Below are 57,671 nucleotides of genomic sequence, written 5' to 3'. Positions count from 1 at the left end.
TGATCGTATTCGCGTATTCATTACGAAAGTAGAAAAAACAACAAAAGGACCACAAATTTACGTATCACGTACACATCCTGGTCTTTTAAAACGTTTATTCGAAATGGAAGTTCCTGAAATTTATGATGGAACTGTTGAAATTCGTTCTGTAGCACGTGAAGCTGGCGATCGTTCTAAAATTTCTGTACATGCAGAGAACATTGATGTTGATCCAGTAGGTTCTTGTGTAGGACCGAAAGGACAACGTGTACAACGCATTGTAGACGAATTAAAAGGCGAAAAGATTGACATCGTTCGCTGGTCAAATGATCCAGTAGAATATGTTGCAAATGCTTTAAGCCCATCACAAGTTGTTAAAGTGCTTGTAGATGAAGAAGAAAAAGCAACAACTGTTGTTGTTCCAGACCACCAACTGTCATTAGCTATTGGTAAGCGTGGACAAAATGCACGTCTTGCAGCTAAATTAACAGGTTGGAAAATTGATATTAAGAGTGAGTCTGATGCGAAACAACTTGGTATTGTAACAGAAGAAGATAGCGTAATCGCATTCGGATTCGATTCAGTTGAAGACGAAATCGAATAGAGGTGATGAGTATGAGCAATCGAAAAGTTCCGTTACGAAAATGTGTTGCAACGCAAGAAATGAAATCAAAACGAGAGCTCGTTCGCATTGTTCGTTCCAAAGAGGGAGAAGTGTCCATTGATTTAACTGGAAAGAAATCAGGACGAGGTGCCTATTTATCAAAAGATAAAGAAAGTATTCTTCAAGCTCAAAAGAAAAATGTTTTGGAACATCATCTAAAAGCGAAAATCGACGGTTCTCTATACGAAGAGCTTCTTGAGCTTGTTGAGAAGGAGTCGAAATAAGTGTCCGATTGGAAATCGTTTTTAGGACTAGCAAACCGGGCTCGGAAAATTATTTCGGGTGAAGAACTTGTTTTAAAAGAAGTACGAAGTGGCAAAGCAAAGCTTATATTGCTATCTGAAGATGCGTCAGCAAATACTACAAAACGCATCATGGATAAAACGACGTATTACAACGTACCAATGAGAAAGGTCGAAAATCGACAACAATTAGGGCATGCGATTGGGAGAGATGAGCGAGTCGTTGTAGCTGTGTTAGATGAAGGCTTTGCGAAAAAGCTGCGTAGCATGCTCGATACAAATTACCGGGGGTGAAGGTATGAGTAAAATTCGAGTGCATGAATATGCAAAACAACATAATATCTCAAGTAAAGATCTTATGACAAAACTAAAAGAAATGAATATCGAGGTTTCGAATCATATGACAATGTTAGAAGATGAAGTAGTAAATAAATTAGATAATGCGTATCAAACTGAAAAACCTTCTGTTGCAGATGAGTTTGAAGTAGAAGAAAAAGTTGTTCGTAGTAAAAAGAACAGCAATAAGAAAAAGAAAAAAGGCAAAGGAACTGAAGACAAACGTCAAGATAACTTTGCTGGAAGACAACAAACACAAACTGTAGAAACACCAGATAAAGTTACTTTCTCTGGAAGTCTTACAGTAGGTGAGCTTGCTAAAAAATTAAGCAAAGAGCCGTCTGAAATTATTAAGAAGCTCTTTATGCTTGGAATTATGGCAACAATTAACCAAGACTTAGATAAAGATACAATTGAGTTAATTGCTACTGATTATGGTATTGAAGTAGAAGAAGAGGTAGTTGTTAGTGAAACTGAATTTGAAACATTCATCGATGAGCAAGATGATGAAGAGAACTTAAAAGAGCGTCCAGCTGTAGTTACAATTATGGGGCACGTTGACCATGGTAAAACAACTTTACTTGACTCTATCCGTAATTCAAAAGTAACTGCAGGCGAAGCAGGTGGAATTACTCAGCATATTGGTGCATACCAAGTTGAAGTAAATGACAAGAAGATTACATTCTTAGATACGCCTGGTCACGCGGCATTTACAACGATGCGTGCTCGTGGTGCGCAAGTAACGGATATTACAATCCTTGTTGTTGCAGCTGATGACGGTGTTATGCCACAAACAGTTGAAGCAATTAGCCATGCGAAAGCAGCTGGAGTACCAATTATTGTAGCTGTGAATAAAATGGATAAACCAGCGGCAAATCCTGATCGTGTAATGCAAGAATTAACAGAATATGAATTAGTTCCAGAAGCTTGGGGCGGAGATACAATTTTCGTACCAATTTCTGCAATTCAAGGTGAAGGAATTGACAACTTATTAGAAATGATTCTTCTTGTAAGTGAAGTAGAAGAATATAAAGCAAATCCAAACCGCTATGCAACTGGTACTGTAATCGAAGCACAGCTTGATAAAGGTAAAGGAACTATCGCGACATTACTTGTTCAAAACGGTACACTTCGAGTTGGAGATCCAATCGTTGTTGGTACTTCATTCGGACGTGTTCGTGCAATGGTAAGTGACATTGGTCGTCGTGTAAAAGTTGCTGGACCATCAACTCCTGTTGAAATTACAGGTTTAAACGAAGTACCACAAGCTGGAGATCGTTTCATGGCATTCGCTGATGAGAAAAAAGCTCGTCAAATCGGTGAATCACGTGCACAAGAAGCGTTACTTGCTCAGCGTGGTGAAAAATCTAAATTAAGCCTTGAAGATTTATTCCAACAAATCCAAGAAGGCGATGTAAAAGAAATTAACTTAATTGTGAAAGCCGACGTACAAGGTTCTGTAGAAGCAATGGCAGCGTCACTTCGTAAAATTGATGTTGAAGGTGTTAAAGTTAAAATTATCCATACAGGCGTAGGTGCGATTACAGAATCTGATATCATTTTAGCTTCTGCATCTAATGCAATTGTAATTGGATTTAACGTACGCCCTGATGTGAATGCGAAGCGTACAGCTGAATTAGAGAATGTTGATGTTCGTTTACACCGTATTATCTATAAAGTAATCGAAGAAATCGAATCAGCAATGCAAGGTATGCTGGATCCAGAATTCGAAGAAAAAGTAATCGGTCAAGCGGAAGTACGCCAAACATTCAAAGTAACAAAAGTTGGAACAATCGCAGGTTGTTACGTAATTGACGGTAAAATTACACGTGATAGTGGCGTGCGTATTATCCGCGATGGCGTAGTAATTTTCGAAGGACAACTTGATACGTTGAAACGTTTCAAAGATGACGTAAAAGAAGTTGCACAAAACTATGAGTGTGGTATTACAATTGAGAGATATAATGATCTTAAAGAAGGGGACATCATTGAAGCGTACATTATGGAAGAAGTGAAGCGATGATTATCGCTTCACTCTCATTCGAGTGTATGATTTACGATGTGCATTCTTTAAAAGAGAAACGAGCAATTTTGCAACGGGTGCTAACTCGTGTGAAGCAGCGTTATAACGTAGCTGTTTCAGAAGTAGGGCATCAAGATGTATGGCAACGTACAGAAATTGCAATCGTTTCTGTATCCTCTAATCGTGTTATTTGTGAAAAAGAAATGAATCGTGTACTTGAGTACATCGATTCATTTCCTGAAATTGAACGTACAATAACACAATTGGAATGGTATTGAATGAGGTGAAGAGTTATGAAATTACGTGCAAACCGTGTAGGCGAGCAAATGAAAAAAGAATTAGGCGACATCATCAGTCGTAAAATTAAAGATCCACGTGTCGGATTTGTTACAGTAACAGATGTACAAGTGAGTGGAGATTTACAAATTGCTACAGTATATATTTCTGTTTTAGGTGATGAGGAACAGAAAGAAAGTACATTAAAAGGTTTAGCGAAGGCAAAAGGCTTCATTCGTTCAGAAATTGGCCAGCGTATTCGTCTTCGTAAAACACCGGAAATTTCCTTTGAGTTTGATGAGTCTATCGGATATGGTCATCGAATTGATACACTTTTACATCAAATTAATAAAGACGATAAACGTGAAGAATAATGGATAGACATTTGTCTATCCATTTTTTCAATGCAAAATATATTTTGGATAATTACTATGAAAGAATTATGATGAGGTGAACATATATGGAAGGTGTAGTATTATTACATAAGCCAAAAGGCATGACATCACATGATTGTGTATTTAAATTAAGAAAGATATTGCGTGAGAAACGAATTGGTCATACAGGAACATTAGATCCAGATGTAACAGGAGTATTACCTATTTGTGTGGGACGAGCAACGAAGATTGTACAATTTTTAACAAGTGAGACGAAAACATATGAAGGTGAAGTAACACTTGGATTTTCAACAACAACTGAAGATGCTTCTGGTGAAGTTGTTGAAACGAAACATGTAGATCGTGTTATTACTCGTAAGGAAGTAGAAGGGGCTCTTGCTGCATTAACAGGTACGATTGAACAAATGCCTCCGATGTTTTCAGCTGTAAAAGTTAACGGAAAAAAATTATATGAATATGCAAGAGCAGGACAAGAAGTTGAGCGTCCAGTTCGTACAATTACAATTCATGAATTTGTATTACTAGATGACCGTGAAGTGTTTGAGGGGGAAAATATTTCATTCCGTTTCCGTGTAACGTGTAGTAAAGGAACGTATGTAAGAACGTTAGCAGTAATGATTGGTGAAAAACTTGGTTTTCCATCACATATGTCTCACCTTGTAAGAACAGCTTCTGGAGAATTTTTATTAGAAGATTGCATATCATTTGAAGAAATTGAAGAAAACGTGCAAAATGGAACAGTAGAGTCTATCTTCATTTCAATTGATGAAGCGTTAAGTAAGTTCCCGAAAATGGTTGTAGATGAAAAGCAAGCAGAGAAAATAAAGAATGGTATGTTCTTAAAAAATGAATTGCAAATAACAGCGCCATTTATAACAGTGTTTGATAAAAATGATCGCTGCCTTGCAATTTTTGAGCACCATCCAAAACACCCTGGTATGCTAAAGCCGATGAAAGTACTTGTGAATAATCAAGAACTAAAGCTATAATGAATTATTGGAAGGATTATTACAGAAAAAGGTGAATTCAAGCGTGAAACTTATTCATTTAACTCATCCACATGAACAAAATAAATTAGAATTACCACCTACTGTAATGGCATTAGGATTTTTTGATGGCATTCATTTAGGACATCAATGTGTAATTCGAACTGCGAAACAAATAGCGGATGAACGGGGATATAAAAGTGCAGTTATGACATTTTATCCGCACCCATCTGTTGTTTTAGGGAAAAAGGAAGCGCATGCGGAGTATATTACACCAATGTGTGATAAAGAAAAAATAGTCGAAAACTTAGGGATTGATATATTATATGTTATTAAATTTGATGAATCGTTTGCTGGCTTATTGCCACAACAATTTGTAGATGATTATATTATTGGTTTAAATGTAAAGCATGTAGTAGCAGGGTTTGATTATTCATATGGACGTTTAGGAAAAGGAAAGATGGAGACTTTACCATTTCATGCAAGAGGGGAGTTTACACAGACTGTGATTGAAAAAGTTGAATTTCAAGAAGAGAAAGTAAGTTCTACAGCATTACGAAAGTTAATTCGAAATGGCGAAATGGAACAAATTCCATCTATTTTAGGTAGAGCATATACAGTAGGGGGAACGGTTGTACACGGTGATAAACGTGGACGTCAAATTGGTTTTCCTACAGCAAATGTAGGTTTAAGTGATGAGTATCTATTACCACCTGTAGGTGTTTATGCAGTGAGATTAAAGGTTCACGGTGAATGGTACGATGGTGTATGTAATATTGGATATAAACCAACTTTTAAAGAAGATGAGCGCCAATTATCTATTGAAGTGCACTTATTTGAATTTAACAAAGACATATATGATCAAAATGTTACAGTAGAGTGGCATATGCGTATAAGAGAAGAGAAGAAATTCAATGGCATCGATGAGTTAGTTGAACAAATCGCAAAAGATAAGAAAACAGCACAAGAATATTTTGCGAACGAAAAGAATATACTTGCTTTTTCAAATGAAAAGTAGTATTCTATGTTATGTACTTTATGACAACCATTGCTTGGCATTGCGACTCACCGACGCTTGCTAGGTAATTGGGGGTTTAATTAATAGGAGGTGAAATAGGATGGCTTTAACACAAGAGCGTAAAAATGAAATCATTGCACAATTTAGAACTCATGAGACTGATACTGGTTCTCCAGAGGTTCAAATTGCTGTCCTAACGGAGCAAATTAACACTCTAAACGAGCACTTACGTACTCACAAGAAAGATCATCATTCACGTCGTGGTCTATTAAAGATGGTTGGTAAACGTCGTAACTTACTAACTTACCTTCGTAATAGCGATATCACACGTTACCGTGAATTAATCACAAAGCTTGGCTTACGTCGATAGTCAAAGAAGCGGGAATATTCCCGCTTTTTTGTTAGGTAAAAATATATCTTCTACCCTTTATAGCTTACTTCATTTTCGGTAATACTAGAGGTAGAATATTGTGATATACTATCCATTTACATAGAAGAATTGAATACTTTAAATTGAGAGGGGTACTTAAATGAGTCAAGAAAAGCAAGTCTTCTCGATAGATTTAGCTGGTCGTCAGCTAACAGTTGAAACAAGTCAGCTTGCGAAGCAAGCGAACGGAGCAGTATTAGTAAGATATGGCGATACAGCGGTTCTATCTACAGCAACTGCATCAAAAGAACCAAAAAATGTAGATTTCTTCCCACTTACAGTAAACTATGAAGAGCGTTTATATGCAGTCGGAAAAATTCCTGGCGGTTTCATTAAACGTGAAGGTCGTCCAAGTGAAAAAGCAATTTTGGCAAGTCGTTTAATCGACCGTCCAATTCGTCCACTTTTCGCAGATGGTTTCCGTAACGAAGTACAAGTTGTCAGCATTGTAATGAGTGTTGATCAAGATTGTTCTTCTGAAATGGCAGCTATGCTTGGTTCTTCATTAGCGTTATCGATTTCAGATATTCCATTTGAAGGTCCAATCGCGGGTGCAACAGTTGGTCGTATTAACGGCGAATTCGTTATTAATCCAACAGTAGAACAGCAAGAGCAAAGTGATATTCACCTTGTTGTGGCTGGTACGAAAGATGCAATTAACATGGTTGAAGCAGGAGCAGATCAAGTGCCTGAAGAAACAATGTTAGAAGCAATTATGTTTGGTCATGACGAAATTAAACGTCTAATTGCATTCCAAGAAGAGATTGTACAAGCTGTAGGTAAAGAGAAATCAGAAGTGAAACTTTATGAAGTTGACGCTGTTCTTAATCAAGCTGTACGTGAAATGTCTGAGAAGGATATGCATTCTGCAATTCAAGTACATGAGAAACATGCACGTGAAGATGCAATTAACGAAGTGAAAAAGCGTGTAATTGAGCATTACGAAGCGCAGGAAGCTGACGCTGATACAATAGGACAAGTAAATGAGATTTTATATAAAATTGTAAAAGAAGAAGTACGTCGTCTTATTACAGTTGAAAAAATCCGCCCAGATGGCCGTAAAGGTGACGAAATCCGTCCATTAGCATCAGAGGTTGGTATTTTATCTCGTACACACGGTTCTGGTTTATTCACACGTGGACAAACACAAGCATTAAGTATTTGTACATTAGGTGCATTAGGCGATGTGCAAATTTTAGATGGTCTTGGTGTAGAAGAATCAAAACGCTTTATGCATCATTACAATTTCCCATCATTTAGTGTTGGTGAAACAAGACCGATGCGTGGACCAGGTCGTCGTGAAATTGGTCACGGTGCACTAGGAGAACGTGCTCTTGAGCCTGTAATTCCATCTGAGAAAGATTTCCCATATACAGTACGTCTTGTATCTGAAGTTTTAGAATCAAATGGTTCTACTTCACAAGCAAGTATTTGTGGTAGTACTTTAGCAATGATGGATGCTGGTGTTCCACTTAAAGCTCCAGTTGCAGGTATTGCAATGGGTCTAGTTAAAACTGGTGAGCATTACACAATTTTATCTGATATTCAAGGTATGGAAGATCATTTAGGTGATATGGACTTTAAAGTAGCAGGTACAGCAAAAGGTGTAACTGCACTACAAATGGACATTAAAATCGATGGTCTATCTCGTGAAATTTTAGAAGAGGCATTACAACAAGCGAAAGTTGGTCGTGTGCACATTCTAAATCATATGTTATCTGTTATTGCAGAGCCACGTACTGAATTATCAGCTTACGCTCCAAAGATTATTACAATGACAATTAATCCAGATAAAATCCGTGACGTTATTGGGCCGAGCGGTAAACAAATCAATAAAATTATTGAAGAAACTGGCGTTAAAATTGACATCGAGCAAGATGGTACAGTATTCATTTCTTCAATAAATCAAGAAATGAATGACAAAGCTAAGAAAATTATTGAAGATATCGTTCGCGAAGTACAAGTAGGTGAAATCTACGAAGGAAAAGTGAAACGTGTTGAGAAATTCGGTGCTTTCGTTGAACTATTCAGCGGTAAAGATGGATTAGTTCACATTTCTGAACTTGCACTTGAGCGTGTAGGTAAAGTAGAAGACGTTGTGAAGATCGGTGATGTAATTACAGTTAAAGTTATCGAGATTGACAAGCAAGGTCGTGTGAATCTATCTAGAAAAGTATTGCTAAAAGAAGAGCAAGAAAAAGAAGCTGCTAAAGAAGAAAGCAAACAAGAGCAGCAATAAGTAAAAGCCAGTTGAACTGGCTTTTTTTGTTATGTAAAAATATGATTTATATATATTTTTATGTCAGTATAGGTATAGTTTTCATTATAACGCTCAAATTAACAAAGATAAGAAGAAAAAGGTATTTATATAGTTAATGGGAGGGTTTATATGAAAGCTCGTATATTGGCATACATGTGTATATTCTTTTTATATGTCAGTGTAGGCTCTTATTCCGTTTTTGCACAGGATAACTTGTATGAAGAAATTCAAAAACATGCAAAACAATATGAGATTGCACCTCAAGATGCGATGATTGATAAAATATGGAAAGCAACACCAGGATATAATGGAAGGCAAGTTGATATCGAAGCATCTTATAATAATATGAAGAAGCTAAAGAAATTTGATCAAAAAAATCTTGAATTCAAGGAAGTATCACCGAGTGTCCACTTAAAAGATTTATCACCAGCTCCAATTTATAGGGGGCATCCAAATAAAAAGATGGTGGGATTAACAATAAATGTGGCATGGGGAAATGAGTATTTGCCGCGTATATTAGAGATATTGAAAAAACATGATGTGAAGGCGACTTTCTTTTTAGAAGGACGCTGGGTGAAAGAAAATTTGCGATTTGCAAAAATGATTGTCGATGCAAATCAAGAAGTTGGAAATCATTCTTACACACACCCTAATATGAAAACGCTATCGTCTGATGAAATACGAGATCAGTTACAAAAAACAAATCGAATGATTGAAGCTGCTACGAATCAAAAGGTGAGATGGTTTGCTCCGCCGAGTGGAAGTTTTCGGGATGAAGTTGTGAAAATTGCTGATGATTTCCAAATGGGAACGATCATGTGGACTGTCGATACAATTGATTGGAAACGACCTGATCCAGATGTGCTATTGCAGAGAGTAATGAGAAAAATACATCCAGGTGCTATCGTATTAATGCATCCAACTTCATCTACAGCAGAAGCATTAGATACAATGATTACAAAATTGAAGGAACAAGGATATCAAGTAGGGAATATAACAGAATTACTGGATGAAAAACGTGTAGATTAAATACATTTGCATGACATTCATCCTTAAACTTGTTATCATTAAATAATAGCAATTATTTAGAGAAACTGGCAGTAGGAGGAAAGTTTTTGATTAAAAAATATACTTGTAAAAATGGTGTAAGAATCGTTATGGAGAATATACCAACCGTAAGATCGGTTGCGATTGGTATTTGGATCCATGCGGGATCAAGAAATGAAAATGAAAAAAATAACGGGGTTTCCCACTTTTTAGAGCATATGTTCTTTAAAGGAACGGAAACACGTAGTGCACGCGAAATTGCAGAATCATTTGATAGCATTGGTGGGCAGGTGAATGCTTTTACTTCAAAAGAATATACTTGTTACTATGCAAAAGTGCTAGATGAGCATGCTAAATATGCTTTAGATGTATTAGCAGATATGTTCTTTAATTCAACATTTGATGAGGAAGAACTGAAAAAAGAGAAGAATGTCGTATGTGAAGAAATTAAAATGTACGAAGATGCTCCAGATGATATTGTGCATGATATGTTAACGAAAGCAACATATGAAACGCATCCGCTTGGATATCCTATTTTAGGAACTGAAGAAACGCTTGATACGTTTACAGGTGATACGCTACGCCAATATATAAAAGATCATTACACACCTGAAAATGTCGTTGTTTCAGTTGCAGGAAATATTGATGAAGCCTTTTTACAAACGGTAGAGCAATATTTCGGTAGTTATGAAGGAACAACAAACCGTGAACAAGTACATAGCCCAATTTTCCATTTTAATAAGGTAGCACGTAAAAAGGAAACAGAACAAGCTCATTTATGTTTAGGATATAAAGGCTTACAAATGGGACACGAAGATATTTATAACTTAATTGTATTAAATAACGTTTTAGGCGGTAGTATGAGTAGCCGTTTATTCCAAGAAGTACGTGAGCAACGCGGGTTAGCCTACTCAGTATTTTCTTATCATTCTTCTTATGAAGATACAGGTATGTTAACGCTGTATGGTGGAACAGGAAGCCAACAATTAGATACACTGTATGACACAATGCAGGAAACATTAGAAACATTGAAAAATACAGGTATTACAGAAAAAGAGCTTATTAATAGTAAAGAGCAATTAAAAGGAAACTTAATGTTAAGCTTAGAAAGTACGAATAGCCGTATGAGCCGCAATGGTAAAAATGAATTGCTACTTCGTAAGCATCGTTCACTTGATGAGATTATTGAAAGTGTAAACACTGTAACGAAAGCAAATGTTGATGAGTTAATTCGTAACATGTTTACAGATGAATTCTCAGCAGCATTAATTAGTCCAGATGGAAAACTTCCAAAAGGAATAAAACTATAATTGTTTTATATAAAGTATGTAAAAATAACCGTATCTCTTTTAAAAGAGATACGGTTATTTTTTTTGGAAATACAGAATAGGTACTAATTATAGATAACTTAAATTCATAACTTCGGTAGGGGGAGTGTGTATGCGATTAAGTGAATTAAGCGGTAAAGAGATCGTAAATTTAGAAAGAGCCGAAAAAATGGGAGTTTTAGGCCATGTGGATTTAGAAATTGATGAGAAGAATGGGCAAATACAGGCTCTTATCATACCTGCTGGGAAATGGGGAGGTTTTAAAAAGGAACCACAAGAAGTAAGAGTAACGTGGAGTCAAATTAAGAAAGTGGGGCATGATATGATCCTTTGTGATATTACAGATCGTTCAAGTTCGAAGTGAAAGATGGCCATTTTGGTCATCTTTTTTTGTTCATTCTCCGCTGAGTAAAAGCTCACATGAATCGAGCTTATACAGGAAATCAATTTCCCACATAATGTCCTTTCATATGCCGAATTTTGAGGTGGGGTCTAACTGAGTGCGAATAGCGAGATAAATCATACGTGCTTTTTGTTTTTCAATCACCTAAAACTCGTACATTACATATGATGTGGAGGAAAAAGAAAAAGTAGGCACTTTTCTTATAAATGACAGAAAAAGAAGGTGAATTAGGGAATGTTGACTGAGATGCATATTGCTGTCATAGGAGGAGATGCAAGACAGCTAGAAGTAATTCGCAAGCTAGTTGAATTGGATGCGAAACTTTCATTGATAGGGTTTGACCAGTTAGATCATGGCTTCACAGGGGCAGCAAAAGAAAGTATACAAAATTTAGATTTCACTTCTGTAGATGCAATTATTTTGCCAGTTGCAGGTACAAATGCCAAGGGAGAAGTAGATACTATTTTTTCAAACGAGAAAGTTTCTATAACGAAAGAACAAATTGAAAATACACCAGAACACTTTACTATATATTCAGGTATTGGCACGCCTTACTTGGAAAATCTCGTATCTACTACAAACCGCAAACTTATCAAATTATTTGATCGTGATGATGTCGCAATCTACAATTCTATTCCAACTGTAGAAGGTACATTAATGATGGTAATTCAACATACCGACTATACAATTCATGGTTCCAATGTAATGGTTTTAGGATTTGGTAGAACAGGGATGAGTGTTGCCAGAGCATTTCAATCATTAGGAGCCCATGTCAAAGTTGGAGCAAGACGATCGGAACATATTGCACGTATTACAGAAATGATGTTTTCTCCTTTTCATATGCAAGACATTGAGAAAGAAGTAGGGAATATCGATATTGTTATTAATACAATTCCGCATCTCGTTGTGACAGCGAATGTCATTTCAAAAATGCCGGCTCATACGTTAGTAATTGATTTAGCTTCTAAACCAGGTGGTACCGACTTTAGGTATGCGGAAAAAAGAGGAGTCAAAGCGCTGTTAGCACCTGGATTACCAGGTATTGTTGCTCCGAAAACAGCAGGACAAATTTTAGCGAACGTTCTTTCTCAGTTACTAGCAGAAGATGTAATCGCAAGAAAGGAGAATGGGGAATGAATTTAAAAGGGAAAAGAATAGGATTTGGTTTTACTGGTTCACATTGTACGTACGAAGAAGTAATGCCTCATTTAGAAAAATTAATTGCTGAGGGAGCAGAAGTACGTCCTGTTGTTTCTTATACTGTTCAATCAACAAATACGAGATTTGGCGAAGGAGCAGAGTGGATTAAAAAGATTGAAGAAGTAACAGGCTTTAAAGCAATTAATTCAATCGTTGGCGCAGAACCACTAGGACCTAAAATTCCACTAGATTGTATGGTAATTGCACCACTAACAGGAAATTCTATGAGTAAATTTGCAAATGCAATGACAGACTCTCCAGTATTAATGGCAGCGAAAGCGACGCTAAGAAATGGAAAGCCTGTCGTATTGGCTGTTTCGACGAATGATGCTTTAGGGCTTAATGGAGTAAACCTCATGCGCCTAATGGCAACAAAAAACATCTACTTCGTCCCGTTCGGCCAAGATGCACCAGAGAAAAAACCGAACTCAATGGTAGCTCGCATGGAGTTACTGGAAGATACAGTATTAGAAGCGCTACAAGGGAAGCAATTGCAACCGGTTGTCGTAGAAAAATTCAGATATATGAATTAAAAAACGAAAAAAAACGGACAATTTTTGATGAAACCATCATTCTTACTGTAGAATATGATAAAATTAACGTTATTAAGATTAGAAGGGGTATTGTATACTCCTTCTGATTCTAAGTTATAGAAGGATTGGTATCTAGAAAGGGGCATAGTGATGGAAAAGCAAAAAACTTTTCATGTCGCTGTAGTTGGAGCAACCGGCGCAGTTGGTGAACAAATGTTAAATACTTTAGAGAAACGAGAATTTCCAATCGGGAAGTTAACGTTACTTTCATCTAAACGATCTGCAGGTAAGAAACTTGTATTTAAAGGCGAAGAATTTACAGTTCAAGAGGCAACTCCTGAAAGTTTTGAAGGAGTAGATATCGCACTATTTAGTGCTGGTGGATCTGTATCAAAACAATTAGCGCCAGAAGCAGCAAAGCGCGGTGCGATTGTTGTTGATAATACAAGTGCATTCCGTATGACAGAAAACGTGCCACTTGTTGTACCTGAAGTAAATGAAAACGACTTAAAAGAACATAATGGTATTATTGCAAATCCAAACTGTTCTACAATTCAAATGGTAGTAGCTCTTGAGCCAGTTCGTCAGCAATATGGTTTAAAACGAGTAATCGTTTCCACATATCAAGCTGTATCAGGTGCTGGTGCGGCAGCAATTGAAGAACTTCATGAACAATCACAAGCAATCTTAAATGGCGAAGAAGTGAAGGCAAATGTTTTACCTGTATCAGGTGATAAAAAGCATTTCCAAATTGCTTTCAACGCGATTCCACAGATTGATAAATTCCAAGATAATGGATTTACGTTTGAAGAAATGAAAATGATTAATGAAACGAAAAAAATTATGCATATGCCAGAGCTAGAGGTAGCGGCAACATGTGTACGTTTACCAGTTGTATCAGGTCACTCTGAGTCTGTTTACATCGAAGTAGAAAAAGAAGGTGTAACAGTAGAAGAATTCAAGGACTTACTTGCAAATGCAGAAGGTATTGTTCTGCAAGATAATCCAGAAGAGCAGTTATATCCAATGCCAGCTACTGCAGTAGGTAAAAACGAAGTATTCGTTGGAAGAATCCGTAAAGATTTAAATAACGATAAAGGATTCCATCTTTGGGTCGTATCTGATAACTTATTAAAAGGCGCTGCATGGAATTCTGTTCAAATTGCAGAGCGCTTAGTAAAATTACAATTAGTGTAAACGGCTAAGAGAAGGTGCAAAATATGAAAATTATTGTTCAAAAATTTGGTGGCACATCCGTACGTGATGAAAATGGACGTAAGCATGCGCTTCATCATATAAAAAAATCGCTAGATGCGGGTTATAAAGTAGTTACTGTCGTATCTGCTATGGGCCGTAAAGGTGAACCATATGCAACTGATACTTTGTTAAGTCTTGTAAATCAAGAGGAATCTCGCATTTCTAATCGTGAGCAAGATTTATTATTATCATGCGGAGAATTAATCTCAGCAATCGTCTTCTCTAATATGTTAAATGAGAACGGTATAAAAGCAGCAGCGTTAAATGGTGCACAAGCTGGTTTTGTAACAAATGATGATTTTACGAATGCTAAGATTATTGAAATGAATTGCGATCGTATACATGAAGAGCTAGAAAATCTAGATGTAATCGTCGTTACAGGATTCCAAGGACAAACGAAAAAAGGTGATACGACAACACTTGGACGCGGAGGTAGCGATACTTCAGCTTCAGCGTTAGGTGTTGCGCTTCATGCTGAATATATCGATATCTTCACAGATGTAGAAGGTGTTATGACTGCGGATCCTCGCATTGTAAAAGATGCACGTCATCTTCAAACGGTAACGTACAATGAAATTTGTAACATGGCATATCAAGGTGCAAAAGTCGTTCATCCACGTGCAGTTGAAATTGCGATGCATGCCAAAGTACCACTTCGTGTACGTTCTACGTATTCTGATAGTGAAGGTACGCTTATTTCAGCATCGGACGGTGCGACAAAAGGCCGTGATGTAGAAGAACGTCCTGTTACAGGTATCGCTCATGTATCAAATGTGACGCAAATTAAAGTGCTGGCAAAAGAAACGGCATATGATTTACAACAGCATGTGTTTAAAGAAATGGCGAATGAAGGAATCAGTGTCGATTTAATTAACATTTCACCTACTGGGGTAGCTTATACGGTGAGTGATAGTGTATCAAGTCGTGCAGTTGAATTATTAAAAAACCTTGGATATGAGCCAATTGTGACAGAGCATTGTGCAAAAGTATCTATTGTAGGAGCTGGAATGGCTGGGTACCCAGGGGTTACTGCAAAAATCGTTACAGCTTTAGCGGAAAAAGGTATTCAAATTCTGCAATCGGCAGATAGCCATACGACAATTTGGGTTCTTGTAAAAGAAACTGATTTAGTGGAGGCTGTAAATGCATTACATAGTGCGTTTGAGCTTTCAAAAGAAAAGCAACTGGAACAATAAGGAGTGAGACCATGATAGATTTTGGGACAATTGCAACCGCGATGGTAACTCCGTTTGATAAAAACGGAAATATCGATTTTGCAAAGACAACGAAATTGGTAAATTATTTAATAGATAACGGTACAACAGCAATCGTGGTAGGAGGAACGACAGGCGAATCTCCTACATTAACTTCAGAAGAAAAAGTAGCGTTATATCGCCATGTCGTATCTGTTGTCGATAAAAGGGTGCCCGTAATCGCTGGAACAGGTAGCAATAATACGCATGCTTCTATTGACTTAACTAAAAAGGCAACAGAAGTTGGTGTTGATGCAGTAATGCTAGTAGCACCGTATTATAACAAACCGAGTCAAGAAGGAATGTATCAGCACTTTAAAGCAATTGCTGAAAGCACGCCACTTCCGGTTATGCTATATAACGTTCCAGGACGATCTATTGTACAAATCTCCGTTGATACAGTTGTTCGTTTATCAGAAATAGAAAACATTGTTGCGATTAAAGATGCAGGCGGCGATGTGTTAACAATGACAGAAATCATTGAAAAAACAGCGGACGACTTTGCAGTATACAGCGGTGATGACGGTTTAACGTTACCAGCTATGGTAGTTGGAGCGAAAGGTATCGTTTCTGTAGCATCTCATGTTATCGGAAATGAAATGCAAGAAATGATTGCAGCATTCCAAGCAGGAGAATTCAAGAAGGCGCAAAAATTACATCAATTACTTGTAAGAGTAACGGATTCATTATTTATGGCGCCAAGCCCAACGCCAGTAAAAACAGCGTTACAAATGGTTGGGTTAGATGTAGGTTCTGTACGTTTACCACTTCTTCCATTAACAGAAGAAGAAAGAGTAACGTTACAATCTGTCATGCAATCTATCCCTCGTTAATAAAAAATGACCTAGTGTAGAACTAGGTCATTTTTTATTGGTATGAAAATCTTTACCTCTATTTTCTCATCTACATGTGTTTTTATAAGATTATATTATGCCACTTGTTTAATCACTTCTTTATTATGTATTGCAACATGTATAAGAAAATAATTGTAAACCTTTAAATGAATCAAAAAAATATAGTTATTATAGAATAAACATTTGTATAAACGTAATAAACTACCGCTTCTGTTTTTTAGAGAGATCCCCTCAAATGTGACGTAATTCATAAAAAAACTCCATTTTGTAAGTGTTTTTGTTCAATTCTAGAAAAATAAGTCTTGAAAATCCATATTATGAAATTAATTTAGCGTATGTATGGCTATTTTTTCAAAATAATATGGAGTATAAAATCGAAGTAAATATAAAGGAAATACGTTCGATACTTTTGTTATAATTCCGTTCTTTTACCTATTCTTTCGCACGATTTAACTTGTGTTCTATTTCTTGTATCAGGTATAATATGGCTAAGTAGCTTAGTACGGGTATGCTTAGCAAAATTGGTAAAAATTATAATTTGATTACATTTTCATATCATATCGAATAAGATATTTGATTTATATAATGAAAGAGAGGTGAAACCTGGTTTAAAAAATAAACAAGGACATGATATCGCATAACGGTAAGGACATTCGTCTTGGACGGTGAATATATGGTGGTTGTAGAGTTTCCCCTGGTGTCTCTGCAATTTTAGTGAAATCAGTGTTTGAAAGATTTTTAAACCAGGCAACAACATGAAGAGAAAAGAGAATGAGTCTGTTAAAGTATTTGCTCTTGGTGGAGTAGGTGAAATCGGGAAAAACATGTACTGTGTTGAAATTGATTCTGAAATCTTTATTGTAGATGCAGGGTTAATGTTCCCAGGAGATGAAATGTTTGGAATTGATATCGTTATTCCTGATATTACATATTTAGTGGAAAACCAAGAGCGAGTAAAAGGTTTATTTATTACTCACGGTCATGAAGATCATATCGGTGGCATTGTTTACGTACTTCGTAAATTATCAATTCCAGTGTATGCAACGAAATTAACAGTAGGACTTATACAAGAAAAACTTGGCGAAGCGGGTATGTTAGGCCGTGTAGACTTAAAAACAATCGATTCAAATTCAACAGTGGAGTTTAATACTACAACGGTGTCATTCTTTGGAACGACACATAGTATTCCAGATTCTGTTGGTGTTTGTTTCCATACATCAAAAGGTGCGATTGTATATACAGGAGACTTTAAATTCGATCAAACTCCAATTGGAAATAGTGGAGCAGATCTTGGGAAAATGGCACAAATCGGAAATGAAGGCGTACTGTGCTTATTATCTGATAGTACAAATGCTGAGCGTCCAGGCTATACAGGTTCTGAAAAAGAAGTTGGTGTAGAAATTTCTAAAGTGTTCTACGGCGCAGAAGGACGTATTATCGTTGCTTCATTTGCATCCAATGTACATCGTATTCAACAAGTATTTGATGCAGCTGCTGAAACAGGACGAAAAGTAGCTGTTGTAGGACGTAGTATGGTGAAAGTAGTAGATATCGCAAGACGTCTTGGTTATTTAGATGTTCCAGAAGGTATGGTTATTTCACTACAAGAAGTAGACAATTTCCCAGAGAAAAAGGTAGCTATTTTAACGACAGGTAGCCAAGGTGAACCGATGGCGGCCCTTTCTAGAATGGCGAAGCAAGCTCATAAACAAATTTCAATTCGTAAAGGTGATACGGTTATTATTGCGGCTTCTCCAATTCCGGGTAATGAAATATCTGTATCAAAAATTATTGACTTGTTATTTAGAGCGGGAGCTGAAGTTGTTTATTACGGTGAAAGAAAAGTTCACGTTTCAGGTCATGGTAGCCAAGAAGAATTAAAATTAATGTTAAATTTAATGAAACCGAAATATTTTGTACCCGTACATGGTGAGTTCCGTATGCAAAAAGCACATGCATACTTAGCTGAAGATGTAGGCATTGCAAGAGAAAATATCTTTATCGTAGAAAAAGGCGATGTAATTGGTTTTGGTGACGATGAAGCGAACTTAGTTGGTAAAGTGCAAGCGGGCAATGTATTAATTGATGGATTAGGTGTAGGTGACGTTGGTAATATCGTTCTTCGAGATAGAAAAATGTTATCTCAAGATGGAATATTAGTAGTTGTTGTAACACTTGGTAAGGATGAAAAGAAAATTGTTTCTGGTCCAGAAATCATTTCACGTGGTTTTGTGTATGTACGTGAATCAGAAGCGTTAATTGACCGCTCTACAGAGATTGTACGTATGATTGTTGAGCAATCGATTAAAGAATATTCAATTGAATGGTCTATGTTAAAACAAAATATTCGTGAATTATTAGGGCAGTTCTTGTACGAAGAGACAAAGAGAAAGCCTATGATTTTACCGATTATTATGGAAGTATAAAAAAGATCACCTTTACGGGTGATCTTTTTTCTTTTTTAACTCTATCGAATGAAATTTATAACTTAAGAAATAATAGTGATATACGAGTGAAAGGGGATGCGATATGACAGAACGTGATCGTTATACAAATGAAGGGAAAGAGGCTGAGCCGAAAGAAACTGGGAAAGAAGCTTCCATAGTGGAAAAAATTCAACAGCTAGGGCAAACGAATGTACCACAAATGAATGAATCGCGTATTCATTGCTTAACAATCATTGGGCAGGTGGAAGGTCATGTTCAGTTGCCGCCGCAAAATAAAACAACAAAATATGAGCATATCATTCCGCAAATTGTTGCGATAGAACAAAATCCGAAAATTGAAGGTTTACTTTTAATATTAAACACGGTTGGAGGTGACGTTGAAGCAGGGTTAGCAATTTCTGAGATGGTAGCTTCGCTTTCAAAGCCAACGGTATCACTTGTTCTAGGCGGAGGACATTCTATCGGTGTACCGATTGCTGTCTCTACGGACTATTCATTTATTGCGGAAACTGCGACGATGACAATTCATCCTATTCGTCTAACAGGTCTTGTTATAGGTGTGCCGCAAACATTTGAGTATTTAGATAAAATGCAAGAAAGAGTCATTCGATTTGTGACGAAGCATTCGAAAGTAACGGAAGATCGTTTTAAAGAGCTTATGTTTGCGAAAGGGAATTTGACGCGAGATATTGGAACGAATGTAATTGGCGGAGATGCAGTGAAATATGGTCTTATAGATGATGTTGGTGGTATTGGAAATGCGATTCGAAAATTGAACGAATTAATAGATGCACGCGGGGATGATAGTGCAGAAGGGACAATGTTACAATGATTTTATATACAATTATGCCGGAGCAACTTGTCTATCCAGCTGATTATTCGCAATGTGAAAGTCAAAAAGTTGTAAATATAAACGGTGTTGAGTTAATGGTTTCTGAAGAAGAACATGGGTATTATTCTATTGTACGTGTGTTAAGTACGGATCCGCTTCACTACTTAGAGTTTGAGCCTGGTCAGAAAATAACCTTTTAGCAAAAAGAAGGATTTTGTTTAGAAGCTATGGTATAATATAAAAAACAAGACGGTTGAGCAGCCATGAGAGGGCTGCTTTCTTCTGTTTATTTAACAATTTACAAGAAGTGTAAAAATAGAAGATATAAGACCTGAAAAAATAGAGAAAACAGACATATAAGTAGAGCTTTTTTCAGGAAGCTCTACTTACATGTAGAACACGAGGTGAAGAAATGGCAAAACAAAAGCAAAGAGGGACGAAGGCAAAAGCAAGACGCACGATAAAGCCAACTTTGTATTATGAAATCGTCGGTTTAACTCTTTTTGCACTTTCAATCATTACGATTTTACAGCTAGGCGTTGTAGGGAAATCGTTTGTGTTATTTTTTCGCTTCTTCTTTGGTGAGTGGTACATAATTGGTGTGTTGGGTGTAATAGCTTTATCGGTTTCGTTTGTTATAAAACGTGGATGGCCGAACCTATTAAATAAACGGTTAATCGGTTTTTATTTAATAGTATTGGCGATATTAATGTTTAGTCATATTACATTATTTAACCTTCTTACGAAAGATGGAGCAGTGCAAAATACTTCTGTTATTGTAAGTACGAAAGATAACTTCTTTCTTGAAATGAAAAAGGGTCCAGATAGTGTTCATTTAGGCGGTGGTATGTTTGGTGCGCTTATGTTCGCGACATGTTACTTCTTATTTGATGAAGTAGGAGCTTATATTATTGGAATCATTTTAGTGATTCTCGGCATACTTTGTATAACAAATAAGCATATTGGAGAAGTACTTGCCCCTGTAGGAAGAATCCTTAGAAGTCAATTTGAAGTAATGCAAGGGGATTATAAAGATTGGAGATCCAAAAGAACGGCTGAACAAACAGAAAAGAAAAAAACAACGAGAAGCACAAGGAGCAAACGTGCTGCAGAACAAGAAGAAATTATTGAGCCGATGGAAGAAATCTCAATTGATCCTCCCATTATTTCGAATTTCACTGAGAATTATCCAGTAAATGAAGAAGAGGATAAACGAATTAGCGAAGAACAGGAAGTAGAGTTGATAACTTCACCGTCTATTGAAGAGGCTCCGCCTGTTGAAGAATCTAAGAAAAAGCGTGGAGAAAAAATCGTTGAATCGCTAGAGAGTGAAACACAAGCGCCTCCTATGCAATTTTCAAATGTAGAAAATAAAGATTACAAGCTTCCTGCACTTGATATATTGAAATTTCCTAAGAACAAGCAAGTTACAAATGAAAATGCAGAAATTTATGAGAATGCTCGTAAATTAGAACGTACATTCCAAAGCTTTGGAGTGAAAGCGAAAGTAACAAAAGTACATAGAGGTCCTGCAGTTACAAAATATGAAGTGTATCCTGATATGGGAGTAAAGGTAAGCAAAATCGTTAGTTTAAGTGATGATTTAGCACTTGCTTTAGCTGCGAAAGACATTCGTATTGAAGCACCTATTCCCGGGAAATCAGCTGTAGGGATTGAAGTTCCGAACTCAGAAGTTTCTATGGTAACGCTTCGAGAAGTTCTTGATTCTAAGGCTAATAATCATCCGGAAGAGAAGTTGTTAATTGGTCTTGGACGAGATATTACAGGTGAAGCTGTATTAGCCCGTTTAAATAAGATGCCCCATTTACTAGTAGCTGGTGCGACAGGTAGCGGGAAAAGTGTATGTATTAACGGTATTATTGTTAGTATTTTAATGCGTGCAAAACCACACGAAGTAAAATTAATGATGATTGATCCGAAAATGGTAGAGTTAAATGTATATAACGGTGTTCCTCATTTATTAACACCAGTTGTAACTGATCCGAAAAAAGCATCACAAGCTTTGAAAAAAGTTGTGAGCGAGATGGAGCGTCGTTATGAGTTATTTGCTCATAGTGGCACGCGTAATATTGAAGGATACAATGATCATATTAAAGAACATAATAGTCAGTCGGAAGCGAAACAACCGGAATTACCTTATATTGTAGTCATTGTGGACGAGTTAGCAGATTTAATGATGGTTGCTTCATCGGATGTAGAGGATGCAATTATGCGTTTAGCACAAATGGCTCGTGCGGCTGGTATTCATTTAATTATTGCAACGCAGCGCCCGTCAGTAGATGTTATTACCGGAGTTATTAAAGCGAATATACCATCGCGTATTGCATTCGCTGTATCTTCTCAAACAGATTCTCGTACAATTCTTGACGGTGGTGGTGCGGAGAAACTACTAGGTCGTGGAGATATGCTGTTTATACCAATTGGTGCATCGAAGCCTGTACGTGTACAAGGTGCGTTTTTATCAGATGATGAAGTTGAGAGAGTTGTAGAATATGTTATTGGTCAGCAAAAAGCGCAATATCAAGAAGATATGATTCCACAAGATGTTCCTGATACGAAACAGGAAGTAGAAGATGAATTATACGATGAAGCAGTTCAGCTTGTAGTGGAAATGCAAACAGCATCTGTTTCTATGTTGCAACGTAGGTTTAGGGTAGGTTATACGCGAGCTGCCCGTTTAATTGATGCAATGGAAATGAATGGTGTAGTAGGTCCGTATGAAGGTAGTAAACCACGAGAAGTGCTCATTAATGATGTGCAAGAAAAAAGTTCATAAAAAAAGCCTAATTGTTTTTACAATTAGGCTTTTTTATATGCTGGTTTTGTTATATACTATATTCAGTAATGAAGAAAGGGCTTACATTTAAAGTGATTCTTTAGAATACGAATACTTTGGTGTGTTTTTTTGTGAACGTTCGATATTTAATGTAGAAAAATGTTAAATTTTGTTGACACGTATGGGAGCAAGTGGTAAGATTACTTCGAAAAGAATCACTGCCTCATATAATCTTGGAGATAAGGTCCATAAGTTTCTACCTGGCAACCATGAATTGCTGGACTATGAGGGGAAAAGTGTGTAACAAAGGATGTAAGAGATCTTTGTGCCGAACTTTTTCTCGAAATGAGGAATGTTTATGGTGCAAAGTTTTTTTTATGCAGTAAAGAGTGAAAATTGCATCTTAAAAAATTATTAATATTTATTCGACAATTAAGCTTATTTTTAGTATTTAGCAATTTTTATTATGTTGTAAGTTGAAAAAAGAGAAAAGAAGTCTTACATCAGAGGTCGAATAATTGAAATGCGGGGGAGTCTTATGTCAGTAAAATCCGATAGTCGTCACCTATATTTACGGGTGATTGATCACATCAAAGAAAAAATTAAAGATGGAGCTTACAAAGAAAGACAGAAGTTACCATCAGAGTTTGATTTAGCGAAAGAACTTGGTGTAAGTAGGGCGACTTTAAGGGAAGCACTGCGAATTTTAGAAGAAGAAAATGTTGTCATTCGTAGACATGGTGTAGGAACATTTGTAAATGCAAAACCGTTATTTTCTTCTGGGATTGAACAACTTTCTAGTATTACAGATATGATTTCTAGTGTGGGGAAAACACCAGGAACTATCTTTTTATCATCATCTACAACAAGTTTAACAGAAGAAGAAAAAGAGAAGTTTAATAGTGAAGATGGTTTTAATGCAGTAATGATTGAGCGTGTGCGTACAGCAGATGGGGAACCTGTTGTATATTGTATCGATAAACTTGCAAAAGAAATCTTACCAGATTTATCGGGATACAACGAAGAATCATTGCTTACAGTGATACATAACAACACACACAAACGTATCACATACGCAGTTGCTCACATTGAGCCAATTGGCTACCATCCGAAAATCTCACCGATTTTAGAATGTGAACCAGAAACAGCACTGCTAGTTTTAAAACAAATGCACTATGATCAAAATGATGAGCCAATCTTATATTCTATTAATTACTTTAGAGCTGATAAGTTTAGCTTCCACGTATTAAGAAAACGTATGTAGGTGAGTTCCTTTTTAGGGAGGTGACAGCAAGAAGTTAGGGACAGCAGCGTATAAAAAATAGACAATTCATTTCAGGAGGGGTTTCTAGTATGAAGAAAAAAACAGGTCTTTTATTATCATTAACATTAGCAGCAAGCACGGTGTTAGGTGCATGTGGTAACTCGGATAAGGCGAGCAGTGACAAGAAAGAAGATAAAGACTTCAAAGTTGGTATGGTAACGGATGTTGGGGGCGTTGATGATAAATCATTCAACCAATCTTCTTGGGAAGGTTTGAAGAAGTTTGGTAAAGATAATGGGTTAAAGGAAAAGACAAATTATCGTTACCTACAGTCTGAAAAAGAAGCGGATTATATTCCAAACTTAAAGAAATTTTCAAAAGATAAGTATGATTTATCTTTCGGAATTGGTTATAAATTAGAGGGTGCAATTAAAGAAGTAGCAAAAGAAGCTCCAAAACAACAATTCGCAATTGTGGATACTGTTGTAGAGGCACCGAACGTAACAAGCATTACATTTAAAGATCATGAAGGTTCATTCCTTGTAGGTGCGGTAGCGGCTATGTCAACAAAATCGAATAAAGTAGGATTTGTTGGTGGAATGAAGAGTGATTTAATTAGTAAATTCGAAAATGGATTTAAAGCTGGTGCAAAGGCAGTAAATCCAAATATTGAAATCGTATCTGAATATGCAGAAGCATTTGATAAACCGGAAAAAGGTACAGTTCTTGCTTCAGCAATGTATGGTCAAGGCGTAGATGTAATTTATCATGCTGCTGGTGGTACAGGTAACGGCGTGTTCACTGAAGCGAAAAACCGTAAGAAAAAAGGTGAAAATGTTTGGGTAATCGGTGTTGACCGTGACCAAAACCAAGAAGGTATGCCTGAAAACGTAACATTAACTTCAATGGTAAAACGTGTAGATATCGCTGTTGAAAAAGTAGCACAAGAAGCGAAAGATGGTAAATTAAAAGGTGGTAAAGTAGAAGCGTTTGGCTTAAAAGATGACGGTGTCGGTATTGCAAAAACAACTGACAACGTGAAAAAAGTTAACCCTGAAATTTTAACAAAAGTAGAAGAGTTTGAAAAGAAAATTACAGATGGTGAAATTAAAGTACCAGCTACAGATAAAGAGTATAAAGAATATGAAGCTTCTCTAAAAAAATAAATAGAGAAATAGCAAAGGTTAGTTCATAGAACTAACCTTTGTATGTATAAAACTTCCAAATTGCTTAATAAGTTAATAGTGTAATAGGGGAATGTTCCCTGTTAAAAGGAGGAACACAATGGAATACGTAATTGAGATGAATAACATTACGAAAGTATTCCCAGGCATTGTAGCGAATGATGATATTACGCTGCAAGTAAAGCAAGGAGAAATACATGCTTTACTTGGAGAAAATGGTGCAGGGAAATCCACATTGATGAATGTACTATTTGGTTTGTATCAACCAGAACAAGGTGGAATTAAAATTAAAGGAAAGTCTGTAAACATTACCAATCCGAATGTGGCAAATGACCTTGGTATTGGAATGGTTCATCAGCACTTTATGCTTGTTCATAATTTTACAGTTACAGAGAATATTATTCTCGGAAATGAACCGAAGAAAAAAGGGAAAATTGCTGTTGAGGAAGCAGCTAAAGAAATTCAAAAACTGTCTGAACAATACGGATTAGCTGTAGATCCATATGCGAAAATACAGGATATTTCAGTTGGTATGCAGCAGCGTGTTGAGATTTTAAAAACACTTTACCGCGGGGCAGAAATTTTAATATTTGATGAACCGACAGCTGTGTTAACACCGCAAGAAATTCATGAGCTAATTCAAATTATGAAAAAGCTTGTACAAGAGGGAAAATCTATTGTTCTTATTACACATAAGTTGAAAGAAATTATGGAAGTTTGCGATCGTTGTACGATTATTCGTAAAGGAAAAGGAATTGGAACGGTTGATGTTGCAAATACGGATGAAAATAAACTTGCAGAATTAATGGTCGGACGTCAAGTGAATTTTAAAACAGAAAAAATAGACGCGAAGCCAAAAGAAGAGGTACTTTCAATTGCAAATCTTGTTGTTCACGATGCACGTCAACTACCTGCTGTAAAAGGCCTTGACTTAACTGTTCGTGCGGGGGAAATTGTTGGAATTGCAGGGATTGATGGAAACGGACAAAGTGAATTAATAGAAGCAATTACTGGTTTACGAAAAGTTGAGTCAGGTTCTATTGCAATTAAAGGAAAAGAAATAACAAATTGGCCTGTTAGAAGGATAACAGAAGAAGGAATTGGTCATATTCCAGAAGATCGTCATAAACACGGCCTTGTTCTTGATTTTTCAGTTAGAGATAATATAGTTCTGCAAACGTACTATAAAAATCCGTTTTCAAAGAAAGGGATTTTAAATTTTAGTAAAATTACAGAAAAAGCAAAGGCACTTATTGAACAGTTTGATGTACGTACACCTAGTGAGCAAACGTTAGCGCGCGCTTTATCTGGGGGGAATCAACAAAAAGCAATTATTGCACGTGAAGTAGACCGTGATCCAGATTTATTAATCGCGGCACAGCCAACACGTGGTTTAGATGTAGGAGCAATTGAATTTATTCATAAGAGATTAATAGAGCAAAGGGATAAAGGAAAAGGTGTATTACTTTTATCTCTAGAGTTAGATGAAATCTTAAATGTTAGTGACCGAATTGCTGTTATTTATGAAGGGAAAATCGTAGCGATTGTTGATGCGAAAGAAACGAATGAACAACAGCTTGGATTGTTAATGGCTGGAGGAACAAAGAAGGAGCAGGTGGGTACAAATGGCTAAAAAACTTTTAACAGAACGAACGATAAATATTTTAGTCCCAGTACTATCCGTTATTTTTGGCTTACTTGTCGGAGCGATTGTAATGCTAGTTAGTGGCTATGATCCGATTGTTGGTTATAGTGCACTTTGGACAGGAATGTTCGGTAGCCCAAGTGCAATAGGTGAAACGCTTCGTACAATGATACCGCTTATTCTTGCCGGCTTATCAGTGGCGTTTGCATTTCGTACAGGTTTATTTAATATCGGGGTAGAGGGTCAATTACTAGTTGGTTGGCTTGCAGCAGTTTGGTTTGGTTATGCAGTCTCGCTACCAGCTGTTCTTCACATTCCGTTATCTATTTTATTTGCAGCGTTGGTAGGTGGAATTTGGGGTTTCATCCCTGGATATTTAAAGGGGAAATTTCAAGTTAATGAAGTTATTGTAACAATTATGATGAACTATATTGCGTTATACGTAACATATGACATTATTAAACGTTTCTTGCACGAGGGTAATGATAAAACGTACGACATCAAAGCGAGTGCATCATTATCTTCAGACTGGCTTGCTGCCATCACTGATGGTTCGCGCCTTCACTGGGGAATTGTTGTAGCAATTTTAATTGCTATTTTAATGTGGTTCTTATTAGATCGAACAACTTTAGGGTATGAATTAAAATCGGTAGGATTTAATCAACATGCTTCCCAATATGCTGGTATGAAAGTTTCTCGCAATGTAGTATTCTCTATGACAATTGCGGGTGCATTTGCGGGGATTGGTGGAGCGATGGAAGGGTTAGGAACGTTCCAAAGTATGACAGCAATGTCTTCGTTTACAGGAGTAGGATTTGACGGAATTGCCGTAGCCTTACTTGGGGGGAATAATCCGTTTGGTATTATCCTTTCAGCTTTATTATTTGGTGGTTTGAAAAGTGCTTCCCCTCAAATGAACTTTGAGGCAGATGTACCATCAGAGCTTATTAATGTGATTATTGCATGTATCATCTTCTTTGTTGCATGTAGTTATGTGTTAAGATGGGCGCTTACACGCATGAGCAAGGAGGGGAAATAAATGAGCTTTTTAGATATATTAGCCATTCTTGTGACGGGTACGTTATATACATCAGCACCTATAATTTTTACAGCACTAGGTGGTGTATTTAGTGAACGATCGGGTGTTGTAAATATCGGATTAGAAGGACTAATGCTATTTGGTGCATTTATTGGAGTTGTTACAAACTTATTAATGGGTGATACATGGGGAACGATGACTCCGTGGATTGCGTTATTATTTGCGGCAATTGGTAGTGGGTTATTTGCGTTACTTCATGCGGTAGCATCTATTACATTCCGAGCGGATCAAGTTGTAAGTGGTGTAGCGATTAACTTCTTATCTCTTGGGTTAACGGTATTTGCAATTAAGAAGATTTTTGATAAAGGACAGACTGACTTTATTCAGTACCGTATTGAAAAGATTGATATTCCAGGCCTTTCGGATATTCCGGTTTTAGGGAAGATATTCTTCTCTAACGTACCGATAACGTCGTATATTGCTATTATTTTAGCATTCGTTGTTTGGTATGTTATTTATAAAACACCGTTCGGTCTTCGTCTTCGTGCGGTTGGTGAGCATCCAATGGCAGCTGATACGATGGGGATTAACGTATATAAAATGCGCTATATCGGTGTTTGTATATCAGGTGTGTTTGCTGGAATTGGTGGAGCAATTTTTGCAATGTCAATTTCTAATAACTTCTCAGGGGCAACTATTACTGGACAAGGTTTCTTAGCGTTAGCTGCTATGATCTTTGGGAAGTGGAATCCACTAGGTGCATTAGGTGCAGCACTATTCTTTGGTTTTGCACAATCGTTAAGTGTAACAGGTGGGACAATTCCTGTATTAGATCAAATTCCGAGTGTTTTATTAACGATATTACCGTATGTATTCACAATATTAGCACTTGTTGGTTTTGTAGGTCGTTCTGAAGCTCCGAAAGCGTTAGGAACTCCTTATGAAAAAGGAAAACGATAAGTATAAAAAAGCTCGCACATTAGTGCGGGCTTTTTTACATAGACTATATTTAATACAGAATTTTACGATGTTCCTTACAAATGAAAGTTTTTAGAAAGAGCCTAATGTAAGTATAGTGAGGAAGAAAAGTTGATTTTTCATTTCTAAAAACTGTATATTGAAGAGGAATATTCCTACATACGTAAAGGAGGGCTATAAATGAAACTAATGGAACAACAGTTACATGAGTTAGGTGGTTTACGAGTACATATTATTCCAACTGATAAATATAAAACAAATACTTTTGTATTTCGTTTGAAAGCACCTTTAAATGAGGAGACGGTGACAGAGCGTGCTCTATTGCCATACGTACTGCAAAGTGCGACAGAAAAGCTTCCTTCTGTAATTCGCCTTCGTCAATATTTAGAAGAATTATACGGATCTTCCTTGGCAGTAGATGTAAGTAAAAAAGGAGAAGACCATATCATCTCTATATATGTAGACATTGCAAATGAAGTATATTTACATGATGCACCACCGTTATTTGAAAAAGCACTTTCTATGTTATCGGATATAGTTTTACATCCAGCAATAGAGGGGAATGGTTTTCTACCTTCTATCGTAGAAAGTGAAAAAAGAGCGCTCTTGCAACGAATTGAAGCTACGTATGATGATAAAATGCGCTATGCAAACGAGCGTTTAATTGAAGAAATGTGTAAAGTAGAACCGTATCGTTTAAGTGCAAATGGGAAAAAAGAGAGTGTTTCTTCTATTACAAGTGAAAGTTTGTATCAATATTATCAAAAAGTGTTAGCGGAAGATGAAATGGATCTATACATTATTGGTGATATTTCAGAAAACGCAGTTGATCTTGTAAATAAGTATTTTTCTATTTCAGCGCGTCCTGCGAGAGAAAGAAATGTACTTCTTCATAAGAGAAATAATGAAGAAAAAGAAGTTGTGGAAAAACAAGAATTAAAACAAAGTAAATTACACATCGGTTATCGTACGTTTATTACGTATAAAGACGAAGATTATTTTGCGCTGCAATTGTTCAATGGACTGTTTGGAGGATTTTCTCATTCGAAGTTATTCGTTAACGTTCGTGAAAAAAATAGTTTAGCGTACTATGCAGCATCTCGTTTTGAAAGTCATAAAGGCTTATTGTTTGTCATGTCAGGAATCGAAGCGAAAAATTATGAAAAAGCTGTTGAGATTATTAAAGAACAAATGTTAGCGATGCAAAATGGTGATTTTTCTGAAGAAGAGATGCACCAAACGAAAAGTGTCATTCAAAATCAAATATTAGAGGCTATTGATACACCGCGCGGGTTTGTGGAAATGCTGTATCATGGTATTATTTCAGAGCGTACACGTCCGGTTGAAGAATGGCTTACAGGTATTGAAAGTGTGACGAAAGAAGAGATTGTGAAAGTTGCTAAAAATATTGAACTAGATACAATTTACTTTTTACATGGAACGGAGGGAGAATAAATGGAGAAAATTGTTTATAAGCAATTAAAAGAGACACTCTATTATGAAAAACTTCCTAATGGATTAGATGTATATATTTTACCGAAGCAAGGATTTAATAAAACATTTGCCACGTTTACGACAAAATATGGTTCTGTGGATAATACATTTGTGCCATTAGGTAAAGAAGAAATGGTTCGTGTGCCTGATGGGATTGCTCATTTTCTTGAGCATAAATTATTTGAAAAAGAAGATCACGATGCGTTCCAATTGTTTAGTAAACAAGGAGCATCGGCAAATGCTTTCACATCTTTCACAAGAACAGCTTACCTTTTTTCATGTACATCAAATGTAGAACAAAATTTAAATACATTGCTAAACTTCGTACAAGAGCCTTACTTCTCTGAAAAAACAGTTGAAAAAGAGAAGGGGATTATTGGGCAAGAAATTCAAATGTATCAAGATAATCCAGATTGGCGTTTATACTTTGGATTAATTGATAGCTTGTTTGTAAAGCACCCAATTAAAATTGATATTGCAGGGACAATCGAGTCTATTAGCAAAATTACGAAAGACCTATTATATGAATGTTATGAAACATTTTATCATCCGAGCAATATGTTGCTATTTGTTGTGGGTGCAATTGATCCAGAGAAAACAATGGATTTAGTGCGTGAAAATCAAGCGAAAAAAGATTATAAAAACCAATCAGAAATTGTACGTTCATTTGAAGAAGAGCCAGATGAGGTAAATGAAAAGAAGAAAATTATTTCAATGCCTGTACAAACACCTAAATGTTTAGTCGGTATTAAAGCGACAAATTTAAAAGAAAAAGGGGAAGCCCTTTTAAAACAAGAAATTGCGCTTACGCTACTTTTAGATTATTTATTTGGAAAAAGCTCCGTTCATTACGAATCTTTATATAACGAAGGGCTTATTGATGATTCGTTCTCGTATGATTATACGGAGGAGAATAACTTCGGTTTTGCAATGGTTGGCGGCGATACGAAGCAACCTGATGAGCTGGAAGAGCGTTTGAAAGATATTTTATTAAATACAAATTATGATCAATTAGATGAGTTGGCATTAGAACGAGTAAAGAAAAAGAAAATAGGTGGCTTTTTACGCTCCTTGAATTCACCGGAATATATTGCAAATCAATTTACACGATATGCGTTTAATGAATCGAGTCTGTTTGAGGCATTGACTGTATTAGAAAGTCTAACTGTTCAAGATTTACAAGAAGTGGCCAAATTATTATTATCAGAAGAAAAAATGAGTGTTTGTCAAGTTTTACCGAAAAAATAAAAGGTTTCATAATAATGCCCTCATCTTATCATTGATAAATTGTAAGATGAGGGTATTATTTATTTGTAGGAAAAAGATTTTGTTGAGATAAGAGAGGAATTATATGAAAAAGTATGCATTAGTAACTGGAGGAAGCGGAGGGATTGGTTCTGCTATTTCAAAACAATTAATTCAAGATGGATATACAGTATATGTTCATTATAATAACGGTGAAGAGAAAGTGAATGAGTTACAGAAAGAATGGGGTGAAGTGATTCCTGTTCAAGCGAATTTAGCTACTAGTGATGGAGCGGAGCGATTGTGGGAACAAATTGAACATCCCCTTGATGTTATCGTATATGCAGCTGGGAAGAGTATTTTTGGATTAGTAACAGATGTAACGAACGATGAATTAAATTATATGGTAGAACTTCAAGTGAAGAGCATCTATAAACTATTATCAATGGCATTACCAACTATGATTCAGCGGAGAAACGGTAATATTGTACTTATTTCGTCTATATGGGGCCAAATTGGCGCATCATGTGAAGTGCTTTACTCGATGGTAAAAGGTGCACAAAATTCATATGTGAAAGCTTTAGCAAAAGAAGTTTCATTAAGTGGATTAAGGGTTAACGCGGTGGCACCAGGTGCAATTGAAACGGAAATGTTACATGTATTTTCAGAAGAGGATAAGAATGAAATTGCTGAAGAGATTCCGTTAGGCCGATTAGGAATACCGGAAGAAGTAGCGAAAACAGTGTCATTCCTCGTATCACCAGGTGCATCTTACATAACTGGACAAATTATCGGAGTGAATGGTGGTTGGCATTGCTAAAAAATTGTTACATAAAAAATAAAAAACTGTGCAAATTAAGCATGATTCTATTACTAAGTAGTGAGGTGCTTAAACATGTCAGTTTTAGATAATTTTGATCAATGGAAGAGCTTTTTAGGAGAACGTTTAGAACAGGCATCAGGAAAAGGTCTTGATGGTGGTGCTGTATCAGATATGGCATTTCGTGTTGGAGATTATTTAGCAAATGAAGTAGAAGCGCGCAACGATCAAGAGAAATTATTGTCTGAGCTTTGGAAGGTTGCTGATGAACAAGAGCAACATACAATCGCAAACTTAATGGTGAAGTTTGTACAACATAAGTAAAAAATAGAGAGGAGATTCTCCTCTCTATTTTTTTTGTATAATAATAACGCGGGTTAGATTATACATTTAGCTTCCCTATTAAGGTGAAATCATATAATATAGTACGTAGGTGTAAAGTAAGCAAGGGGAGTGATCTTGGATGATTGAATGGTATTTTGAATATGAAATACATAAAAACCGACCTGGCTTGCTTGGTGACGTTTCTTCGTTAATCGGTATGCTCGGCATTAATATTGTCACAATTAATGGTGTAGATAATGCACGACGTGGATTGCTCCTTATGTGTGATAATCAAGAGCAAATCTCTAGACTTGAATCAATTTTAAATACGATGGATAACATAACGGTAACGAAATATCGTCCGCCAAAGCTAAGGGATAAGTTAGCGGTTAGACATGGTAGGTACATACAACGAGATGCAGATGATAAGAAGACATTTCGATTTGTACGTGATGAATTAGGGTTACTTGTAGACTTTATGGCTGAAATAATGAAAAAAGAAGGTCATAAACTAATCGGGATACGAGGAATGCCTCGTGTCGGAAAAACAGAATCCATTGTTGCCGCAAGTGTTTGTGCAAATAAAAGATGGTTATTTGTATCATCTACTCTTATTAAGCAAACTGTTCGTAGTCAATTGATTGAAGATGAGTATAGCGACGACAATATTTTCATCCTAGATGGAATCGTGTCAACAAAGCGTGCTAACGAAAGGCATTGGCAGCTTGTTCGTGAAATTATGAGATTACCTGCAACGAAAGTTGTGGAACATCCTGACGTATTTGTGAGTCAGTCAGAATACACATTGGATGATTTTGATTATATTATCGAGTTGCGTAACGATTATGATGAAGAAATTCAATATAATTTAGTAGATGAAATTGAGCAAGGTACGCAAAATAATTTCTCTATGTTTGACTTTTAAAGAAATATTGAGGTGTTAGTAGTGACAGAATTAAGACAAAAGCTGAAAGATGCAAGAGGAACGAAAGGCTTGTCTATTGATCAGCTGCATGAGATTACAAAAATTCAAAAACGCCATTTAGTAGCGATTGAGGAAGGCAATTATGATGTATTGCCAGGAGCTTTTTATGCGCGTGCATTCATTAAACAATACGCAGATGCGGTTGGCTTAAATGGAGAGGAACTGCTTGTAGAATATCAGAGTACGATACCACAATCTGAAAAACGCGACGTTCCACAAGTATCAACAGGACAAAAAACACAAGAAACAATGCAAAAATCTTCATCATGGCCAATTGCAGATCATATGCCAAAAATTTTAGTTGCGTTGTTAGTAATCGCATTTGGAGTGGTAATTTGGTTTGTTTTCCAAGCGTTAACTGGAAAAGGTGATGAGAAAGTTCCGAATTCTCAAAGTGAGAAAATTGAAGTTAAAAAAGCGGAAAACTCTCCGTTAGATACGAAGAAAGAAGAAGTGAAAGCGGAAGAGCCGAAAAAAGAGGAACCAAAGAAAGAAGAGCCAAAGAAAGAGGAACAACCCGCACAACCAACTGGACAACAAGAAGTAAAAGTAGTTGGAACAACTGGTATAGTATCTACTTTGGAAATTCATAATAATAAAACATTAGAACTGGAAATATCGAGTAAAGGTGCGAGTTATGTAGATGTTAAAGATGATGCGGGGAACGAAATTCTAAACACTACAGTACAAGAGGGCCAAGTAGAAAAACATGATGTATCAACAGTAAAAGAAGTGCGACTTAATATTGGAAATGCAACGAATGTTGAAGTTAAACTGAATGGCCAAGTGGTCGCTTACCCATTGGATACAGAAAAAGAACTTCACCAAAGATTGGTGATAAAAAACCAAGGGATAGAGCAACCTGCACAATAACAGTCATCGCTTCGATGACTTTTTTCAATGAACAAATGTTTTTGATATGATGGAGGAATAGCTGTGAATTTACCAAATAAAATTACAATATCTAGAATCTTCTTAATTCCAATTTTTATGGTAATTATGTTAGCGCCCTTTGATTGGGGTTCATACACAATTGGTGATGTTGATTTACCAATTCAACATTTAGTAGGGGCACTTATCTTTATTATTGCTTCGGCTACAGATTGGATTGATGGATATTACGCAAGAAAGTATAATCTTGTAACGAATTTAGGGAAGTTTCTTGACCCGTTAGCTGATAAATTACTTGTTTCAGCAGCACTTATCACGTTAGTTGAGATGCAATACGTACCTGCTTGGATCGTTATTGTAATTATAAGCCGTGAGTTTGCAGTAACAGGGTTACGCCTTGTACTTGCTGGAACAGGAGAAGTAGTGGCAGCAAATCAGTTAGGAAAAATTAAGACGTGGACACAAATTATTGCGATTGCAGCGTATTTATTACACGATGTACCTTTAAATTTAATCCATATCCCGGTTGCTGATATCTTTATATGGATTGCATTATTCTTTACTGTTATTTCAGGGTGGGATTATTTCTGGAAAAATAGAGCTGCTTTTGTAAACTCAAAATAGAAGTTTATGGGGGAATTGGGATGAATGCTGAAATTATTGCGGTTGGAACTGAATTATTACTTGGACAAATTGCAAATACAAATGCCCAGTTTTTATCTGAAAAGTTAGCTTCAATTGGAATTAATGTGTACTACCATACTGTAGTTGGAGATAATAACAAGCGATTACAGCAGGCAATTGAAGTTGCGGAAGAACGTGCTGACATGCTTATTTTCACAGGTGGATTAGGCCCGACAAAAGATGATTTGACGAAAGAAACGATATCTTCTAGTTTGGGTGGAGAGCTAGTGTATGATGAACAGGCATTAGCATCGATAAGCGAATACTTTAAGCGTACAGGTCGCGAGTTCACAGAGAATAATAAAAAGCAGGCGCTCGTTTTGAATGGAGCAACTGTATTTGCGAATGATCACGGTATGGCACCTGGTATGGGGTTAAATAAGAACGGGAAAGTTTATATTTTATTACCAGGACCACCGAAAGAGATGAAGCCGATGTATATAAGTTATGTAGAGCCTTTTTTACGTAACTTTACAACAGGAGAAAACATTTATTCTCGTGTGCTTCGCTTCTTCGGGATTGGGGAATCTCAATTAGAAGTGAAAGTTCAAGATTTAATTGATGGACAAACGAATCCTACAATCGCCCCACTTGCGAATGATGGAGAAGTGACACTACGTTTAACTGCCAAACATCAAAATGCTGATGAAGCGGCGAAACTCATTCAGCATATGGAAGATTTGATTTTAGAAAGAGTAGGAGAATTTTTCTACGGGTATGATCAAGAGTTTCTGCATGATAAGGCGATAGGGTTATTGAAGAAAAAAGGATTAACTTTAGCGTGTGCAGAAAGTTTAACCGGTGGTCTTTTTGGCAATCAAGTAACAGAAAGTGCTGGTGTGTCTTCAGTATTTAAAGGTGGTGTCATTTGTTATCATAATGATGTGAAGCAGCATGTTTTACATGTACCTGAGGGAGTGTTATCTACTGATGGTGCAGTTAGTAAAGAATGTGCTCGTTATCTTGCTGAAAATGTTAAGGGTTTATTAAAAGCAGATATCGGAATTAGCTTCACTGGGGTAGCAGGACCGGATGCTTCAGAACATAAAGAGCCGGGAACGGTATTTGTTGGATTGGCGATGAAGGATGAACCAACTGTAGTCTTTTCTCTTAATTTAAGTGGAAGTCGTCAACAAATTAGGGAACGTTCAGCGAAATATGGATTTTATCATTTATATAAAAAGCTAGAAGAGATATAAGTTTCTTCTAGCTTTTTTTATGCTTAAATGCAGTTTTATTTAATGGAAAATAAAAAAATCGAATAAATGTTCGATTTTTGTTGGCAAATTGAATTGAAAATAGGTATAATAAGATTAGCAATTCAGTTAAGGAGGAATTTTGAATGAGTGATCGTCAAGCGGCATTAGATATGGCGTTAAAACAAATAGAGAAGCAATTCGGTAAAGGTTCAATTATGAAATTAGGAGAACAAGCGGAGCGTAGAGTTTCTACAATTTCAAGTGGTTCTTTAGCACTTGATGTGGCACTAGGGGTAGGCGGATACCCACGTGGCCGTATTATTGAAATTTACGGACCTGAAAGTTCAGGTAAAACAACAGTTTCATTACACGCAATCGCTGAAGTACAGCGTCAAGGTGGACAAGCAGCGTTCATTGATGCGGAGCATGCGATGGATCCTGTATATGCACAAAAATTAGGCGTTAACATAGATGAATTACTATTATCACAACCTGATACAGGGGAGCAAGGTTTAGAAATCGCAGAAGCACTTGTACGAAGTGGTGCGGTTGATATTATTGTAATTGACTCTGTAGCAGCTCTTGTACCGAAAGCTGAAATCGAAGGAGACATGGGTGACTCACACGTAGGTTTACAAGCTCGTTTAATGTCTCAAGCACTTCGTAAACTTTCAGGTGCAATTAATAAATCAAAAACAATCGCAATCTTTATTAACCAAATTCGTGAAAAAGTTGGGGTTATGTTCGGAAATCAACTACAAGTTGCTTAGTCAGAGTGTAGTACTTGAATCTTTATTTGTCTTCTTCATTTAAGTCTTTATAAGGGATTTCTTATAAGGAGAGATTAAAGTGGCGGTGACAATTGGAAATAGAACTTATCGAAACATAGAACAATGGCAAGTGGATTTTATTGCGACACATGCGGAGAGAAAATTAAAAGATATAGGTAAAGAAATTGATCTTGATGAAAGGCGAGTAGGTGAAATATTAAAGTTACTCGGAATTAAAAGAACCAGACATAGGAAGATTTACTTGCCTAAAACCGCAGAAGTTAAGCAAGAGTTAAAAAATCCATATTTATCACATGTTGAAATTGCCGTTAAGTATGGCGTATCCGATACATGTGTTGCTAAAAGGAGAAAAGAGCTTAATGTAAAGGTCAGAAAGAAAAATTATGATACTTTACTGGAACAACAGGTTGAACAGATATTGTTAAGCTTAGATTTGGCGTTCATTAAGCAAAAAAGAATCGATAAGTGGTCTATTGATTTCTACTTAGGTAGAAAATATTGTTTAGATGTCCATGGAAAATGGGCACACTCACTCAAAAAAATAAAAGAACGAGATAAAAGAAAACTTTTATTTATGGAAGAGAGCTGCTATAAATATCTTGTTATACATGAAGAAGAGCTAGCGAATAAAGAAAAAGTCACGCAAAAGATTAAGGAGTTTACCTTGGGTTTCCCTTGCTAGTGATAGCATGTTAAAAAACCTTGTGAACCTTATTGCCTAAGGGTGTAACTATTCATATAGTTGCTAACGGTGAAGCCCACCATTATTTAGGGTAATACCGTGCCAAGCTTCATATTTATATGGGGAAGGTGTAGAGACTACCGAAAAGGACTTTTAGTTAACTGAGTAGGGTACGGCAGATGATAGGCTACTGCTGGAAGTGCAAGGCTCTCTGTAAAGAGATGAAGAGATAGTCCGGACTATAGAGATGGAAAATCTATAGATAGTGCCAGAAACAACTCCAGGTGGTCGTGCGTTGAAATTCTATTCAACAGTTCGTCTTGAAGTACGTCGTGCGGAGCAATTAAAGCAAGGTAACGATATCGTTGGTAATAAAACGAAAGTAAAAGTAGTTAAGAATAAAGTAGCACCACCATTCCGTGTTGCTGAAGTTGATATTATGTACGGAGAAGGTATTTCAAGAGAAGGTGAAATCTTAGATATGGCTTCTGAACTTGATATCGTTCAAAAGAGTGGTGCTTGGTACTCTTATAATGAAGAGCGTTTAGGACAAGGTCGTGAAAATTCGAAGCAATTCTTAAAAGAGAATACGGATTTAAGAGAGGAAATTGCCTTCTTTGTTCGTGATCATCACGGAATTGGTGAAGACTCTGGTGTGGAAGACGCGGAAGATTCAAATCTTCAAGATTAAAAAATAAAAGACACGGGACCGTGTCTTTTATTTTTAATTATTATGAAAGCGTTGTATATCGTTGGAGAGAAAATATTTAATCTGCATAAAAGGCTATGTATAAAGAGGAATATATGCATGTTTTATATGAATAAACTGGAATTTACTAAGGTTTTCCAGGATAATATGCTGTCTGCTTTTTAAATTCATATATGAATTAGGGCTGAAGGTAAAGAAAGTAAAAGTAGACAACGCTTGACAATGAAAATTGCGATAGATACAATGAGAATGTATATTTTTTCTTATATACGAAACACTCTTCTCAAGAAGAGAAGTAATATTCGGAGTAAGACTTAAATCTTGCCGAAATAATAATATGACATTTTAATTGTGAAATGAAGAAAGTCCCTTAAAAAAGTGGGACGACGGTCTTTGCTGTATGTTGGTATTCAATGTACATGCCGACAGTCTTTTTTCATTCATAGCAAGGGGAGGTGAAATCATGAGTAGTACAGTTTGGATACTCATCTCCATTTTGCTTGCAACAGTCGGTGCAGTTGTTGGCTTTTTTGTTCGAAAGTCTATTGCTGAAGCGAAGATTAATGGTGCAGCTAATGAAGCGAAACGTATTCTAGACGAAGCGAATCGTGAGGCTGAAGCACTTAAGAAAGAAGCGCTTTTAGAAGCAAAGGATGAAATTCATACACTTCGTACAGAAGCTGAATTAGAAATTCGTGACCGTAGAAGCGAATTACAAAAACAAGAAAATCGTTTAATGCAAAAAGAAGAGAACCTTGATCGTAAAGACGAAACGCTCGATAAACGCGAGCTACAGTTAGAAAAGAAAGAGGATTCTCTTGTAGCGAGACAACAACAGATTGAAGAGTTGGAAAGCAAAGTGGGAGAGTTAGTTCAAAAGCAACAAACAGAATTAGAGCGCATTTCCAATCTGACACGCGAACAAGCGAAAGCAATTATTCTTGGTAAAGTAGAAAGTGAAGTTTCTCATGAAATTGCCGTAATGGTAAAAGAAAGTGAAGTTCGTGCGAAAGAAGAAGCGGATAAGAAAGCAAAAGAAATCTTATCTCTTGCAATGCAAAGATGTGCAGCTGATCATGTTGCTGAAACAACCGTTTCGGTTGTAAATCTTCCAAATGACGAAATGAAGGGACGTATTATCGGACGTGAAGGTCGAAATATTCGTACGTTAGAAACGTTAACAGGTATTGACCTTATTATCGATGATACACCAGAAGCGGTTATCCTTTCTGGATTCGACCCAATTCGTCGTGAAACAGCTCGTATCGCTCTTGATAAACTAGTACAGGACGGACGTATTCACCCAGCGCGTATTGAAGAGATGGTCGAAAAATCAAGACGTGAAGTGGACGAGTATATTCGCGAAGTTGGAGAGCAAACAACGTTTGAAGTGGGTGTTCACGGATTACATCCAGATTTAATTAAGATTTTAGGTCGTTTAAAATACCGTACAAGTTACGGACAAAACGTCTTAAAACACTCTATGGAAGTTGCATATTTAACTGGACTCATGGCAGCAGAGCTTGGTGAGGATGAAAAACTAGCAAGACGTGCTGGTCTATTACATGATATCGGTAAAGCGATTGACCATGAAGTAGAAGGTAGCCACGTTGAAATTGGTGTCGAACTCGCAACGAAGTATAAAGAGCATCCTGTAGTTATAAACAGTATTGCATCTCACCACGGGGACACAGAACCAACTTCTATCATTGCAGTTTTAGTTGCAGCAGCAGATGCATTATCAGCTGCAAGACCTGGAGCTCGTAGTGAAACGCTTGAGAACTATATTCGTCGTCTTGAAAAGTTAGAAGAGATTTCAGAGTCTTATGAAGGCGTAGAAAAATCTTTCGCAATTCAAGCAGGACGAGAAGTTCGTATTCTGGTAAAGCCAGATACAATTGATGATTTAGAAGCTCATCGTTTAGCTCGTGATATTCGAAAACGTATTGAAAATGAACTGGATTATCCAGGGCATATTAAAGTAACTGTTATTCGTGAAACACGTGCAGTGGAATACGCAAAATAAAGTGGTGAAACACCACTTTATTTTTTTGTGTTGGAATTGGTTAAAATAAAGGAAATTAGCATACAAGTGAAACGAACTTATAATACATATATGGTAAGGGAATCACTTGAAGCTATAGTAATAAAAAATGTAGTACATAGGAAGGGTAAGACATATGAGAATATTATTTGTTGGGGATGTAGTAGGATCTCCTGGTAGAGGTATGATTCAACAATACGTACCGGCATTAAAGAAAAAATATACACCTACAGTAACCATTATTAATGGAGAAAATGCAGCAGGTGGACGTGGAATTACGGAAAAAATATATCGAAACTTTTTAGAATGCGGGGCACAAGCGGTTACACTTGGAAACCACGCTTGGGATAACCGTGAAGTATTTGAATTTATTGATGACGCAAAATATCTTGCAAGACCAGCTAACTTCCCAGAAGGAACTCCAGGAAAAGGACTTATCTTTGTGAATTGCAATGGAACAGAAGTTGCAGTTATTAACTTACAAGGACGTACATTCCTTCCTCCAATTGATTGCCCATTCCGTAAAGTGGATGAATTAATTAACATTGCAAAAAAACGTACGAATATTATCTTTATTGATTTTCATGCGGAAACTACAAGTGAAAAACAAGCGTTAGGTTGGTATGTAGATGGTCGTGCTACAGCAGTAGTAGGTACACATACACATGTTCCTACAGCAGATAATCGTATTTTACCAAGCGGGACGGCATATATCACAGATGTTGGTATGACAGGGCCTTACGATGGGATTTTAGGTATGGATCGAGAAGCGGTATTGAAGAAATTTTTAACAAACTTACCAGTACGATTTGAAGTGACAAGTGGTAGAACGCAATTAAGTGCAGTGCTAGTTGATGTGGATCCTAATACAGGAAAAGCTAAGAAAATTCAGCGTATCTTAATTAATGATGATCAACCGTTTTTTGAGTAATTTCTAGGTAAAATTAGAAAAGTTATTATTTTTTAATTTTTTAGAAAAATTACAGAAATTTAGCAGGAATACGCGTCATTCCTCGTGAATATAAGTTAAAGTGAAATAATTGCTAATACTTTTTATAGAAACGAGGAGGAAACGCGGAATGGAAATATTAAAAGTTAAAGCAACGTCGGTCCCTAATTCTGTAGCTGGTGCACTTGCAGGTGTTATTCGCGAACGCGGAACAGCAGAAATTCAAGCCATTGGTGCAGGTGCATTGAACCAAGCGGTAAAGGCAGTAGCAATTGCAAGAGGATTTGTAGCGCCTAGTGGTTTGGACCTGATTTGTATCCCAGCGTTCACAGATATTATGATTGATGGGGAAGAGCGTACAGCAATAAAATTAATTGTAGAACCTCGTTAAGTTTAAACAACCTGTTTGCAGTATGCAAACAGGTTGTTTTTATAATGGAGGAATGGAAATGAAAATTTTTGATGCTCATTGTGATGTACTCTTTCAGTTATGGAGTGCACAGGGGAAAAAGGATTTTAAAAACGATCCGCAATTACATATTACATTTGAACAATTAAAGAAAAGAAAAGGGAGTATACAATGTTTTGCTATATATGTGCCAGAAACGGTGCTATATGAAAAACGCTTTGAAGTGGCATTACAAATGGTAGATATTTTTTATAATGAAATTTTATCATTACCGGGTGTGAAGGTTATTCAGACAAAAGATGATATTAACATGTTAAAACAGGACGAGATTGGAGCGATATTAACACTAGAAGGATGCGAAGCAATTGGAAAAGATGCAATGAAATTACGGTTGTTTTATCGTCTAGGAGTACGTTCTTTTGGGCTAACATGGAATTATGCCAATCTATTAGCTGATGGTGCACTAGAGACACGTGAGGCGGGTTTAACGACTTTTGGTAAACATGTTGTACAAGAACTTAATACGTTACATGTATGGACTGATGTATCTCATCTAAATGAAAGAAGCTTTTGGGATGTGATAGAAATTGCAAAAAATCCTATTGCCTCCCATTCAAATTGTACGAAACTTTGTCAGCACCCACGTAATTTAAACGATGAACAACTTAGAGCTCTTATAAAGCGAAATAGCATGATCGGTGTTACTTTTGTACCACAGTTTCTAACAAGTGAAAAACAAGCGAATATAGCGGATATAGTAAAACATATCGAATATATTTGTTCATTAGGTGGAGAGAACAATATAGGATTTGGTTCCGATTTTGATGGGATATTAGAAACAGTTGTAAATGTATCAGCGTATAGAGAATACGAAAATGTAATGAATGAGCTGTGTAAACACTATGCAGCATCTACTGTAGAGCGATTTTTATATGATAATTTTGTGGAACATATAAGCTTTTAAGATTTTTGTTTTAAAAATCCAGAAAAATTAGAATTAATTCATTTGATATTATTGTTTTTTTTAAGACCTAATACTAGAATGAAAAACAAAATAGCTTTATACTAAAGATTCAGGGAAATCAGAAGAGGCATAATTTGCGTCCGTTGTAGTTTATTTGTACAAAAAATGCTAAACTATTACTGTAAAAAAATACACTACAATGAATGCAGCCAAAAGGGGTGTAGGAGATGATTAGTCAACTTTCATGGAAAGTTGGAGGCCAACAAGGTGAAGGAATTGAAAGTACAGGAGAAATCTTCTGTATTGCATTAAACCGATTAGGATATTACCTATACGGTTACCGCCACTTCTCATCACGTATTAAAGGCGGCCATACAAATAATAAAATTCGTGTAAGTACAACAGAAGTACGCGCGATCTCAGATGATTTAGATATTTTAATTGCTTTTGATCAAGAAACTATTGATTTTAACTTCCACGAACTACGTCCAGGTGGAATTGTAGTTGCGGATGCGAAATTTAATCCGACAATACCTGATAATACAGATGTAAATCTATATGTGATACCGTTTACAGATATTGCTTCAGAATTAGGCACATCATTAATGAAAAACATGGTTGCTGTTGGGGCATCAAGTGCGGTATTAGGATTAGATGAAACAGCTTATTTAGATGTTGTTGAAGAGATCTTTGGTCGTAAAGGAGAGCAAGTTGTTCAAAAGAATATGGACGCAATTAAGCGCGGCTCTCAATATATGAAAGAATTGCTAGGTGAGAAAGTAAACATGATGCAGCTTGAAAAAGCTGATGGTAAGAAACGTATGTTTATGATTGGAAACGATGCAATCGCATTTGGTGCGGTAGCTGGTGGTGCTCGCTTTATGTCTGCATATCCAATTACACCTGCATCTGAAATTATGGAATACTTAATCAAAAAATTGCCAAAAGTTGGCGGGACAGTAATCCAAACTGAGGATGAAATCGCAGCTTGTACAATGGCAATCGGTGCAAACTATGCTGGTGTTCGTACATTAACCGCATCTGCTGGTCCGGGTCTATCTTTAATGATGGAAGCGATTGGTTTAGCAGGTATTACAGAAACACCATTAGTAATTGTTGATACACAACGTGGTGGTCCAAGTACAGGATTACCAACGAAACAAGAGCAGTCTGATTTAATGGCGATGATTTACGGTACGCACGGTGAGATTCCAAAAATCGTCATGGCGCCAAGTACAGTTGAAGAAGCTTTCTATGATATTGTAGAAGCATTTAACCTAGCTGAAGAATATCAAGTTCCTGTTATTTTCTTAACGGATTTACAGCTTTCTTTAGGAAAACAAACGGTAGAGCCGCTTACGTTAGATAAAGTGGAAATTCGTCGCGGTAAGCTTGATTTAGAAGCGGAATTACCAGAACGTGAAAATAAAGCATACTTCAAGCGTTATGAAGTAACAGAAGATGGCGTTTCACCACGTGTTTTACCTGGTATGAAAAATGGTGTTCACCATGTTACAGGTGTAGAACATGATGAAACGGGTAAACCATCTGAATCAGCAATAAACCGTAAAGATCAAATGGACAAACGTTTCCGTAAAATGGAGAACTTGAAGTTTAATACCCCTGTTTATAAAAATGTTAAGCATGAAGAAGCAGACGTATTGCTTGTTGGATTTAACTCAACTCGTGGTGCGATCGAAGAAGCAATGGAGCGCTTAGAACAAGAGGGTATGAAAGTAAACCATGCTCATGTGCGTTTAATTCACCCGTTCCCAACAGCTGAAATCGATCCACTTGTGAAAAATGCGAAGCGTGTTGTAGTGGTAGAAAACAACGCAACAGGTCAGCTTGCTAACATTATGAAAATGAATCTTGGTAACGGTGAGAAAATTTCTAGTCTTTTAAAATATGATGGGAACCCATTCTTGCCGAAAGAGATTTACAACGAATGCAAAAAAGGGGTTGTATTAAATGGCAACATTTAAGGACTTTCGTAACAGTGTAAAACCAAACTGGTGCCCAGGTTGCGGAGACTTCTCGGTGCAAGCTGCAATTCAACGTGCGGCAGCTAACGTTGGCTTAAATCCAGATGAACTTGCTGTTATTTCTGGTATCGGCTGTTCAGGTCGTATTTCAGGTTATATTAATTCGTACGGTGTGCATAGTATTCATGGTCGTGCCCTTCCGATTGCACAAGGTGTGAAAATGGCAAATCGTGATTTAACAGTTATCGCATCAGGTGGTGACGGTGATGGATTTGCGATTGGTATGGGACATACAATCCATTCTATTCGTCGTAACATCGACATTACGTACATCGTAATGGATAACCAAATTTACGGATTAACAAAAGGGCAAACTTCACCACGTAGTGAAGCTGGATTTAAAACGAAGAGCACACCACAAGGTTCAATTGAGCCATCACTAAATGTTATGGAAATGGCTTTAACAGCTGGTGCGACATTTGTGGCGCAAAGCTTTTCAAGTGATTTAAAAGAATTAACACAAATTATTGAAGCTGGTATTAACCATAAAGGTTTTTCATTAATTAACGTATACAGTCCATGTGTTACTTACAATAAAGTAAATACTTACGATTGGTTTAAAGAGAATTTAACAAAACTAAGTACAGTAGAGGGATATGATCCGTCTAATCGCATGATGGCTATGCAAACGTTAATGGAAAATAACGGATTAGTAACAGGTTTAATTTATCAAAATACAGCGCAACCTTCATACCAAGAACTTGTAAAAGGCTATAGTGAGAAGCCTTTAGTGCAAGCTGATTTAAATATGGATCAGAAAATGTTTGATGAACTTGTTGCTGAATTTATGTAATATAAGAAGAGGAGGTTGCCATGTGGCAACCTTTTTTTATGAGAAAATATAGGATAGTCTTGTTTACTTAGAAAATTCAGAATGGTAAAATAATATATAAATCGTTGTATGAAAATGGTGAGTTCATTGTATATGAAATGTAAGATCCAAACAGAGCCTCTTGCTTGTTAAAATTGGCGAAACGCTTCATACTATGGTAATGTTTATAAGGATAAAGCAATATGCTTTAGGGTAGGACAAAAAGAAATGTTAAAAGGGAATGTCTATTTGTGTGTGGGGAAGACTTCATTTTTATAAATGATTAGATTGACTACTCAAGTTTCAAAGGACAAGTTATCTCTCAAGCTATCTAACCATTTTTGAAGTGAGTCTAAGCGCATTAAAATGGGCTATAGAGTGTGTATAGTTAAGGGTGAAAGGAGATTACCGATGAACGAGCAACAACGATTAGCAAATCAACAAGCAAATTCCTCTACGAAAAAAGAAGAGAAAGATTATAGTAAATACTTTGAAAGTGTATACCAACCACCTTCCTTAAAAGATGCGAAAAAACGAGGGAAAGAAGAAGTTAAAATTGAACGGGATTTTGGCTTACCTGAAGAGTTTCGCAATTTTGGCACAGGAAGAAAGTTCTATATTCGTACATATGGTTGTCAAATGAATGAGCATGATACGGAAGTAATGGCGGGTATTTTCACTGCACTTGGATATGAACCAACCTTTTCAACTGAAGATGCAGATGTAGTGTTATTAAATACTTGTGCCATTCGTGAAAATGCTGAAAATAAAGTGTTCGGTGAACTAGGTCATTTAAAGTCATTAAAACGAAGAAATCCGGACCTTTTAATTGGTGTATGTGGTTGTATGTCGCAAGAAGAGTCTGTTGTAAATAAAATTATGCAAAAAAATCAGCATGTAGATATGGTGTTTGGAACGCATAATATTCATAGATTACCGTACATTCTAAAGGATGCAATGTTCTCGAAGGAGACGGTAGTTGAAGTTTGGTCAAAAGAAGGGGATGTAATTGAAAACCTTCCGAAAGTACGCCGTGGTGATATTAAAGCTTGGGTAAATATTATGTATGGCTGTGATAAGTTTTGTACATATTGTATCGTACCGTATACACGTGGAAAAGAGCGAAGCAGACGTCCAGAAGACATTATCCAAGAGATTCGCCATTTAGCTGCGAATGGCTATAAAGAAATTACGTTACTTGGACAGAACGTAAATGCATATGGTAAAGACTTTGAAGATTTTGAATACGGACTTGGTGATTTAATGGACGAACTCCGTAAAGTTGATATTGCCCGTATTCGTTTTACAACGAGCCATCCACGCGATTTCGATGATCACTTAATTGAAGTGCTTGGAAAAGGTGGAAACTTAGTAGAACATATTCACTTACCGGTTCAATCTGGAAGCACAGAAATGTTGAAAATTATGGCACGTAAATATTCACGTGAGCATTATTTAGAGCTTGTAAGAAAAATTAAAGAAGCAATTCCAAACGCGGTATTAACGACTGATATTATCGTCGGTTTCCCAAATGAAACTGATGAGCAATTTGAAGAAACGATGTCGTTATATCGTGAAGTAGGATTTGATACTGCCTTTACCTTTATTTATTCTCCGCGCGAAGGTACACCAGCTGCAAAAATGAAAGATAATGTACCGATGGAAGTGAAGAAAGAACGTCTTCAACGCTTAAATACATTAGTAAATAAATTGGCAATTGAAAAGAATGATCGTTATAAAGGCCAAATTGTAGAAGTGTTAGTTGATGGGGAAAGTAAAAATAACGCGGAAGTACTTGCAGGTTATACTCGTACGAATAAACTTGTAAACTTCGTTGCGCCAAAATCTTTAATTGGTCAGCTTGTGAAAGTAAAAGTAACGGATGCGAAAACTTGGTCTCTTAACGGAGAATTAGTTGAAGAGCCGATTGAGGTGGAATAATTGATGAAAGTATATACGAAAGATGACATTGTTGAGCAAGCAAAAGAATTAGCAAAAATGATTTCTGAAACAGAAGAAGTTGATTTCTTTAAGAAAGCAGAGGCGCAAATTCATAAAAATGAAAATGTAAAGCGTGCAATTGATGAAATTAAAGCACTGCAAAAGCAAGCAGTAAACTTGCAACATTACGGGAAATGGGAAGCTTTGAAAAAAGTAGAAGCTGAAATTGATGCATTGCAAGATAAGTTGGATAGTATCCCAGTTGTACAAGAATTTAAATCTTCACAAACATATGTAAATGACTTACTACAGTTAGTTGCCAGTACGATTTCTAACAACGTAACAGATGAAATATTAATTTCAACTAATGGTGATGTATTGAAGGGTGAAACGGGCGCAGAGGTAGAAAGTAAAAAAGGAAATTGTGGTTGTTAAAGAGATGTCGAATTGACATCTCTTTTTTTAGTGGGTTAAACGTAAGTTCTTCTCGAAAAAAGAATGACACATTCCGCTATTGTCACGCATATGATTAAGTGAATAGTGATTGAGGAGGGTTACGAATGTCCGAATTTAGAGAGATTATTACAAAAGCAGTGGTTGGAAAAGGACGTAAGTATACAAAGTCAACGCATACATGTGAATCGAATAATGAGCCAACAAGTATTTTAGGGTGCTGGGTAATTAACCACTCGTACGAAGCAAGAAAGAATGGAAAGCATGTGGAAATTGAAGGTTTCTATGATGTGAACACTTGGTATTCGTTTGATGGTAATACAAAGACAGAAGTTGTGACAGAACGTGTGAACTACACGGATGAAGTGAGTATCGGGTATCGTGATAAAAACTTTTCTGGTGATGATTTAGAAATTATTGCTCGTGTCATTCAGCCACCAAATTGTTTAGAAGCTCTTGTATCACCAAATGGTAATAAAATTGTTGTGACTGTAGAACGTGAATTTGTAACAGAAGTAGTTGGAGAAACGAAAATTTGTGTAAGTGTAAATCCTGAAGGTTGTGTAGAATCAGACGAAGATTTCCAAATCGATGATGATGAGTTTGAAGAATTAGATCCGAACTTTATCGTTGACGCAGAAGAAGAGTAATAGAAAGCTAGGGAGAAGTTCTTCCTAGCTTTTTACTTTACATAAGTAGTGCTTGAATGAACATGATTCCTTATGAAATGTGCTATAATGAAGAAAGACTCCTGAAATAGGAGATATGGATGTCCGTGAAGTGTGACATATATGAATATAGATTATTATGTAAGAATTATGGAGGATAAGTATGACGCAATATACGCCTATGATACAGCAATATTTAAAGGTTAAGGCAGACTATCAAGATGCCTTTTTATTTTTTCGCTTAGGCGACTTTTATGAAATGTTCTTTGAGGATGCGGTTAAAGCAGCTCATGAACTTGAAATTACATTAACGAGCCGAGATGGTGGTAGTAGCGATCGTATACCGATGTGCGGTGTACCGCATCATGCGGCTAAAAACTATATTGAACAACTTGTTGAAAAAGGATATAAAGTAGCGGTTTGTGAGCAAGTGGAAGATCCAAAAACAGCTAAAGGTGTAGTGCGCCGTGAAGTCGTACAACTCATTACGCCAGGAACGATGATGGAAGGGCGTACTATTGATGAGAAAGAAAATAACTTCTTAGCAGCATTAACACATTTTGAAGATGGATCGTATGCTTTAGCTTGTAATGATTTAACGACTGGACAAAATACAGTAACGTTGTTAACAGGTTCAGTAGAAGATATTTTATTAGAAGTGTATGCAACTGGTTCAAAAGAAATTGTTGTAGATTCTACATTTTCGAAAGATGAATTAAATAAATTAACTGAAACATTAAAAATGACGATTTCGTATGAAGATGCAACAACTATTCCAGAAGGGCTAGAACATCTTGTGAAAAATGTTTCACAAGCAAAGTTAATTAAAGCAATTGGTCGCTTATTTAACTATGTAATAAGAACACAAAAACGTTCGTTAGATCACTTGCAACCAGTTGAAATTTATTATACGAACCAGTTTATGAAAATTGATGTGCATTCAAAGCGAAATTTAGAGCTGACAGAAACACTTCGAACGAAAGAAAAAACAGGATCATTATTATGGCTATTAGATAAAACGAAAACAGCTATGGGTGGTCGTATGTTAAAACAGTGGATGGAACGTCCACTTATTCAGAAAGAAAAAGTTGAAGAGCGTTTAGAAATGGTTGAAACGTTTGTAAATGATTACTTCTTACGTGAAGATTTAAAAGAAAAGTTAAAAGAAGTATATGATTTAGAACGTTTAGCAGGGAAAGTTGCGTTTGGTAATGTGAATGCACGGGATTTATTACAGTTAAGACGATCTTTACTTCAAGTACCAGCTATTTTAGAAGCGATTAGTTTGTTAGATAATGCTTATGCAGCAAGGTTAATTCAAGGTGCGGATCCATGTGAGAGTTTAACTGAATTACTTGGAAGAAGTATTCAAGAAAACCCACCGCTTTCTATTAAAGATGGAGATATTATTAAAGACGGTTATAATGACAAGCTGGATCAATATCGTTACGTTAGTAAAAACGGAAAAACGTGGATCGCTGAGCTTGAAAAACGAGAGCGTGATATTACAGGAGTTAAATCATTAAAAATCGGGTACAACCGTATTTTCGGTTATTACATTGAAGTAACGAAAGCGAACCTTGCAGCATTACCAGAAGGTCGCTATGAGCGTAAACAAACGCTTGCTAATGCTGAACGTTTCATAACAGATGAGCTGAAAGAAAAAGAAACGTTAATCTTAGAAGCAGAAGAAAAAATTGTACAATTAGAATACGATTTATTTACAGCGCTTCGCGAAGAAGTCAAAGTATTCATTCCGAAATTACAGCATTTAGCGAAAGTAATTAGTGAACTAGACGTACTGCAAAGTTTTGCGACAGTTAGTGAAGAAGAACAGTTTGTAAAACCTGTTTTAACAACTAAGCGCGAAATCTTTATTAAAGATGGTCGTCATCCTGTCGTTGAAAAAGTATTGAACGGGAAATTGTATGTACCGAATGATTGTATTATGCCAGAGAAGATGGATGTCTTTTTAATTACAGGACCGAACATGTCTGGTAAAAGTACGTATATGAGACAATTAGCACTTGTAACTGTTATGTCGCAAATCGGTTGTTTCGTACCAGCAACTGAAGCAGTATTACCTGTATTTGATCAAATCTTTACGAGAATTGGTGCAGCGGATGATTTAATTTCAGGTCAAAGTACATTTATGGTCGAAATGCTAGAAGCGAAAAATGCCATTGCAAATGCATCAGAAAGAAGTTTAATTTTATTCGATGAAATTGGACGCGGTACATCTACGTATGATGGCATGGCACTTGCGCAAGCAATCATTGAACATATTCATGACCAAATTGGGGCAAAAACGTTATTCTCTACGCATTATCATGAGTTGACGGTGTTAGAAGAAAGTTTAGATCAACTGAAGAATGTACACGTTTCAGCTATTGAAGAGAACGGAAAAGTAGTATTCCTTCATAAAATTCAAGATGGAGCAGCTGATAAAAGTTACGGAATTCACGTGGCGCAACTTGCGGAGCTCCCAGATAGCTTAATCGCTCGTGCGAAAGAAGTGTTAGCACAACTAGAAGGACAAGAAGAAATTATTATTCCAAAGCGTGTAGAAGTGAAAGCGCAAGAGCAAGAAGTAATTCCAGAACCTGTAGTTGTAAAAGAAGAACCAGTAGAAATAGAAGAAACGAAGGTAGAGACTGAAGAAGAATCGCAACTATCATTCTTTGGTGGAGAACAGTCTTCGAAAAAACAAGACAAGCCAGTTTTAGATGCAAAAGAAACGGCAGTACTTACGCAAATTAAAAAAATTGATTTACTTGATATGACACCTTTAGAAGCGATGAACGAACTGTATCGCTTGCAGAAAAAGTTAAAGAAAGGATGAGTAAGTAGATGGGGAAAATTCGCAAACTCGATGACCAACTCTCTAACTTAATTGCGGCAGGGGAAGTAGTGGAGCGCCCTGCCTCAGTCGTAAAAGAACTTGTGGAAAATTCTATCGATGCGAATAGTACATCTATTGAAATCCACTTAGAAGAAGCTGGTTTATCAAAAATTCGCATCATTGATAATGGGGATGGCATTGCAGAAGAAGATTGTATTGTAGCTTTTGAACGACATGCAACGAGCAAAATTAAAGATGAGAACGATCTGTTTCGCATTAGAACACTCGGGTTCCGTGGTGAGGCATTGCCGAGTATTGCCTCAGTTAGTGAATTAGAATTAATTACTAGCACAGGTGATGCGCCTGGTACGCACCTTATTATTAAAGGTGGAGACATTATAAAGCAGGAGAAAACAGCGAGCCGAAAAGGAACAGATATTACAGTACAAAACTTATTCTTTAATACACCAGCGCGTCTTAAATATATGAAAACCATTCATACAGAGCTTGGGAATATTACAGATATCGTGTATCGTATCGCAATGTCACACCCAGAAGTATCGTTAAAGTTGTTTCATAATGAAAAGAAATTGCTTCACACATCAGGAAATGGTGATGTAAGACAAGTACTTGCATCGATTTACAGCATTCAAGTTGCGAAGAAGCTTATTCCAATTGAAGCGGAATCTTTAGATTTCACAATTAAAGGTTATGTAACATTACCAGAAGTAACGAGAGCATCTCGAAATTATATGTCAACGATCGTAAATGGTCGTTACGTTCGAAATTTCGTATTAATGAAAGCCGTTCAGCAAGGATACCATACATTATTGCCAGTCGGACGATATCCAATTGGCTTCTTATCGATTGAAATGGATCCAATGCTTGTTGACGTTAACGTACATCCTGCGAAATTAGAAGTTCGTTTTAGTAAAGAACAAGAATTGTTAAAGCTTATCGAAGAAACATTGCAAGCAGCATTTAAAAAAATACAGCTCATCCCAGATGCAGGTGTGACAACGAAGAAAAAAGAAAAAGATGAAAGTGTGCAAGAACAGTTCCAGTTTGAGCATGCGAAGCCGAAAGAGCCATCTATGCCGGATATCATTTTACCGACGGGCATGGATGAAAAACGAGAAGAACCACTGGCAGCGAAACAGCCAGCACAACTGTGGCAACCGCCGAAGCAAGAATGGCAACCACCACAGTCGCTCGTAAGGGAAGAACAAAGTTGGCAGCCATCTACTAAACCGATAACGGAAGAACCAATTCGAGAAGAGAAATCGTGGAACAGTAACGATGAAGACTTTGAATTAGAGGAATTGGAAGAAGAAGTTCAGGAAATAGAAGAGATTGAAATGAACGGTAATGACTTACCACCGCTTTATCCAATTGGACAAATGCATGGAACATATATTTTCGCTCAAAATGATAAAGGCTTATATATGATTGACCAGCATGCCGCGCAGGAACGTATTAATTATGAATACTTCCGTGATAAAGTAGGAAGGGTAGCGCAAGAAGTACAAGAATTACTTGTACCATACCGTATCGATTTATCTCTTACTGAATTTTTACGTGTCGAAGAGCAACTAGAAGAACTGAAAAAAGTTGGGCTGTTCTTAGAACAATTCGGTCATCAATCCTTTATCGTCCGCTCGCACCCAACGTGGTTCCCGAAAGGACAAGAAACAGAAATTATCGACGAAATGATGGAACAAGTCGTCAAACTAAAAAAAGTTGATATTAAAAAATTGCGTGAAGAAGCAGCCATCATGATGAGCTGTAAAGCGTCCATTAAAGCAAATCAATATTTAACGAACGATCAAATATTTGCTTTACTGGAAGAACTACGTACAACAACAAACCCATACACATGCCCGCACGGAAGACCGATTCTTGTACATCATTCTACTTATGAGCTGGAGAAGATGTTTAAGAGGGTTATGTAGGGATACTGACCATAGAGAAAAAATGGTCCCGGTTATTTTAATAAAATATAGAGTGAAATAAAAAGGAGCGATAGTAATAAGTCGCTCCTTTTTAATATAATTCTTTTGCAACTATATTTTAAAAATTCATTTATAAACTAGAAATAACCTATTTGTAATGTATATGTGTTTTCTTATTTTTTTGTAAAGAAAGAGGTTTTAATTTACAGACTTATCAGAATTATGTAAAGTGTAGATAAAACCATAAAACGGGGTGTTCTTTATGTGTACTAGTTTGACATTACAGACAAAAAACGGTCAACATCTTTTTGCAAGAACGATGGACTTCACATTAGATATGAATCAAGAAGTAATAATCATTCCTCGACATTACCAGTGGAATAATATAACTGGTGAAATCATTAATACGAAACATGCTACGGTCGGAATGGGAATTAATCATCAAGGAAGGATCATTATGGCGGACGGAGTAAATGAAGCTGGTATGACATGTGCAACACTCTATTTTCCAGGATTCGCTGCTTATAGTCAAAGCATAGATGACAACAAAACGAATTTGGCTCCATTTGATTTTGTGACTTGGAGTCTCACGCAATTCAATTCAGTCAAAGAGTTAAAGAAATCTGTAGATAGCCTTACCTTTTTGGATATACCATTACCAGATTTAGGACTTACGCCACCACTACATTGGATTTTAGCGGATAAATGGGGAGATTGCATTGTACTGGAGCCAACAAATGAAGGATTAAAAATGTATGATAACCCACTAGGAGTGATGACGAATAGTCCGGAGTTTAATTGGCATTTGCAAAATTTAAGACAATATATAGGCCTTAAATCGCAGCCATTCGCGCCAACTGAGTGGAGTAACTTATCATTAAGTGCTTTTGGTCAGGGTTCAGGATCAATGGGACTTCCAGGGGATTTCACCCCGCCATCAAGGTTTGTGCGGGCAGCATATGGTAAACAAAACATTCAAGGTATAGATAGTGAAGAAGAGGGAGTATCGGCCCTATTTCATATCTTATCAAATTGTGAGGTTCCTAAAGGCGGAGTAATAACAGAAGAAGGTGCATTAGATAATACCATTTATACAAGCGTAATGTGTATGGAGTCCGGAACATATTATTATCATACCTACGATTGTAGACAAATTATAGCCATTCATTTATTTCATGAAAATTTAGATACAGATGAGATTAAAGCATATCCGTTCCAACGGAAACAAAAAATATTTTATGAAAACTAAGTTGTTTTGAAACTGCGTTTGGTAAATTTATAAAATATATATAATAGAGCAATAATGCCTATATAATTCTTGGGTGCTTCTGTAGATTTATGATTCATCATAAATCTACTCCTTTCTTCAATGACTACAACCAGTAAAATTCTGATGGTAGGAGCATTGGCTAAGAAACTTATTTTTTCATTAAATAAACTAGTTTTTATTTCTTCTAGAAGGCCCATGAAAGTGCTATTAGGTAAAATAAACATGGACGTACTCCATTTATAAATAGTAAAGAACAAAAAAGGTGTGGAAAATATCCATACCTTTTTTTCTTCTATTATCTATGTATAAAAAAGCGCTGTATATCAGCACTTTTTAAAAGTACATGAGCTGTATAAGAAAGTTTTATATATTACCTATAACTATGCAAGGTCTAATATAGATTTTTATTTGAGTAATTGTTATAAGAGCCTATAAGGTTATTTATTTTTATTATTATTAATTTTTTCCGTATAGAGCACTTGCTCTTTATAGTGTTTTTTAATTGGGAAAGTATGTGTACCAGAGCCGTTTTTGTATGTTTTATTGATGGGATTTTTTAGCGGGATTGTTGTAGTTTCAGTAAATTCATATGGGTAGTTTATTTTAGATTTATCTTCAAACATGAAAATGCCTCCTTTTAGGATTTCCTGAATTCTTTACTATAACATGATATGCATATAGATTTTTTTTGGACTAGTTATTTATAGAGGTTAATGGAATTTAATTCCGTACTTACTGAAATATTTCAAAGAAAAACAATGCGAGAAATGTATGATAATAATTTGTTTCATTTATTAGTGAAGGGGATATTGCATATATATTCGTTATAAATTGTTTTTATAATATGGTTTATATAGGTTTTTCCTGATAATATAATGCTGGAGATTATAGTGTTATTAGGTTATTAGGAACATTTAATGCTGTTTCAAAACTGAAAGGGAATTGAAAAAAAACTGAAACTTTTCTCATAAAAATTCAATCTTACTTGAAAAATGAAAGGAAAATGAAATTTTCCAAAAGATATTCTTTGTTAAGATAAAAAGCATACATACAAAAAGTATTGACATATCTTAAAAGTTTATTTTTAAGATATAGTGGGGGAAAAGATGAGAATAGAAAAACAATTAATAAAAAAGATGTATTATGAAACATTCCTAATGGAGAATGAAACGAAACCACCTCTTGACGTACTTGGAGAAGTTTATGTAAACGAAGAAAGAAATGAGATTTCTGATGGATCTTATATTCGTTTTGCACAAGGTGAATTTTATTATCGTCATCAAGATTTTGAAGCAGCTATTTTTAAATGGGAGAAAGTTAGTAATGAATTAGCACCATGGGCACAAAAAAATATTGCGGATGCTTATTTCGAGCTCAATCAATTACCGGTTGCTGAAAATGTTTATACTTCTATTACTACTGATAATATAATATTGATGACGGAAATTAGACTACAATTACTTTCTCTTTACATAGAGCAAAATAATTTTGACTCCGCTTTCTCTGTTATTAAAGAAGCAGTTTCTTTAAATCCCGATTACCCGAATGTCACAAAAATTGCCCGTTCTTTTTATGAGGAGCAGCAAGATTTTGATAGTGCAGTAGAGCTTGCTGTGAATGAGTTAATTCGAACAGAATCTTATCCGTGGTTTGAGGTTTTAAAAGGATATATCGATAAAAGATTTACTAAACATATTTCACCAGATTATTTCTATGAAGTATTAGTTACGTTAAATAATGTGGATCAAGTACAATTTACGCAAATGGTTTCATCACTTTGGAAAAGTTATAAAAATGAACAAAATTACTTATTATGGCTTAACACAATAAATGAATTTTTCTTACATATTGAAATACATTCGTCCGATATATGGGACAAAATTTCTTCTCTTTACGAAGAAACGTACTTTGAATTAATTCAAGGTCAATATAAGCTTAAACAATTGCACGACATCATTCCAAACTTGTTAACAAATTGGTTAAAGGTAGTCAATCCATCTTATGCTGTATTTCCATCAGCAGCTGTATTGGCGTGGGATGAGATTTTCCCTTCTAAAATAGATTCAGCCGATATAAAACATGCGGAAAACCTGTTGTTATATTCTATTAATCATGTGAATGGCTTAGAGTATAGTTTGCATCTTTTTGAATCTATTACAGAGTGGGCACAAGAGCATAATATAGAAATGGGTCACCGATTTAGATGGTTAGTTGGCGAGCTCGCAGATTTAAGCACAAATCGTATTTTAGTAACGGGAACGTCAGGGAACGGAAAAACTACATTTATTAACTCTATATTAGGAGAAAATATAGTAGAAAATTCAATTTCAAATGTAGTAGTTTTAAAAAATGATGCTCATACAGAAATTAACGCCATAACAGACTCTACAATTACAACGACGGAAGATGTCTCTGATTACTATAATATGATGTCTCAACACCATCAAACATATAGAGATAGAGCATGTGTTGAATTAAAATTACCGTGCAGATTTTTAAGTGAAAATAAACTTACATTTGTAGTTACACCTGGATTTAATAGGAATAATGATACTAGAGATGAGATATTCGAATATTTAAATTCTGTAGACGAATTACTATTCGTATTGAATGCGGATTCACCTTTTACTGACAAAGAGCGTGACATTCTATTAAGCATTCAAGAACATACACCAAATTTACAAATTCATTTCTTATTAAACAAAATCGATAACATATACAGTGAAGCAGAAGTGAAAAGAGTATTATATGATACGCAAGCGAGAATAAACACATATTTCCCGCATGCGAGAATTTTCCCTTACTCTTCGCTATATACAAGTAGTCAAC

The 57,671-nt window shown here is 36.3% G+C and carries 50 protein-coding genes, 2 pseudogenes and 1 riboswitch (2 of these 53 cut by a window edge); of the genes and pseudogenes, 51 read left to right on the top strand and 1 reads right to left on the bottom strand.

The features are described 5' to 3' along the window. The 50 genes and pseudogenes from nusA to K5S59_RS09910 all read left to right on the top strand — a co-directional run. Positions 1–583, top strand: the 3' portion of a protein-coding gene (gene nusA / locus K5S59_RS10155; protein WP_000102596.1) for a transcription termination factor NusA. The gene continues 524 nt to the left of window position 1, outside the view; only the last 583 of its 1,107 coding nucleotides appear in the window; the start codon falls outside the window, past its left edge; it ends in the stop codon at positions 581–583. A gap of 11 nt (positions 584–594) precedes the next feature. Continuing rightward, positions 595–867: an RNase P modulator RnpM gene (gene rnpM / locus K5S59_RS10150; protein WP_000071127.1), complete on the top strand. Its 273-nt coding sequence runs from the start codon at positions 595–597 to the stop codon at positions 865–867. Then, positions 868–1,179 carry a YlxQ family RNA-binding protein gene (locus K5S59_RS10145; protein ID WP_120450824.1) on the top strand — a complete coding sequence of 104 codons (312 nt, stop codon included), beginning with the start codon at positions 868–870 and terminating at the stop codon, positions 1,177–1,179. 4 nt (positions 1,180–1,183) lie between these two features. Beyond that, positions 1,184–3,244, top strand: a complete 2,061-nt coding sequence (infB, locus tag K5S59_RS10140) for a translation initiation factor IF-2 (protein WP_000036354.1) — start codon at positions 1,184–1,186, stop codon at positions 3,242–3,244. Further along, on the top strand, positions 3,241–3,522 hold the full coding sequence (locus K5S59_RS10135) for a DUF503 domain-containing protein (protein WP_000582364.1): 282 nt from the start codon (positions 3,241–3,243) through the stop codon (positions 3,520–3,522). The genes infB and K5S59_RS10135 overlap by 4 nt, the downstream gene beginning before the upstream one ends. A gap of 15 nt (positions 3,523–3,537) precedes the next feature. Further along, entirely contained in the window at positions 3,538–3,894 is a 357-nt protein-coding gene (gene rbfA, locus K5S59_RS10130) for a 30S ribosome-binding factor RbfA (protein WP_000776444.1), read from the top strand. Positions 3,895–3,980: 86 nt separating this feature from the next. Next, positions 3,981–4,904: a tRNA pseudouridine(55) synthase TruB gene (truB, locus tag K5S59_RS10125; protein WP_000399361.1), complete on the top strand. Its 924-nt coding sequence runs from the start codon at positions 3,981–3,983 to the stop codon at positions 4,902–4,904. Between the two features lie 43 nt (positions 4,905–4,947). Continuing rightward, positions 4,948–5,919 (top strand): bifunctional riboflavin kinase/FAD synthetase, encoded by a 972-nt coding sequence (gene ribF / locus K5S59_RS10120; RefSeq protein WP_000766717.1) that lies wholly within the window; start codon positions 4,948–4,950, stop codon positions 5,917–5,919. Between the two features lie 100 nt (positions 5,920–6,019). Then, on the top strand, positions 6,020–6,289 hold the full coding sequence (gene rpsO / locus K5S59_RS10115) for a 30S ribosomal protein S15 (RefSeq protein WP_001229392.1): 270 nt from the start codon (positions 6,020–6,022) through the stop codon (positions 6,287–6,289). Positions 6,290–6,449: 160 nt separating this feature from the next. After that, positions 6,450–8,588 (top strand): polyribonucleotide nucleotidyltransferase, encoded by a 2,139-nt coding sequence (gene pnp, locus K5S59_RS10110; RefSeq protein ID WP_000076760.1) that lies wholly within the window; start codon positions 6,450–6,452, stop codon positions 8,586–8,588. 150 nt (positions 8,589–8,738) lie between these two features. Beyond that, positions 8,739–9,638: a polysaccharide deacetylase family protein gene (locus K5S59_RS10105; RefSeq protein WP_120450822.1), complete on the top strand. Its 900-nt coding sequence runs from the start codon at positions 8,739–8,741 to the stop codon at positions 9,636–9,638. Between the two features lie 86 nt (positions 9,639–9,724). Continuing rightward, positions 9,725–10,966, top strand: a complete 1,242-nt coding sequence (locus K5S59_RS10100) for a M16 family metallopeptidase (protein WP_000593004.1) — start codon at positions 9,725–9,727, stop codon at positions 10,964–10,966. Positions 10,967–11,096: 130 nt separating this feature from the next. Beyond that, on the top strand, positions 11,097–11,348 hold the full coding sequence (locus tag K5S59_RS10095) for a YlmC/YmxH family sporulation protein (RefSeq protein ID WP_001239745.1): 252 nt from the start codon (positions 11,097–11,099) through the stop codon (positions 11,346–11,348). Between the two features lie 273 nt (positions 11,349–11,621). After that, complete coding sequence (gene dpaA / locus K5S59_RS10090; protein WP_000954734.1) at positions 11,622–12,524, top strand: dipicolinic acid synthetase subunit A; 903 nt, start codon at positions 11,622–11,624, stop codon at positions 12,522–12,524. Further along, on the top strand, positions 12,521–13,120 hold the full coding sequence (gene dpaB / locus K5S59_RS10085; RefSeq protein WP_001049480.1) for a dipicolinate synthase subunit B: 600 nt from the start codon (positions 12,521–12,523) through the stop codon (positions 13,118–13,120). The genes dpaA and dpaB overlap by 4 nt, the downstream gene beginning before the upstream one ends. A gap of 150 nt (positions 13,121–13,270) precedes the next feature. Further along, the gene (asd, locus tag K5S59_RS10080; RefSeq protein WP_000414853.1) at positions 13,271–14,317 is read left to right on the top strand and encodes an aspartate-semialdehyde dehydrogenase; all 1,047 of its coding nucleotides are present in this window, start codon (positions 13,271–13,273) and stop codon (positions 14,315–14,317) included. Positions 14,318–14,340: 23 nt separating this feature from the next. Beyond that, on the top strand, positions 14,341–15,573 hold the full coding sequence (gene dapG, locus K5S59_RS10075; RefSeq protein WP_000692478.1) for an aspartate kinase: 1,233 nt from the start codon (positions 14,341–14,343) through the stop codon (positions 15,571–15,573). 11 nt (positions 15,574–15,584) lie between these two features. Further along, positions 15,585–16,463: a 4-hydroxy-tetrahydrodipicolinate synthase gene (gene dapA, locus K5S59_RS10070; protein ID WP_000564778.1), complete on the top strand. Its 879-nt coding sequence runs from the start codon at positions 15,585–15,587 to the stop codon at positions 16,461–16,463. A gap of 776 nt (positions 16,464–17,239) precedes the next feature. Beyond that, on the top strand, positions 17,240–18,910 hold the full coding sequence (locus K5S59_RS10065; RefSeq protein WP_000823086.1) for a ribonuclease J: 1,671 nt from the start codon (positions 17,240–17,242) through the stop codon (positions 18,908–18,910). Positions 18,911–19,013: 103 nt separating this feature from the next. Next, entirely contained in the window at positions 19,014–19,763 is a 750-nt protein-coding gene (gene tepA, locus K5S59_RS10060; RefSeq protein ID WP_000139826.1) for a translocation-enhancing protein TepA, read from the top strand. Beyond that, positions 19,760–19,963 carry a YlzJ-like family protein gene (locus tag K5S59_RS10055; RefSeq protein ID WP_000605027.1) on the top strand — a complete coding sequence of 68 codons (204 nt, stop codon included), beginning with the start codon at positions 19,760–19,762 and terminating at the stop codon, positions 19,961–19,963. The genes tepA and K5S59_RS10055 overlap by 4 nt, the downstream gene beginning before the upstream one ends. Positions 19,964–20,175: 212 nt before the next feature. Then, positions 20,176–22,560 carry a DNA translocase FtsK gene (locus K5S59_RS10050; RefSeq protein WP_097844219.1) on the top strand — a complete coding sequence of 795 codons (2,385 nt, stop codon included), beginning with the start codon at positions 20,176–20,178 and terminating at the stop codon, positions 22,558–22,560. A 203-nt stretch (positions 22,561–22,763) separates the two neighbouring features. Further along, positions 22,764–22,865, top strand: a riboswitch (purine riboswitch). A 233-nt stretch (positions 22,866–23,098) separates the two neighbouring features. Continuing rightward, positions 23,099–23,824: a GntR family transcriptional regulator gene (locus tag K5S59_RS10045; protein ID WP_000114176.1), complete on the top strand. Its 726-nt coding sequence runs from the start codon at positions 23,099–23,101 to the stop codon at positions 23,822–23,824. A gap of 89 nt (positions 23,825–23,913) precedes the next feature. Continuing rightward, complete coding sequence (locus tag K5S59_RS10040; RefSeq protein ID WP_000730603.1) at positions 23,914–24,990, top strand: BMP family lipoprotein; 1,077 nt, start codon at positions 23,914–23,916, stop codon at positions 24,988–24,990. 118 nt (positions 24,991–25,108) lie between these two features. After that, a complete protein-coding gene (locus K5S59_RS10035; RefSeq protein ID WP_000456942.1) occupies positions 25,109–26,641 on the top strand; it encodes an ABC transporter ATP-binding protein in 1,533 nt (510 codons plus the stop codon). Then, positions 26,634–27,692 carry an ABC transporter permease gene (locus tag K5S59_RS10030; protein WP_001085261.1) on the top strand — a complete coding sequence of 353 codons (1,059 nt, stop codon included), beginning with the start codon at positions 26,634–26,636 and terminating at the stop codon, positions 27,690–27,692. The genes K5S59_RS10035 and K5S59_RS10030 overlap by 8 nt, the downstream gene beginning before the upstream one ends. After that, positions 27,693–28,652 carry an ABC transporter permease gene (locus tag K5S59_RS10025; RefSeq protein WP_000008857.1) on the top strand — a complete coding sequence of 320 codons (960 nt, stop codon included), beginning with the start codon at positions 27,693–27,695 and terminating at the stop codon, positions 28,650–28,652. A 198-nt stretch (positions 28,653–28,850) separates the two neighbouring features. After that, positions 28,851–30,125 carry an EF-P 5-aminopentanol modification-associated protein YfmF gene (gene yfmF, locus K5S59_RS10020; protein ID WP_000772428.1) on the top strand — a complete coding sequence of 425 codons (1,275 nt, stop codon included), beginning with the start codon at positions 28,851–28,853 and terminating at the stop codon, positions 30,123–30,125. Continuing rightward, positions 30,126–31,412: an EF-P 5-aminopentanol modification-associated protein YfmH gene (yfmH, locus tag K5S59_RS10015; protein WP_120450820.1), complete on the top strand. Its 1,287-nt coding sequence runs from the start codon at positions 30,126–30,128 to the stop codon at positions 31,410–31,412. A 103-nt stretch (positions 31,413–31,515) separates the two neighbouring features. Further along, positions 31,516–32,229, top strand: coding sequence for an elongation factor P 5-aminopentanone reductase (ymfI, locus tag K5S59_RS10010; protein WP_000759594.1), 714 nt, complete (start codon positions 31,516–31,518; stop codon positions 32,227–32,229). Between the two features lie 75 nt (positions 32,230–32,304). Continuing rightward, positions 32,305–32,553: a DUF3243 domain-containing protein gene (locus K5S59_RS10005; RefSeq protein WP_000114455.1), complete on the top strand. Its 249-nt coding sequence runs from the start codon at positions 32,305–32,307 to the stop codon at positions 32,551–32,553. 139 nt (positions 32,554–32,692) lie between these two features. Beyond that, the gene (locus K5S59_RS10000; protein ID WP_000574107.1) at positions 32,693–33,478 is read left to right on the top strand and encodes a DUF3388 domain-containing protein; all 786 of its coding nucleotides are present in this window, start codon (positions 32,693–32,695) and stop codon (positions 33,476–33,478) included. Positions 33,479–33,499: 21 nt separating this feature from the next. Then, positions 33,500–34,411, top strand: coding sequence for a helix-turn-helix domain-containing protein (locus K5S59_RS09995; RefSeq protein WP_120450818.1), 912 nt, complete (start codon positions 33,500–33,502; stop codon positions 34,409–34,411). A gap of 63 nt (positions 34,412–34,474) precedes the next feature. Next, entirely contained in the window at positions 34,475–35,053 is a 579-nt protein-coding gene (gene pgsA, locus K5S59_RS09990; RefSeq protein WP_001052972.1) for a CDP-diacylglycerol--glycerol-3-phosphate 3-phosphatidyltransferase, read from the top strand. Between the two features lie 20 nt (positions 35,054–35,073). After that, positions 35,074–36,312, top strand: a complete 1,239-nt coding sequence (gene cinA, locus K5S59_RS09985; RefSeq protein WP_000990730.1) for a competence/damage-inducible protein CinA — start codon at positions 35,074–35,076, stop codon at positions 36,310–36,312. A 143-nt stretch (positions 36,313–36,455) separates the two neighbouring features. Continuing rightward, positions 36,456–37,064, top strand: a pseudogene (recA, locus tag K5S59_RS09980) (recombinase RecA); the annotation flags it as partial. A gap of 97 nt (positions 37,065–37,161) precedes the next feature. Continuing rightward, a complete protein-coding gene (locus tag K5S59_RS09975) occupies positions 37,162–37,785 on the top strand; it encodes a PDDEXK family nuclease (protein ID WP_000301529.1) in 624 nt (207 codons plus the stop codon). Between the two features lie 268 nt (positions 37,786–38,053). Then, positions 38,054–38,476 (top strand): annotated as a pseudogene (locus tag K5S59_RS09970) (recombinase RecA family protein); the annotation flags it as partial. A gap of 481 nt (positions 38,477–38,957) precedes the next feature. Then, complete coding sequence (gene rny, locus K5S59_RS09965) at positions 38,958–40,520, top strand: ribonuclease Y (protein ID WP_000099773.1); 1,563 nt, start codon at positions 38,958–38,960, stop codon at positions 40,518–40,520. Between the two features lie 154 nt (positions 40,521–40,674). Next, the gene (locus K5S59_RS09960) at positions 40,675–41,469 is read left to right on the top strand and encodes a TIGR00282 family metallophosphoesterase (RefSeq protein ID WP_001221093.1); all 795 of its coding nucleotides are present in this window, start codon (positions 40,675–40,677) and stop codon (positions 41,467–41,469) included. Positions 41,470–41,617: 148 nt separating this feature from the next. Continuing rightward, positions 41,618–41,878, top strand: a complete 261-nt coding sequence (spoVS, locus tag K5S59_RS09955; RefSeq protein ID WP_000404341.1) for a stage V sporulation protein SpoVS — start codon at positions 41,618–41,620, stop codon at positions 41,876–41,878. A 58-nt stretch (positions 41,879–41,936) separates the two neighbouring features. Beyond that, positions 41,937–42,860 carry a dipeptidase gene (locus tag K5S59_RS09950; RefSeq protein WP_000688021.1) on the top strand — a complete coding sequence of 308 codons (924 nt, stop codon included), beginning with the start codon at positions 41,937–41,939 and terminating at the stop codon, positions 42,858–42,860. A gap of 227 nt (positions 42,861–43,087) precedes the next feature. Then, on the top strand, positions 43,088–44,845 hold the full coding sequence (locus K5S59_RS09945; RefSeq protein ID WP_000625413.1) for a 2-oxoacid:acceptor oxidoreductase subunit alpha: 1,758 nt from the start codon (positions 43,088–43,090) through the stop codon (positions 44,843–44,845). Next, complete coding sequence (locus K5S59_RS09940; RefSeq protein ID WP_000190158.1) at positions 44,832–45,698, top strand: 2-oxoacid:ferredoxin oxidoreductase subunit beta; 867 nt, start codon at positions 44,832–44,834, stop codon at positions 45,696–45,698. The genes K5S59_RS09945 and K5S59_RS09940 overlap by 14 nt, the downstream gene beginning before the upstream one ends. A 429-nt stretch (positions 45,699–46,127) precedes the next feature. Then, positions 46,128–47,657 (top strand): tRNA (N6-isopentenyl adenosine(37)-C2)-methylthiotransferase MiaB, encoded by a 1,530-nt coding sequence (gene miaB / locus K5S59_RS09935; protein WP_098238540.1) that lies wholly within the window; start codon positions 46,128–46,130, stop codon positions 47,655–47,657. Positions 47,658–47,660: 3 nt separating this feature from the next. Further along, a complete protein-coding gene (locus K5S59_RS09930; protein ID WP_000870464.1) occupies positions 47,661–48,092 on the top strand; it encodes a YlbF/YmcA family competence regulator in 432 nt (143 codons plus the stop codon). 125 nt (positions 48,093–48,217) lie between these two features. Next, positions 48,218–48,760, top strand: a complete 543-nt coding sequence (gene cotE / locus K5S59_RS09925) for an outer spore coat protein CotE (RefSeq protein ID WP_001288800.1) — start codon at positions 48,218–48,220, stop codon at positions 48,758–48,760. A 181-nt stretch (positions 48,761–48,941) separates the two neighbouring features. Then, entirely contained in the window at positions 48,942–51,620 is a 2,679-nt protein-coding gene (gene mutS, locus K5S59_RS09920; protein ID WP_097844229.1) for a DNA mismatch repair protein MutS, read from the top strand. Positions 51,621–51,628: 8 nt separating this feature from the next. Continuing rightward, entirely contained in the window at positions 51,629–53,572 is a 1,944-nt protein-coding gene (mutL, locus tag K5S59_RS09915; RefSeq protein ID WP_000516449.1) for a DNA mismatch repair endonuclease MutL, read from the top strand. A 262-nt stretch (positions 53,573–53,834) separates the two neighbouring features. Next, entirely contained in the window at positions 53,835–54,821 is a 987-nt protein-coding gene (locus K5S59_RS09910) for a choloylglycine hydrolase family protein (RefSeq protein WP_000337612.1), read from the top strand. A 458-nt stretch (positions 54,822–55,279) separates the two neighbouring features. On the opposite strand, the gene K5S59_RS09905 is transcribed toward K5S59_RS09910, so the two are convergent. After that, positions 55,280–55,465 (bottom strand): hypothetical protein, encoded by a 186-nt coding sequence (locus K5S59_RS09905; RefSeq protein WP_000461131.1) that lies wholly within the window; start codon positions 55,463–55,465, stop codon positions 55,280–55,282. Between the two features lie 483 nt (positions 55,466–55,948). Between K5S59_RS09905 and K5S59_RS09900 the strand changes: the two genes are divergently transcribed. Continuing rightward, positions 55,949–57,671, top strand: partial view of a dynamin family protein gene (locus K5S59_RS09900; RefSeq protein ID WP_098872141.1) — the 5' portion only. 1,061 nt of this gene lie beyond the right edge of the window; 1,723 of the gene's 2,784 nt are visible here — the first part of the coding sequence; it begins with the start codon at positions 55,949–55,951; its stop codon lies off the right edge, out of view.

Origin of the sequence: Bacillus sp. BML-BC051 (assembly GCF_019656175.1) — a bacterium.
GTDB classification, from domain to species: Bacteria; Bacillota; Bacilli; order Bacillales; family Bacillaceae_G; genus Bacillus_A; species Bacillus_A mobilis.
The sequence above is the reverse complement of the archived record's forward strand: the minus strand, read 5'-3'. Positions and strand labels throughout refer to the sequence as shown.

Coding starts and splice junctions, on each gene's coding strand:
- mutS (WP_097844229.1), top strand. CDS start 48,942: ATGACGCAATATACGCCTATGATACAGCAATATTTAAAGGTTAAGGCA.
- K5S59_RS10035 (WP_000456942.1), top strand. CDS start 25,109: ATGGAATACGTAATTGAGATGAATAACATTACGAAAGTATTCCCAGGC.
- rnpM (WP_000071127.1), top strand. CDS start 595: ATGAGCAATCGAAAAGTTCCGTTACGAAAATGTGTTGCAACGCAAGAA.
- K5S59_RS09950 (WP_000688021.1), top strand. CDS start 41,937: ATGAAAATTTTTGATGCTCATTGTGATGTACTCTTTCAGTTATGGAGT.
- asd (WP_000414853.1), top strand. CDS start 13,271: ATGGAAAAGCAAAAAACTTTTCATGTCGCTGTAGTTGGAGCAACCGGC.
- infB (WP_000036354.1), top strand. CDS start 1,184: ATGAGTAAAATTCGAGTGCATGAATATGCAAAACAACATAATATCTCA.
- K5S59_RS10135 (WP_000582364.1), top strand. CDS start 3,241: ATGATTATCGCTTCACTCTCATTCGAGTGTATGATTTACGATGTGCAT.
- tepA (WP_000139826.1), top strand. CDS start 19,014: ATGACAGAACGTGATCGTTATACAAATGAAGGGAAAGAGGCTGAGCCG.
- K5S59_RS10050 (WP_097844219.1), top strand. CDS start 20,176: ATGGCAAAACAAAAGCAAAGAGGGACGAAGGCAAAAGCAAGACGCACG.
- yfmF (WP_000772428.1), top strand. CDS start 28,851: ATGAAACTAATGGAACAACAGTTACATGAGTTAGGTGGTTTACGAGTA.
- K5S59_RS09940 (WP_000190158.1), top strand. CDS start 44,832: ATGGCAACATTTAAGGACTTTCGTAACAGTGTAAAACCAAACTGGTGC.
- mutL (WP_000516449.1), top strand. CDS start 51,629: ATGGGGAAAATTCGCAAACTCGATGACCAACTCTCTAACTTAATTGCG.
- K5S59_RS09930 (WP_000870464.1), top strand. CDS start 47,661: ATGAAAGTATATACGAAAGATGACATTGTTGAGCAAGCAAAAGAATTA.
- K5S59_RS09960 (WP_001221093.1), top strand. CDS start 40,675: ATGAGAATATTATTTGTTGGGGATGTAGTAGGATCTCCTGGTAGAGGT.
- K5S59_RS10005 (WP_000114455.1), top strand. CDS start 32,305: ATGTCAGTTTTAGATAATTTTGATCAATGGAAGAGCTTTTTAGGAGAA.
- ymfI (WP_000759594.1), top strand. CDS start 31,516: ATGAAAAAGTATGCATTAGTAACTGGAGGAAGCGGAGGGATTGGTTCT.
- yfmH (WP_120450820.1), top strand. CDS start 30,126: ATGGAGAAAATTGTTTATAAGCAATTAAAAGAGACACTCTATTATGAA.
- rpsO (WP_001229392.1), top strand. CDS start 6,020: ATGGCTTTAACACAAGAGCGTAAAAATGAAATCATTGCACAATTTAGA.
- K5S59_RS10065 (WP_000823086.1), top strand. CDS start 17,240: ATGAAGAGAAAAGAGAATGAGTCTGTTAAAGTATTTGCTCTTGGTGGA.
- rbfA (WP_000776444.1), top strand. CDS start 3,538: ATGAAATTACGTGCAAACCGTGTAGGCGAGCAAATGAAAAAAGAATTA.
- dpaB (WP_001049480.1), top strand. CDS start 12,521: ATGAATTTAAAAGGGAAAAGAATAGGATTTGGTTTTACTGGTTCACAT.
- cinA (WP_000990730.1), top strand. CDS start 35,074: ATGAATGCTGAAATTATTGCGGTTGGAACTGAATTATTACTTGGACAA.
- K5S59_RS10030 (WP_001085261.1), top strand. CDS start 26,634: ATGGCTAAAAAACTTTTAACAGAACGAACGATAAATATTTTAGTCCCA.
- K5S59_RS10045 (WP_000114176.1), top strand. CDS start 23,099: ATGTCAGTAAAATCCGATAGTCGTCACCTATATTTACGGGTGATTGAT.
- dapG (WP_000692478.1), top strand. CDS start 14,341: ATGAAAATTATTGTTCAAAAATTTGGTGGCACATCCGTACGTGATGAA.
- truB (WP_000399361.1), top strand. CDS start 3,981: ATGGAAGGTGTAGTATTATTACATAAGCCAAAAGGCATGACATCACAT.
- K5S59_RS09910 (WP_000337612.1), top strand. CDS start 53,835: ATGTGTACTAGTTTGACATTACAGACAAAAAACGGTCAACATCTTTTT.
- rny (WP_000099773.1), top strand. CDS start 38,958: ATGAGTAGTACAGTTTGGATACTCATCTCCATTTTGCTTGCAACAGTC.
- K5S59_RS10000 (WP_000574107.1), top strand. CDS start 32,693: ATGATTGAATGGTATTTTGAATATGAAATACATAAAAACCGACCTGGC.
- K5S59_RS09945 (WP_000625413.1), top strand. CDS start 43,088: ATGATTAGTCAACTTTCATGGAAAGTTGGAGGCCAACAAGGTGAAGGA.
- dpaA (WP_000954734.1), top strand. CDS start 11,622: ATGTTGACTGAGATGCATATTGCTGTCATAGGAGGAGATGCAAGACAG.
- K5S59_RS10040 (WP_000730603.1), top strand. CDS start 23,914: ATGAAGAAAAAAACAGGTCTTTTATTATCATTAACATTAGCAGCAAGC.
- K5S59_RS09905 (WP_000461131.1), bottom strand. CDS start 55,465: ATGTTTGAAGATAAATCTAAAATAAACTACCCATATGAATTTACTGAA.
- K5S59_RS10095 (WP_001239745.1), top strand. CDS start 11,097: ATGCGATTAAGTGAATTAAGCGGTAAAGAGATCGTAAATTTAGAAAGA.
- K5S59_RS10055 (WP_000605027.1), top strand. CDS start 19,760: ATGATTTTATATACAATTATGCCGGAGCAACTTGTCTATCCAGCTGAT.
- dapA (WP_000564778.1), top strand. CDS start 15,585: ATGATAGATTTTGGGACAATTGCAACCGCGATGGTAACTCCGTTTGAT.
- K5S59_RS10105 (WP_120450822.1), top strand. CDS start 8,739: ATGAAAGCTCGTATATTGGCATACATGTGTATATTCTTTTTATATGTC.
- spoVS (WP_000404341.1), top strand. CDS start 41,618: ATGGAAATATTAAAAGTTAAAGCAACGTCGGTCCCTAATTCTGTAGCT.
- K5S59_RS10025 (WP_000008857.1), top strand. CDS start 27,693: ATGAGCTTTTTAGATATATTAGCCATTCTTGTGACGGGTACGTTATAT.
- cotE (WP_001288800.1), top strand. CDS start 48,218: ATGTCCGAATTTAGAGAGATTATTACAAAAGCAGTGGTTGGAAAAGGA.
- pnp (WP_000076760.1), top strand. CDS start 6,450: ATGAGTCAAGAAAAGCAAGTCTTCTCGATAGATTTAGCTGGTCGTCAG.
- miaB (WP_098238540.1), top strand. CDS start 46,128: ATGAACGAGCAACAACGATTAGCAAATCAACAAGCAAATTCCTCTACG.